Genomic DNA, 55,547 nt, shown 5'->3' with positions numbered 1-55,547 from the left:
CAACGGTCATGCGCGAAACCGCCAGTTGACCGAAACTGCGTGACAGGCCGCAGGCGATGGTGGCCGCGCTCCATATTGCGCAGGCGATCGACACCACGGCGACCCGGTTGGTCCGGTCCGCGAACCAACCCACCGGAATGGCGATGAAACAGTAGAAGAACGCAAAGTACAGCCCGCCCAGCAAGCCCAGTTGGCCGTCGGTGATCTGCAGCGCATCCTGGATCGGCTTGGCCAGGATCGACAGCAGCTGGCGGTCCAGGAAGTTCAGCACATAGATGAACCACAGGACGCCCAACGCGACCCAGGCGCGACTGCCGACTAGGGGCTTGGCGGCGAGCGGCGGCCGATCGGGCTCTAGGGGCGTCGCACTCATGGTCGTTCCTCGGTGAAGCGAGCCTTTTGGCCCGTCTATTTTTCAGGATGGGTCAGGGCGGCGTAGGTCAGGGTCCGCGCCCGAGCGCGAAACTCGTTGCTGACCGGATCGGCCATGCGCTGGATCATGCCCACGAAGATCAGGTCGTTGGTCGGGTCGATCCAGAACCAGGTTCCCCCGCCCCCACCCCAGCTCAGTGTGCCCTTGCCTTCGACCATGCCGAGCGCCCGCGGATCAATTGCTACCGCGAGGTCCAGTCCGAAACCGAATGCCGGGTTGAAGGGCAGCAGGCGAAGGGGATTGGTCGTCCCGAGCACCGCATCGGGGATGACGTTGGTCGCCATCAGCGCGACGGTCTCAGGCTTTAGAATGCGGATCCCGTCCAGTTCACCGCGGTTCAGGATCATCTGGCAGAAGCGGGCGTAGTCGACCGCCGTCGACACGAGGCCGCCGCCGCCGCTCTCGAAGCGAGGAGGGCGGGTGTAGTCGTTGATGGGCATGTCGAAGGCCTTGGTGGCCACTTCAAGCTCGCCCGCGCCGCCATCGCAGTACATTTCCGCCAGCCGGTGGAGTTGATCCGCCGGCGCCTGAAAGCCGGTGTCCACCATGCCCAGTGGTTCGAGGATGCGAGTCCTAAGGAACTCCCCGAAGCTCATCCCCGCCAGGCGTTTCACCACCAGCGCCTGAAGGTCCGTGGCGATGGAGTAGAACCACTCCGATCCCGGCTGGAACATCAACGGGATGCGGGCGACGCGGCCCAGCAGATCGTCATGGCTGTCGGCGGTCATCACGCCCGCCTTCCGATAGGCGCGCTCGATCGGATGCACGTCGAACAGGCCATAGCCCAAGCCGGCCGTATGGCTCATCAGCTCGCGCATGGTCGGTGGACGCACAACGTCTTCGGTCATCATGGACCCGTCATCGGCCATGCCGACAAAGACCTTCTGGCCCTCCAGCTCCGGAAGATGATCGGTGACGGGATCATCAAGCCGCCACCGCCCTTCTTCGAACAGGATCATCATGGCCACGCCGGTGACAGGCTTGGTCATGGAGTAGATGCGGAAGATGGTGTCGGGGCTCAGTGGCGCCGCGTCGCCCAGGCGAGCATGGCCGAAGGTTTGGAAGGCGGCGACCTGCCCATGGCGCATCAGCAGAGTGGAGGTTCCCGCCACCAGCCCCGCCTCGACCATGCCCGACATGTAGCCGTTGAGGTCGGCGAGGCGGGCTGAGCTGAAGCCGAGAACCTCGGGGTTCTCCGCGAAGGGCAAGCTGCCGGCTGTCATTCACGCGCCTGCTTTCGACGTTCCTCGGCGCGGTCCCGGCAGACACCCATGAAACCGTGCGCCATGAAGGCGGCCATCCGCGCCTTGATCGCCTCGAAGTCGTCGGACCGGCACTTACCGCCGGAGAGGTGGTCGATCCGGCCCGTGCGCGCCAGGCTGAGCGTCAGGGCGCCGGTCACGAAGTGGTAGCCCCAGAAGATGTCCTCTTCGAGCGCGTCAGGCATGGCCTGCTTCAGCAGGCCGATGAGCCTGAGGACCACGGGGTCGTAAAGGCGATCCATGACCTCGGCGCCCCAGGCAGGCGTGTTGTTGATCTGAGCGCTCAGCGCCCCGAAATGGCGCCAGCCGTCGCCGCCGGTGGAATAGGTGTCCAGATCGGTGTCGAGGAAGGCGCGCAGAGCGCCCTCGACGGTCGGAGTGCCTGCGGCCGCCTTTTCATAGGCGTCCAGCGCGTCCATTCGGCGTCCGCTTGTGATCGGCGCACGACGCGCCATCACCTTGTCGAACACCTCCTGCTTGTCGGTGAAGTAGTAGTGGATCAACGACTTGTGGACGCCGACCTTGTCGGCGATGTCCTTGATCGTCACGCCGTAGAAGCCGTGGCGGGAGAAGAGCTCCTCGGCGGCGTCCAGCAGCTGCTCCAGGCTTTCGGCGCGTTGCTCCGCCTTGCGGCGCGGCCTGCGGGGCGATGTGGTCATGGTCTTGGCCTCGGGGCGTTCTGGCGCCCCGTGCAATGGGCGCGCCGACTCGATGATGGAGACGGCGGTCATCCTAGGCGCCTCCATGAGCGGCGCGAAGCACGGCCTTGTTGATCTTGCCCGTGGCCGCAAGCGGCATGGCCTCTACCCGCACGACCCGCTCGGGGATCCACCAGTCGGCTACGCGGCCCTTGAGCGACGCCTTCAGTTGCGCATCGTCGATGTCCTGTCCGCGCGCGGGCTCGATCACCATCAGGGGACGCTCGCCCCACTTCGAGTCGGCTCGGCCGATTACCGCCACGAGGCTGACTGCGGGCAGAGCGCCGACGATTTCCTCGATTTCGACGGGGTTGATCCATTCGCCCCCGGACTTGATCAAGTCCTTGGAACGGCCCGCCAGGGTCAGGTTGCCGTCGTTGTCCAGCTGGGCCAGGTCGCCGGTGTCGAACCAGCCGTCGGCGTCGACGGCCGGCTGGCTGGCGCCGAAATAGCTTTGAACAACGCTTTGCCCCTTCACCTTCAGGTGGCCGACGGCGTTGCGCTGGTCGGGCAGGGGGCGGCCGTCCGCGTCGGTGAGCAGCAGGTCCAGGCCCATGGGGGGACGACCTGAGCCTCGTGCGGCGCCCTGGACATCGCTGCGGGGGGAGATGGCGCCCAACGGCGACAGCTCGGTCATGCCCCAGCTGGTCTGCACCGTGGCGCCGAACCGTCGCTCCATTCTTTGCAGCAGGCTGTCGGGACAGCTCGATCCGCCGATGATGATGCGCTCCAAGCTTGGCGTTTCGCCGCCTGTGGCGTCGAGATGATCCAACAGGCCTAGCCAGACGGTGGGAACGCCCACGGCGACCGTCACACCCTGCCTTTCGATCAGGCCCGCCAGAGTGGCTCCGTCGGTCGAGCGCCCGGGCAGCACCAGATCGGCGCCTACGGCTGGCGCCGCAAAGGGCAGGCCCCACGCGTTGGCGTGGAACATGGGCACGGCGACAAGAACGGCGTCCTTGGCGGTGAGGGCGATGGAATCCGCCTGCAGAGCGCGAAGAGTGTGCAGGTAATTGGAGCGATGGGTGTAGGCGACGCCCTTCGGCGCGCCGGTGGTGCCGGAGGTGAAGCACAGTCCGGCAAGCGCGGTCTCTTCGAAACCGCCCCAGGAGACGGCGTGACCTTGCTCGGCGAGCAGGCTCTCAAGACTGAAGATCTCGGGGCGTCCGTTCTTAGCCGCGTCGTCGTCCAGCAGGATCAGGCGCTCCAGCGAAGGACAGGCTTCCAGCAGGGCTTCGGCGATGTGGCGCAAGCCTGCGCCGACGGCCAGCACGCGATCGTCGGCCTGGTCGACCATCGCAGCCAACTGCGCGACCGTCAGCCGCGGGTTTAGGGTGTGGCAGACGAGGCCCACGCCCATCGCGGCGTACCAGGCCTCAACATGGTGTTGAGTGTTCCAGGCCAGGGTGGCGATCCGGTCGCCGGGCTCCACGCCGCAACTCAGTAGGGCGCCGGACAGGCGATTGGCGCGCTCGCGAAGGTCGAAGTAGTTGATGCGTCGGTCGGCTTGCGCGCCCGCCGTCACCACCCCCGAGGACCCGTGCCATTTGGCGCCGTGGTCGAGGAAGCGGTCCACGGTCAGGGCGTAGTCCTGCATGAAGCTTGGCGGGGAGCCGATCATCCTTGAGCAACAATCCAACAGGTTACAGATGCTGGGGGCAGGGATTTGACGGGACGGCGATCGAGTGACCGCGCCCCGTCAGGGTCTGGGTCAGAACGTCTTCGTCAGATTGACGCCGAACTGCCGCGGAGCGCCCGCATAGCGAAGGCCCGAGTTGACCGCCGCGATATAGGTCTGATCCGTCGCGTTCAGCGCATAGGCCGCGAGTGTCCAGTCGCCCGTCTTGTAGCTAAGGAGAAGGTTGACCAGGTCGCGGGACTCCAGGCGGTCGCCCAAAGCCTCGTTGTTGAAGATGCTCGTCCAGGCCTCGTCAATGTGCGCGTAATCGATCCGCGGCGACAGGGTCGCGCCGTTCGGCAGTGCGAAGTCGTACTGGACTCCGATGTTGAACGTCAGTTCGGGCGCATACCCTTGAGTGTTCCCGTCGAGGTTCAGGCAATTGGCGGTCGCCGGCCCGGTGTTAGCGTCGCACGTGCCGCTGCGTGCGACGCGGGGATCGGCGGCGTAGAACTCGCCCAGTTCAGAGTTCGACACCGCAGCGCCGACATCCAAGGTCCAGGCGTTCAGACGGACTTGAGCCGAGGCTTCCAACCCCATCAGCACGGTCTCGTCAGCGACATTGACGATGGAGCTGAACAGCGGAACAGCCGGATCGCCGACCACGACCTGGAAGCCCTCATAGGTCATGTAGTAGGCCCCAAGCTGGGTGCGGACCTGACCGCCGAGCAAGGTCGACTTCCAGCCTAGTTCGTAATCGACCACGTCTTCCGGACCGAACGAACTTGCCGGAGCATAGAAGTTCGGAGCGTTCAGTCCGCCCATCTTGAAGCCGTTCGCCACAAAGCCGTAGACGAAGTTGTTGTCGTCTATCTTGTAGTTGATGCTCACCTTGCCGGTGGCCTTATCGGCGGTGACCTCGTCGTTCTGCAGCAGCTGCAGGCCGAGCGCAGGATAGGTGGTGTAGACGTTTTCGTTGCGCGACGTGCTTTCGGACCAGCGTGCGCCGACCTGGATCTGCAGGCGATCCGAGATGTCATAGCTGACCTGGCCGAACACGGCCTTGGTCTCCTTGGGCGTGTCGCCGAAGATGTAGTAGTCGAGCACGCCTTCCGGGAAGCCGACGTGGTACGCGCCCTCCGGGAAGGTGGTGACCGGGAAGGTTACGTCGTCCTGCTGCCAGAAGGCGCCCAGCAGCCAGGTGAGACGCTGGTTGTCGGGCGAGATCAGATTGATCTCCTGCGACCAGACCTGCTCTTCGACGCGGTCATAGAAGGTGTTGTTGAGAGCGCTGGTCCCGTCCAGATCGGTCGAGAACTCGCTTGTTCCATCCTGGTAGCCGGTAATCGAACGCAGGGTGATCCCGTTGTCGAAGACGTAGCTGACGTTCAGCGAGATGCGGGCCGTCTCGTCCAGGCCGGAGTGGGGGCCGTTCGCAGTGATCTCGAAGGGATCGTTGGTCGACAAGGCCGGATCAGCCGGATAGCCGCCGAAGTCCAGCTTGTTGTAGTCGCCCTTCAGCAGCACCCGCAGCGCGGGCGTCGGGGTCCACAGGAAGCTGGCGCGCACGCTGTTGGAGTCCACCTCGCCCGGGGTTCCACGGTAGGGCCCGGTGATGTCGTGGAAGCTGGAGCGTTGCTCGCTGTTCACGGCGAAGCGGGCGGCCAGGGTGTCGCTCAGCGGCACGTTGACCGCGCCTTGGAGCTTCAGATTGTCGTAGTTGCCGACCTGTCCCAGCACATAGCCGTTCACCCCCGTGAAATCCGGATTGCGTGAGGTGATGAAGACCGCGCCCCCCGTGGCGTTGGTGCCTGCGAAGGTGCCCTGTGGACCCCGCAGCAGTTCGACGCTGCCGATGTCATAGTAGGGTTCGGTCTGGAAGTAGCCGGGAAACACAGGAACGCCGTCGCGATAGGTGGTCACGCCCACGCCGATGGCCGTTGTCGCTTCCGACTTTCCGATGCCGCGAACGTTGAAGAAGTTGCCTTGGCCGTAGTTCTGCACCGTCGTCGACGGCGCCACGAACTGAAGCTGCTCCAGGGAGAAGACGCCGCGGTCATCCAGGCTTTCGCCGGAGAGCACAGTGGCGGCGACAGCCGTTTCCTGAAGATTGGTCGTTCGGCGCTCGGCGGTGACAAGCACCTCGCCTAGTGACGTCGCCTCTTCTTGACCGTCGGTCTCTTGTGGCGCGGTTTGAGCCTGGGCGGCTCCGGTCCACAGCAGGACCGCGGCGGATGTGGTCAGCCAGAGCTTGCGCCCCATGGTCTCTCTCCCTCGATGTTTCCTCGAGCGCTCTGTCGGCGCCATTCGCGGACCGTCTCACCGATCCCGTCCGCCGTCAATGTTCACCCGTCGCCTAGTGAATATTGACCTTACGGACAGTTTCTTCAGAGTGGGACGAAGAGAGGACGCGGCGACAGACCGCGAAGGGAGAGCCATGGCCATTGATCTCAACGGACGGACCGCGATCGTCACGGGTGCGGGCGGCGGCTTGGGCCGCAGTCATGCGCTTGCGTTGGCGCGGCATGGGGCAAAGGTGGTCGTCAACGACCTGGCGTCCGCTGCCTGCGAGGCGGTCGCTAGAGAGATACAAGAAGATGGCGGTGAGGCCCTGCCATGGACCTGCAGCGTCACCGACCGCGCAGCCGTCTTCGCCATGGTGGAGGAGGTGGTCGCGCGCTGGGGCGGTGTCGATATCCTGGTCAACAACGCCGGCATCCTGCGCGACCGAACCTTCGCCAAGATGGACCTCGACGACTTCGCGCTGGTGCTGGACGTGCACCTTATGGGATCGGTCAACCTGACCAAGGCGGCGTGGCCGCACATGCGCGACAAGGGCTACGGCCGGGTGATCTTCACCACCTCCTCATCGGGGCTCTACGGCAACTTCGGGCAGTCGAACTACGGCGCAGCCAAGATGGCGCTCGTCGGACTGATGCAGACCCTGGCGCTCGAAGGCCAAAAATCGGGCATCCACGTCAACTGTTTGGCGCCCAGCGCGGCGACGCAGATGACGGAAGGTCTTTATTCAGAGGACGATCTCCGCGGCCTTTCAACGGATCTGGTGAGCCCGGGCGTCGTGGCGCTGGCGAGCGAGAACGCGCCGACGCGCACAATCCTGCTTGCCGGCGCGGGCGCCTTCGAGCAGGCGCATGTCACCATGACGCAAGGCGTCCACATCGGCGACGCGCCCGGCGCCGCAGAGCGCATCGAGGCGCAGTGGGAGCGCATCCGAGATAGAGAGGGCGAGTTCGTGCCGGCTTCGGGGGCGGCTCAGTACAGCCATGAGGTGAACACGTCTTCCCACCTCGCGGACCGGACATTCGCTGGCGCAACGAACGAGACCTAAGGTCCTCGCAATCACGGGGCCCATGCCGTTCAAACGTCTAATCACCTTCGTCGCTTGCCGTTCTTGAACGCCAGGCGGCACTGGCCTTCAGGACCATCCATCATGACCGAGGTGTTCATTCTTTCCGGCGTCCGGACCGCCGTCGGCGCCTTCGGCGGCGCGCTGAAAGATACGCCGCCGACCGAGCTGGCGGCTCAAGTCTCGGCCGAGGCGATCCACCGGTCTGGTGTCGAGCCCAAGCAGGTCGGCCATGTGGTCTTCGGTCAGGTGATTCAGACAGAGCCGCGCGACGCCTATCTTGCGCGCTGGGCGGCGCTGACGTCGGGCTGCGCCGCGGAGACGCCCGCCTTCGGCGTCAATCGTCTGTGCGGCTCGGGCCTCCAGGCGCTGGTGTCCGCCGCGCAGTTGGTGAAGCTGGGCGAGGCCGACGTCGCCTTGGCCGGCGGCGCGGAGTCGATGAGCCGAGCACCGTACCTCGTGCCTTCCGCACGATTCGGCGCCAAGATGGGCGACACCGCTTTGATCGACGGCCTCACAGGCGCTCTGACCGACCCCTTCAACCGCTACCACATGGGCATGACCGCCGAGAACGTGGCGGAACGGTACGGCATCGACCGCACGGCTCAGGACGACGCCGCCTTTGAAAGCCATCGCCGCGCCTCGGCTGCCGACCGAGGCGGCCGCTTCGTCGAGCAGATCCTGCCGATCGAAGTGAAGCTGAAGGGAAAGCCGCTCGTCTTCGATCGTGATGAGCACATCCGTCATGACGCCTCTCGCGCCGATTTCGATCGGCTGAAGCCGGTGTTCAAGGCAGACGGCTCGGTCACCGCCGGCAACGCCTCCGGCATCAACGATGGCGCGGCGGCCCTTCTGCTGGCCGGCGAAGAGATGGTGAAGCGCGCGGCGCTTGCGCCACTGGCCAGAGTCGTGGCCTGGGGTCACGCAGGCGTCGATCCAGCCTATATGGGCCTCGGCCCCATCCCGGCGGTCAGGCAAGCACTGAAGCGCGCTGGCCTGTTGATCGCCGACATGGATGTGATCGAGTCCAACGAGGCCTTCGCCGCGCAAGCCTGCGCCGTCTCGCGCGATCTCGGCTTCGATCCTGACAAGGTCAATCCGAACGGTAGCGGCATATCCATAGGCCACCCCGTCGGGGCTACAGGAGCGATCAACAGCGTCAAGGCGTTGTATGAGCTTCAACGCACGAGAGGCCGTTACGCCTTAGTGACCATGTGCATCGGCGGAGGCCAAGGCATCGCCGCCATCTTCGAGCGCTGCTGAGGGTTGTTGCAGGGCTGGAACGTGTCTCATGCTGCTCATCACCGCACAACCAGATCCTTGTTGGAGGTTCGCTTCGCAACGGATTGTGGAGTGAGGCGCGAGACCAGAGTGTGCGGGTTGTGTTCGACCTAACAGCGTCATCCCGGCATCGGATGTGCCGAAGTCCATCATAGCTCCGCTTCCTGGAAGGCGGTCGACGCGTTTGTCAGCTGCTAGCCGTTTCGCTCAGGAAGACCATCCGTATTCACCGCTTGCGGCCAGGCATATCTCGCCCGCCCTGGTGCAGCACCACCCCCTGCACAGCGCCTGCTGGGTCACGCGTGAAGACGATCTCAGCATCCACGGCTTCCAAGAAGAATGCGTCCGTAGCATCGGCCCTCAACCGGTTCGCCTGCTGACCGGTGGCTTGCGCCATCAGCGCGCCGTCCACGACCGAGAACGTCAGGTCGAAGCCGGGCGCGAGCTCATAGACGCCGACGTAGGATTGCAGGACATCCGGCGCTACGACGATGGATCGGCGCTCGCTGGCCAAGGTGACGGCGCCCCCGCGCATCAGCGTCGTCAGATCGTTCCCGATCTTGTCCGGCGCCTCGCCGTTGAGGTTGCCCAGCACGATCACCGCGAACCGGTCGTCTGGATCGTAGGCCATGTAGGTGTTGAAGCCCTCGATCCCTCCGTTGTGCCAGATCAGGGTGCGTCCTTCCGAGCGGGAGACGACCAAACCCATGGCGTAGCCGTCGCGCACAGGCGTCGTTAGAGCGTCCATCGATGTCTCGCTCAACAGCCGGCCGCTGAACAGGCCTTGCTCCCACTTGAGAAGGTCGCGGGTGGTCGAGAACAGCGCCCCGGCGCCCTGGGGTATGCTCATGTCCACGTAGTCGGCATTGATGACGCCGCCAGCCGTCGAAGCGTAGCCCGATGCCCGTCGAGGCGTGATCACATCGTGGCGGTCGTAGCCACTGTCACTCATGCCCAGCGGCTGGAACAGGTTGGAAGTCACAAAGTCGGCGTAAGGCTGGCCGCTCGCCGCCTCGATGACCGCGCTCAATAGGATGTATCCCGAGTTGGAATAAGAGAAGCGCTCGCCGGGCGGGAATGCCAGCGGCTGGCTGCTGAACCGCGCGATAAGGCTGGCCAGCTTCGTCGGGCGCGTCTTCAGCGCTTCGTAGTCAGCCTGGCGCGTGAAATCCGGCACGCCCGACGTATGCGACAAGAGATGGCGGACCGTCACCGTGTCCCAGGCGGCTGGAGAGCCCGGCAGCAGGGTCTTGATGGGCGCGTCCAGATCGACCTTGCCCTGATCAGCCAACATCAGGATGGCGACGGCCGTGAACTGTTTGGTCAATGAGCCCAGGCGGAACTTGGTCTGGCTGTCGTTGGGAATGCTCCACTCGCGGTTCGCCAAGCCGTAGCCCTGGTCGAGCAGAACGTCGCCGTTCTTCGCGACCAGAACAGCGCCCGAGAAGGCGTCACGCTCTGCCGAAGCGCGGACCACCTGATCCATGCGGGCGACGTCCTGCGCTGCGGCGGGGGCGGACACCAACGTCAGGGCGCCCAGCGCCGCCATCAGAAGTGCGCCTCGTCGGCGCTGACGCGCCGGGACAGGAGAGAAGGCCAACATCGAGATCCCCTTTCTGCGCAACAGTCACGCTCTGGAAGAGGAGGCGGGGAACTGGGGATCCGGATGCACCAGCCTTTGAAATTTCGCATCCCTCCAAACGGCGGCAGGGCATCGTGGAGAACGGATCGCTGTGAATGCCCGCTTTAGGTCGGAGGTGAACTGCGGCTAAGGGTGGATGCCGGTCAAAGGCACAAAACTGAATGCTGGCGGTCTGACGACTGCTCGACCGAAATTCAGTGGCGTCGACTACTGACATCCTGAACTAGGGTCCGCTTAGTGCGCTGCGCCCTCCATACGTCTCGGCTGATCTCCCACAGCTCCACTTGATGAACGCCGGACACCAATTGTCTCGGGAAGCAAGCGATCACGCGCATGCCTTGCTTCTCCGAAATTCGGCGCGACGACGGATTGTCGACCGCCTTGGGAACTCGGAGAATTTCTCGTCCAAGAACTTCGAACCAGTAGTCTGTCACAGCGTCGCTAGCTTCAGTCATAAGCCCTCGCTGCTGCCATTCCGGGGTAAGCCAAAATCCTCTGTTGTCGTCAGGCTGATCTATTAAGCTGATCACCCCGATCAAGATATCAGGCTGTTCTCGTGGTCTTAGGCTCCAGTGCCAGGCTTTCCCGGCTTCTATAGCAGGAAGCGCAACGCCCCGCAGGTAACCTTCGGCTCCATCCTCGGGGTAGGGCCATGGCACTGCATCATTCATCCAACGCACAATTTCCCACTTCGGAAATGAGCGCTGAATTGCGGGCGCGTCGCCTATGGACAGCGGGATCAGGTGCAGACGCGTTGTTGCAAGGGACTGCATGGCGGGAGCCTACTTGATGTTGCGAGGTGCGCAACGGGTCGGAAGCGGACCTTCACCTCTGACCCTGGCGGTGTAGGTGGGTGACGATCCGCCCGTCCTACTGCAGCATGGCGTACGTGATCCCCGGATCGGCTAGGACGCAGCTCCAGGCGCCGTCGAAGGCCCTGCATCGTCCTGAGCGCTGATCGGTACCCGCTCCCCAACTGTCCGATCATCAACTTCTACGCAGCCGCCGAAGAGGGGTCTCAGCAGAAGCCACGCTCAAGCGGATCTTGCACGATTGAGTCCTGACGACAAACGCACCTCCTCCGCATATGCAGTCTCCGCCCCACCTTCTTAGCAGATTCATGCGACCGCGGTGGTCTGCACGTGCTGAGGAGATAGCGGACATTCGAACCCTCCTGTTGAAGGTAGATTCACCATTGAGCTCTGCGACTCGTTCTGCTCGTCACCGGCGACTTCACGCCCGCGCGATGGGCGTCTCCGACAGCTTCGTGGTGTAGGCCGGGCTCAGCATGTCGGCCCGCTTTGTCCACGCCTTGATCAGGCCCGCCGACGCCGGGACGAGTGCGCCTCGGCCAAAACGGCGATTCACGCGATCGAGCGCGACCATCAGCTGATCGCGGCGCAGGTCCGGCGCGTCGAGCAAGCTTCGAGGCGCCGCGTCCGGACGCACCAGGTCATCGAGCATCACGCCAGCCTTGGCGTAGCGGAAACCCGGAGCCCAAAGCCGGCGCACCACAGCGTTGGCCGCCTTCACCATCTCGAGCGTGTCGGACGTCGCCGCCCACAGCCCGGCGCGGCCGCTGACCGATCGCGGGGTCCCAGGCGCATGCGCGCCGGTGTGGAAGAAAACCGTCATGTCGGCGGAAGCCAGCTGGTGCTGGCGCAGCTTCTCAGCCGCGCGCGCAACATAGGTCGTCACCGCCTGCAGCATCTCGTGCTGGTCGGTGATCGGCCGGCCGAACATCCGCGTCACGGCGATGCCCTTCCGCACCGGCGGCGTCAACTCGAGATCCTGGCAGAGGATCCCGCGCAGTTCGAGCACTAGGCGCTCGCCCGACACCGTCAGCAACGACCGCGCCGCGCGAGGTTCCATGTCGCGCAGCGCGGCCGCCGTGGTGACGCCGATCGCCCTGAGCTTCGCAGCCGAGGCGTGACCGACGCCCCATACGTCACCGATTTCCACCGTCGGCAGCAAGGCCTCGCGCGTGGCGGCGTCGATCAGGTCGCACACGCCGTTCAGCTCCGGCCGTTGCTTGGCCAGGTGGTTCGCCACCTTGGCCAGGGTGCGCGTGGGACCGAGGCCGACGCACGTCGGGATCCCGGTCCAGCGCCGCACCACCTCGCGCATCTCGCGCGCGCGGCCCGCGGCGTCCGGCTCGCCGGTGAAGTCCAGGAAGCTCTCGTCGATCGAGTAGACCTCCACGTCGCGGGCGTAGGCCCGGTAGACCTCGTTCACCCGCCGGCTCATGTCGCCGTAGAGGACGTAGTTGGATGACCGCGCCACGACACCAGCGGCGGTCGCCTCGTCGCGGATCTTGAACCAGGGATCGCCCATGCGGATGCCCAGCGCCTTGGCCTCGGAGGTCCTGGCGATGGCGCAGCCGTCGTTGTTAGACAGCACGATCACCGGCCGACCTTCCAGAGCCGGCTCGAACACCCGCTCACACGAGCAGTAGAAGCTGTTGCCGTCCGATAGGCCGAAAACCCGCCCGCTCATCGCGGCGCTGGACGGTGCGGCGTCATCGACCAGGTGATGACGCCCCAGATCAGCGCCTCCGACGCCTCGTCCAGGACGAGCGGCCGCATGGCCGGATTGTCGAAGTCCAGAGCCAAACGGCCGCTGACCAGGCGTACAACGCGTTTGGCGCTGGGCTGGCCGTCGATCACCGCGACCACGGCGTCGCCGGCGCGTGGGACGAGTGAGCGATCAACCACGACGTAGTCGCCGTCGTTGATCCCGGCGCCCACCATGCTGTGGCCCGCGACGCGCCACATGAAGGTCGCTGTCGGATTAGTCACGACCAAGCGCGCCGGATCCAGCGCCTCCTCGACGTAGTCGTCGGCAGGCGAAGGAAAGCCAGCGCAGAGCCGCGAGCCCATCAGGGTCACCAGCAGCGGCGCGCCCAGTCTGACCTGAACGCCTATCCTCGTCTTCATGGGTCTCGCAGTCAGCCGGCTGCTTGAAGACGGACTTCGCGCAGCGTCCTCTCAAGGATGCGGAGCCGATCGTCCTCCGAGACGCGGTGGCTACTACGTGCGAAGGCCTGCAGATTAATCGCCAGCTGGCGCATGACGGCGTCAGGTTCAGGCGTGTTCAAGCCGTAGTTCGGCTGCGGCTCAGTGGCCCGGTGGCGTTCTTCAAGCGCCTGATCCAGCGCCTCCAGCGACCGCGCCAAATCTCCGTCGTTCATTCCGTCCTCCATCGAACCGTCGGCTCGCCCTCACCTACTATGAACATGAACGAAACAGGAACATCCTACATCGCCATCGGGAGAGAATCCTGTTCGCCGCTTGGGGATAAGGCGGGCTGCCGATGCAAAGCAGATCCACCCTGATGCGCTAGCTAGCGGTGGGCCCTGCCAGCCTGCGCAGAGAACAAGGTCAGCATCTTCAGCAAGTTGCAGGTTCAGCGGAGCAAGTATGGGTGTTGAGCTGAGCGACTTTGCCCGCCTGAGCTGAAAGCGGGCGCAGGATGAGGCCAAAGGAGCTCCACCCCATGATCACCCCTGAACATCTTACCGCCGCCGCAGCCCTCGTCTCGGCGATAGCCACCCTGGTCTGGGCCTTGCGGCGTAAGACGTGAGCCAGCCGCTGCGCACAGGGTAGATCGAGACTTGCTCCCAAGCCCGGAGATGCGCTCTCTGCTCCGTCAGATGACCCGCAGACCTCACAAGGGAAAGAAGACACGAAGCTCCGCACGAGCAAAGGCGTCGTCGGGCATGCTCACGGTGCTGCTGGTGGCAGGCGGCGCGTTCGGTGCGACATGGCTGGTGACCTCGCCGCCTGAACCAGCCGCAGCGAGATCGACCGTCCAAGGCCATGCCGCCCAGCCGAGTGCGGCGGAGCCGGATGCGGTGGAGTCAGCAGTGATCCAGCCGGGGGCGCTGACCGGGCGCGCTTCGGTCATCGACGGCGATACGCTGGAGCTGGCGGGCCGGCGCATCCGGCTGTGGGGCGTGGACGCCCCGGAAAGCCGCCAGACCTGCACCCAGGCGGGGGAACCCTGGCGCTGCGGACAGCAGGCGGCGAACGCCCTGGATGCCTGGCTGGGCGCACGGCCGGTCGCCTGCGTGGAGATCGACAAGGACCAGGATGGCCGTAGCGTCTCCCGCTGCACCGTCGGAGGCGAGGACATCGGGCGTTGGCTGGTGATCAACGGCTGGGCGATCGAGTACGCTGACTACAGCGACGGTCGCTACGCCGCAGCACAGCGGCAGGCCGAGCGCACCCATGCCGGCATTCACAACAGCGTCTTCACCGAGCCAGCACAGTGGCGGCGCGAGCAGAGAAGCCGATCAGCCCCGTCGCCGCGGACCGCACCTCAGGAACCGCCGCAGAGCGGGTGCACGATCAAGGGCAACATCAGCCGCAAGGGCGAGCGCATCTACCATCTGCCCGGGTGGTCTTCCTATGCGGCGACTCGCATCGACACTGCACGCGGTGAACAGTGGTTCTGCAGCGAGACTGAAGCCGCCGCTGCTGGATGGCGAGCGGCTCGGGACTAAGCGTGAATGGCGGATGCCGACGTGGAGCGGCGCACCCTTCCCTCGCCGCTGGCAAACCGGGGTGCTAGGCGGGATCAGCCAGCAGCCGGGAAGGCGGCTGAGCATCGAAGAGGCGATAGCGCATGGATGATCAAAGCCCCGAGTACCGTGCAGGCGAACTCGCCGGCCGCGCCCGCGCCGTGGCCGAGATGACGGACTTGGTGAACCGTCTATCGCTGAACGTGCAGCCGGAGCTCGGGCCCGAGGTGAGCCTGGGCACGCTGGTCGCGAACTGGCTGGAGGTGGTCGCTTGGTTGGACCAGGCGAGCCAGGAAGCCGAGGATGAACTGCATGTCCTCGTCGGCGAGCAAGCCTAGCCGTGCAGCGCGTTCGCGTCATCGATCTCGAGACCGGCGGCAACGGCTCCGCCGAGGTTTGCGAGATCGGCTGGCAGGACGTGGTGCAGGATGCTGACGGATCCTGGAGACTGGACGAGGAACGCGGCGCCCTGTTTGTCAATCCAGGCCGGCCGATCTCGCCGGACACCATGGCGATCCACCACATCCTGGATGAGCAGGTGAAGGACGCGCCGTTCTGGAAGGCGGTCGCGCCAGACGTTCTGCGGCCGGACGGCGGCGTGCTGGCGCTGGCGGCACATCGGGCAACGTTCGAACAACGCTACTGCACGCCTGTGCTCTCGGGCGGCGCCAGCTGGATCTGCACCTGGAAGTGCGCGCTGCGACTGTGGCCGCGCCTTGAGCGCTTCTCCAACCAGATGCTGCGCTATCAGCGCCGTCCTGAGGGGCTGGTGCACGAGCTGGGCCTGCCCGCCCACCGCGCCCTGCCGGACGCCTATGTCACCGCCCACCATCTGCGCGACATGCTGAACGAGACATCCTTGGAACAGCTGCTGGCGTGGAGCCGCGAGCCGGGTCTCCTGCCGCGTGTGCCCTCAGGCCCTGATCGCGGCAAGGCCTGGAAGACGTTGGACAGAGACGCGCTGGAACGACTAGCCCGCGAGCGCGACCTCGATGTGCGGTTCTCGGCTGAGACCGAATTGCATCTGCGCGGCGACAGGCCAGACGCAAAGCCACTGGCCCAAGCTCCGCCAACCCTGTTTCAGCTTTGAACCACCCAGATGGCTGTCAGACGGACGACTGGTCTTTCAAAGCGGTTATGTCGGCGATCTACGCTTCGGTACGTCAGGAAGCATCAAGCTAACTAAGCCCCCGTGTTCCTTATCGCCGCGACCGTAGCGCTTGTTGCGACGGCGGAACAAGCTGAGGGCGACTGGATGAAACCGTTCGGAGCCAGACGGACAGCAACAAGGCAAATTTCTCTGGCTTGCCCCACTCCCGCCCCATCCAAGCTGCGCGTCTGAACCGCAAGCTGCGGACAGTTCCTGTTGTGTCCAACAAACCGCTGGATAACAAAGGAAAAAGTGGTGGATGCGACAGGGATTGAACCTGTGACCCCCTCGGTGTGAACGAGGTGCTCTCCCGCTGAGCTACGCATCCGGCCGCTTGGGAGGCGGCGACATAGCCTGATCGGGCGGGGCGCGCAAGCGCCGCGGCGTCAGGAAAGCGCTTGCTCCGGCGCGGCGCATCGTGTGGAGGAACGACTGTTCTTCCGCTTCCCCGATCCGAGTTCCCGTGACCGCCTCCGACAATCCGCACCTCGATCGTCCCTTGCGCTCATTCGGGCGGATCAAGGCGCGTCCGATCAAGCCGCGCCAGGCCGCGCTGATGGACACCCTGCTGCCGGCGATCGCCGTGCCCGATCCCAGGGCCGGTCCCATCGACCCCCGTGCTCTGATGCCCGAGGCGCAGGAGGTCTGGCTGGAAATCGGTTTTGGCGGGGGCGAGCACATGGCGGCGCAGGCCGCGCGACGTCCCGACGTGCTGGTGATCGGCTGCGAGCCGTTTCTGAACGGCGTGGCCTCGGCTCTGCGTCACGTGGACGAAGGCGGCTTGAACAACGTCCGCATCCACGCCGACGACGCCCGCGACCTGGTGGACGCTCTGCCGGACGCATCGGTCGACCGGGTGCTGATCCTGTTTCCCGACCCCTGGCACAAGGCGCGCCACAACAAGCGTCGTCTGGTGCAGGACGAAACCGCTCAGGCCTTTGCCCGCATCCTGAAACCCGGCGGCCGGCTGCGCTTCGTCACCGACTGGAAGGACTATGCCGACTGGGCGCTGGAGCGCCTGGGCCGCACGGCCGGCCTGCGCTGGCTGGCGGACGAGGCCGACGACTGGCGCATCGCCCCGCCCGACCACGTCGTCACCCGCTATGAGGAAAAGAAGCTCGGCGACACCGCGCCGATCTTTCTGGAGTTTGAAAAGGAGTGACAAACGGCTCCGTCAGGATCCATCCCGCTCCCTTTCTGGCCTGCGCCCTGCTCGCCCCGGGAATGTCGGTCCTGATCTGTGGACTTCTGGCGCACCTCCTGCCGCAGGACGCTCAAGGCTTGAGGTCCATAGAACCCGAACTGCTGCTGAGTCCTCCCGCCTTTCTGCTGGTGTCGGTGCTAGGGGCTCCATCCAGCGTCATCTTCGGTTTGGCGGGGTGCTTTCTTGCGGAGCGATATCTGCAGGGTCGCCCCTTCTGGGTCTGGAGCGGAGCCGGCGTGGCGACGGCGGGCGTCTACGTCGCTCTGGCGACGCTGCTGCACCGCATCCCCGCCTTCGACCTTCTGGCGCCCTGGGCCGGCATGTTGCGCGATCCCGAGCCTTGGCGCGTCGACGCCTGCATTATGGCGAGCCTGTTGCTCTCGGGCGGGCTGGCCGGCGGGGCTTACCGCCTCTGGACTGGCCCTCAGCTCGGCTTCACCCGCTCATAGATCCCGGTCAGCACGCCCTTGGCCAGCACCGTCTTGACGATGGCCGTCTTGACCTCGTCCTTGCCGGGCTTGTCGTCCCAGTCGATCGCGCGGTTCAGGGCGAAGACCTGGAACAGGTAGTGGTGCGGTCCATGTCCCGGCGGCGGGTCGTTCGGCAGCCAGCCGACGCCGCCCATGGAGTGCTTGCCGAGGCGTGCGAGGCTCGAGCCTTCCTTCAGCCCGCCTTCGTCCACGCTGGTCACCGCCGCATCGAACACCGCGATCAGGTGAATAAAGGGCTGGGGCGCCGGTATGTCGGGATCCTCGACCACCACCAGCACCTGCTTGGTCCCTTCCGGCAGGTTGGACCACGACAGCGGCGGCGACGTTCCTTCGCCATCGGCGGTGAAGCGCAGGGGAATGGCGCCGCCGTCCCTAAAGGCCGCGCTTTCGACCTGGATGGTTTCGGGGGCCTGGGCGCCCTCCTCGTTCAGCAGCAGCTTGTCCACGCCCGCGCGCACGCCGCCCAGCGCCTTGCCGAGGCTCGCCGGTATCTTCTGGAACATGAGGTCCTCGCGTCTGATGGTGCAGACCAGCAGAACCCGGCCACGGCCGTTCGGTTCGCCGTGACCGCGCGAACAACAGGGCTGACAACCTCGCGAAAGCCGCCTATAAGCGCCTCACATCGTTAGACCGGCGTCCGACGAGACGCCGTTTCCAAGCGGCGGCCCTGGACGGCTCGCCGCTTTTTGTTTGGACCTGACCTTGCGCGCAAAGACCGCCGAAGACCGCGCCCTGCTGGAGCTGATCGACCCGGTGGCCGAGAGCCTGGGGCTTGAGGTCGTGCGGGTGCGTCTGATGGGCGGCACCCTGCGTCGTCGCCTGCAGATCATGGCCGAGCGCCCCAGCGACCACGACATCGCGGTGGAGGAATGCGCGCGCCTCAGCCGCGCGGTGTCCGAGGTGCTGGACGCGGCCGACCCCATCGCCGGCGAGTACCTGCTGGAGGTGTCCTCGCCGGGCATAGACCGGCCGCTGACCCGCCCGATCGATTTCGAACTGTTCGACGGCTTCGAGGCGCGGCTCGAGACCGACCGCATGATCGAGGGGCGCAAGCGCTTCAAAGGCATGCTGGCGGGCCTGGACGGCGACAACATCGCCATCGACCTTGACGGCGAGGACGAAACCGCCCTGATCCCATTCGACTGGCTGGCGGACGCCAAGCTGGTCATGACCGACGCCCTGCTGAAGCGCGGCGCCGCGATCCGCGCCCAGCGCGGCGAACCTGAAGACGACGGCCTGCCGGAAGGCTCGGCCGACGAAGACACCACCACGATCCCCTCTGAGGACAACGCCTGATGGCCGTCACCGGTATTTCCGCCAACCGTCTCGAACTTCTGCAGATCGCCGACTCGGTCGCGCGCGAAAAGAACATCGAACGCGAGATCGTCATCGAAGCCATCGAGGAAGCGATCCAGAAGGGCGCCAAGTCGCGCTATGGCGCCCACCACGACATCCGCGCCAAGATCGACCACAAGACCGGCGAACTGCTGCTGACCCGCCACGTCACCGTGGTCGAGGACGACTGGCAGCCGGAAGACGAGCTGGAAGAGTTCAACGACAGCGCCATGGTGCGCCTGCGTGACGCCTCCAAGCGCGACGCCGAGGCCGAGGTCGGCAAGGAATACGTCGAGGTCCTGCCGCCGTTCGAGTTCGGCCGCGTCCAGACCCAGATGGCCCGTCAGGTGGTGACCGGAAAGGTCCGCGAGGCCGAGCGCGCCAACCAGTACGAAGAGTTCAAGGACCGCGTGGGCGAGATCGTCAACGGCACGGTCAAGCGCGTCGAATACGGCAACACCATTGTCGACCTGGGCCGGGGCGAGGGCGTGATGCGCCGCGACCAGTCGATCCCGCGCGAGGTGTTCAACATCGGCGACCGCATCCGCACCTACATCTATGACGTGCGCCCCGAGGCGAAGGGCCCGCAGGTGATGCTGAGCCGCGCGCACCCCGGCTTCATGGCCAAGCTGTTCGCCCAGGAAGTGCCGGAAGTGTACGACGGCGTGATCGAAATCCGCGCCGCCGCCCGCGACTCGGGCTCGCGCGCCAAGATGGCGGTGCTGTCCAACGACAGCTCGATCGACCCCGTCGGCGCCTGCGTCGGCATGCGCGGCTCGCGGGTGCAGGCGGTGGTCGCCGAGCTTCAGGGCGAGAAGATCGACATCATCCAGTGGAACCCGGACGAGCCGACCTTCATCGTCAACGCCCTGGCCCCGGCCGAAGTGGCCAAGGTGGTGCTGGACGAAGAAGCCGGCCGCGTCGAAGTGGTGGTGCCGGACGAGCAGCTGTCGCTGGCCATCGGCCGTCGCGGCCAGAACGTGCGCCTGGCCTCGCAGCTGACCGGCTGGCAGATCGACATCATCACCGAAGCGCAGGACAGCGAGCGTCGCCAGCGCGAGTTCAGCGAACGCACCACCCTGTTCCAGGAAGCGCTGGACGTCGACGAGGTCATCGCCCAGCTGCTGGTCACCGAAGGCTTCGCCACGGTGGAAGACCTGGCCTATGTCGAACCCTACGAAGTGTCCGAGATCGAAGGCTTCGACGAGGAGACCGCCGAGGAGCTGCAGGCTCGCGCCCGCGACTTCCTGGATCGCCAGGCCGCCGAGCTTGACGCCAAGCGCACCGAACTGGGCGTCGAGGACGGCGTGCTGCAGGTGCCGGGCGTGACCCTGGCCATGGCCGTGGCCCTCGGCCAAGGCGGCGTAAAGACGGTCGAGGATCTGGCCGATCTGGCCACCGACGAAATCCGCGGCGGCTATGAGGTCAAGGGCGGTGAGCGGGTCAAGGTCCCGGGCGTGCTGGAAAGCTTCAACCTGGCTCAGGAAGACGCCGAGCTGCTGATCCTGCAGGCGCGCGTGGCGGCCGGATGGATCGACGCCTCCGAACTGCCGCAGCCCGAGCCTGAGTACGAGGACGAAGGCGAGTACGCCGAGGGCGAATACGATCCGGACCAGGTGTTCGGCGACGCGCCCGCGGGCGACGAAACGCCGGTCGAAGACGCGGAGGCCGCCGACGCCTCCGAGCCGACGCGCGACGCGTGATGGAGACCCTGACCGTTCATGAGCCTGCGCGACGCAACGATCGATAGGGAACGCCGGGACCTGGCTTCGCACCAGGTGATGGACGAATCTCGCTTGATCCGCTTTGTCGCCGGGCCGGACGGTCAGGTGGTTCCCGACCTGGGGCGCAAGCTGCCGGGCCGCGGCCTGTGGGTCGCGGCCGACCGCGCCTCCATCCAGACCGCGGCGAAGAAGAATCTTTTCTCACGCGCGGCCAAGACCCGACTGGCCGCGCCGGACGACTTGCCGGACCTGGTCGAACGGCTGCTGCATCGCCGCTGTCTCGACCAACTGGGTCTTGCCAGACGCGAAGGCGTGCTTATCTCCGGCTTCGAGAAATCGGCGGCGGCGATCCGGTCCGGACGCGCGGCCTGGGTGATCGAGGCGTCCGACGGCTCGGCCGACGGACGGGGCAAGATCCTGGCCCTGGCGTCCCATGGAACCGCTCGCGTCTGCGGCGCCTTCACCGGCGACGATTTGAGTTTGGCCCTGGGGCTGGAAAATGCGATACATGCGGTCCTGCTTGCGGGCGGACGCGCCGATCGCTGGACCGTGGAGGTCGATCGACTGGCTGGCTTCCGGCCGCTTCGACCAACTTCATGGGATCATCCCGGAGGCGAGGACGAGACGGCTGGAGCGCGCCCGACCCGTTCGACGGGACCAGAGGCGAGCTGAGGATTTCGGCGGGCTTGGGCCTGTCTCCTGCGACGGAGACGGGCTCACGCCCGTTTATTTGCATTGAGCGACGGCGGGCTTTTCCGCCACGAGTAAAGCGACCGGATGAGCGACGAGAACGACAAGACCAACGAAGGCCAGGGCGCCAACACCGGCGGAACGCCGTCCCAATCGGGACCGCGCGCACCGCTGAGCCTGAAGCCGCGGCAGACGGGATCGGTTTCGACCGGCACCGTCAAGCAGAGCTTCAGCCATGGACGCTCCAAGACGGTGGTCGTGGAAACCAAGCGCCGCCCGGGCGCAGCCGGCGGCCCGCAACGGCCGCAGGGCTTCGACGTCGCGCGTCCGCGTCCTGACCAGGGCCAGTCGCGCCCGCAGGGCCAGCGACCGCAGGGATCGCCGGCCGGCGGCGCCCTGTCGCCGGAAGAGCAGGAGGCGCGCCGTCGCGCCATCGCGCTGGCCACCCACGCCCAGGCCGAACGCGAAAAAACCGCCGCCGCCGACAAGGCGCGCCGTGACGCCGCCGCTCGCGAACAGGCCGAGGCCGCCGAACGCGCCGCCGCCGCCGCCCGCGCCGAAGCCGCCGCCGCCAAGGCTGCGGCCGATGCGGCTCGCGCCGAGGCCGCCAAGCTGGCCGCCGCCGCGCCGGCGCCTGCGCCGACCCGGCCCGCGCCGAGACCGGCCGCTCCGGCGACGCCGACCCCGGCGACGCCAACTCCGGCTCCAACGCCCGCTCCGACCCAGGCGGCCGCTCCCACCCCGACCCCGCCGGCTCGCCCGGCCGCGCCGCCGCGTCCGCAGGTCAACTTCGGCCAGCGCACGCCCAAGCCGAACAATCCGCAGCGCGCGCCGGTCGAACGGCCCGCGTTCGGCGGCCGCTCGGCCCGTGAACAGGCCATGGGCGGCGGCGAGCGCGCCTATTCGGATCGTCCGCAGGGCGCCGCCCCCGGCCGCCCGCAGGGCGCAGGCGCCGCCCGGCCCCAGGGCGGTCCCGGCGGTCGTCCGCAGGGCGCCAAGCCCGCGGAGCCCGTTCGCTATTCCGCGCTGAACCCGCGCCCGGCGCCCGGCGCCGCCCGTCCGGGCGGCCCGCGCACGGGTCCTGGCGGCCGTCCCAGCCCGAACCAGCCGCCGGCCGAACCCAACGTCGCCCGTCCGGTGCGCTCGGGCGTCGGCTTCGGCCGTCCGGTCGGTCGCGAGGACGATCGCGACAAGCGTTTCTCCGACGCCGGTCCGGGCAAGGCGGTCAGCCGCACCCGCGGCGAGCCCAAGCGCCGCGAAGGCCGCATGACCATCCAGTCGGTGGTCGGCGACGGCGACGCCGCCGAGCGCATGCGCTCGCTGGCTTCGGTCCGCCGCGCCCGTGAACGTGAAAAGGAAAAGCGCAAGGGCGGCTCGACCGACGCGCCGAACCGTCCGCGCGAAGTGGTCATTCCCGACGTCATCACCGTTCAGGAGCTGTCCAACCGGATGGCCGTGCGCGGCGTCGACATCATCAAGTTCCTGATGCGTCAGGGCTTGATGATGAAGATCAACGACGTGATCGATTCCGACACCGCCGAACTGGTGGCCGACGAATACGGCATGACCGTCAAGCGCGTGTCCGAGTCGGACGTCGAAACCGGCTTCATCGCCGAGGCGGACGACGCCGAGGCGTCCGAAGTTCGTGCGCCGGTCGTGGCCATCATGGGCCACGTCGACCACGGCAAGACCTCGCTGCTCGACGCGCTGCGCACCACCGACGTGGCGGGCGGCGAAGCCGGCGGCATCACCCAGCACATCGGTGCCTATCAGGTGCGCCTGGAAGACGGCCAGCGCGTCACCTTCCTGGACACCCCCGGTCACGCCGCCTTCTCGGCGATGCGGGCGCGCGGCGCCAATGTCACCGACATCGTGGTGCTGGTGGTGGCGGCCGACGACGGCGTCATGCCCCAGACGATCGAGGCCATCCAGCACGCCCGTGCGGCCGAGGCTCCGATCATCGTGGCGGTCAACAAGATCGACAAGCCCGGCGCGACCTCGCAAAAGGTCGTCAACGAGCTGCTGCAGTACGAGGTCATCGCCGAAAGCCTGGGCGGCGACACCCAGATCATCGAGGTGTCGGCCAAGGAACGCATCAACCTGGAAGGCCTGATCGAGGCCATCCTGGTGCAGGCCGAGGTCATGGACCTGCGCGCCAACGCCGATCGTTCGGCCGAGGGCGTGGTGATCGAGGCCAAGCTGGACAAGGGTCGCGGCCCGGTCGGCACGGTGCTGGTCAAGCGCGGCACGCTGCGTCGCGGCGACATCGTCGTCGCCGGCGGATCGTGGGGCAAGGTTCGCGCCCTGCTGAGCGAGCGAAACGAGCAGCTGCCCGAGGCGGGCCCGTCGGTTCCGGTCGAAATCCTCGGCCTGGACGAGGCGCCCTCGCCCGGCGACGTCTTCGCCGTGGTGGAATCCGAGGCCCGCGCCCGCGAGCTGACCGAATACCGCCAGCGGGTGAAGCGCGAAAAGGCTCAGGTCTCCGGCGGCTCGGTGTCGCTGGTCGACATGATGTCCAAGCTGCAGTCCAAGAAGGTCTCGGAGCTGCCGGTCGTCATCAAGGCGGACGTGCAGGGATCGGCCGAAGCCATCGTGGGCTCGCTGGACAAGATGAGCACGGACGAGGTGCGCGCCCGCACGGTCTATTCCGGCGCCGGCGGCATCACCGAGAGCGACGTCAACCTGGCCAAGTCGGCCGGAGCGCCGATCCTGGGCTTCAACGTCCGCGCCTCCAAACAGGCCCGCGACCTGGCCGAGCGCGAGGGCGTGGAAATCCGCTACTATTCGATCATCTACGACCTTCTGGACGACATGAAGGGCGTGCTGTCGGGCATGCTGGCGCCGCTGCAGCGGGAAACCTTCCTGGGCAACGCCGCCGTTCTGCAGGTGTTCGACATCTCCAAGATCGGCAAGATCGCCGGTTGCCGGGTGTCGGAGGGCGTGGTCCGCAAGGGCGCGCGCGTCCGCATCATCCGCGATGACGTGGTGGTGCTGGAACTGGGCACGCTCAACACGCTCAAGCGCTTCAAGGACGAGGTCAACGAAGTGCCCTCGGGCCAGGAATGCGGCATGCAGTTCCAGGGCTTCCAGGACATCAAGGAAGGCGACTACATCGAGTGCTTCACGGTCGAAGAGATCAAGCGCACTCTGGACTAGGCGCAGAAAAGGCCCGGAACGCAGGTTCCGGGCCTTTTTTCTTGTCGGTCGTCAGTGGGGAAAGCGGCCTTCGATGATGCTGGCGAACAGGCCGGGATCGACATTGCCGCCGGACAGGACAATGGCGGTCGTCAGGCCGCGCGTCTCCGCCTTCCCCGCCAACAGCGCCGCCAGCGACACCGCCCCGCCCGGCTCCACCACCAGCTTCAGCTGACTGAAGGCGAACCGCATCGCCTCGGCGACTTCCGCGTCCGACACAGTCATCGCGCCCGCCAGCCGTCGGTTGATGGGAAAGGTCAGCTCGCCGGGCATAGGCGACATAAGCGCGTCGCAGATCGATGGCGCACCCACGGGATGGCCGATGCGTTCGCCGGCCTGCAGCGACCTTGCGGTGTCGTCGAACGCCTCCGGCTCGACCACCATCACGCGCGTGTCCGGGCTTCGCTCGGCCATGACCAGATTGATGCCGGCGATCAGCCCGCCGCCCGAGGCGCCGCACAGCAGCTGGTCCACGGGCGCGTCCGCCTGTTCCAGCAGCTCAAGCCCCACCGTGCCCTGCCCCTCGATGACGAACGGATCGTCGAACGGCGGCACCAGCACGCAGCCGCGCTCCAAAGCCAAGGCCGCCCCGATCTCCTCGCGGCTCTCGGTCCAGCGGTCGTACATCCTCACCTCGCCGCCGAAGCCGAGCACCCCCTCCACCTTCACGCGCGGCGAGTCCGACGGCATGACGATCACGGAGGGTGTCCCGATCAGCGCCGCAGCCGCCGCCACGCCTTGCGCATGATTGCCGGACGAGAAGGCGACCACGCCTCTCTGGCGCTCGTCCTCGCTCAGCCGGCTGATGCGGTTATAGGCGCCGCGAAATTTGAAAGCGCCGACTCGTTGAAAGGTTTCCGCCTTCATCAGCACGCGTCCGCCAAGACGCTCGTTCAGGGCCGGGCTCTCGATCAGGGGAGTACGCACGGCGACGCCGGCGATCTGAAGGGCGGCGTCGAGGACGCCATCGAAGCTGGGAGGGGTGGTGCGCATCCCTCCCCTTACCGCACCGCCGATCCCGCGCGTAAGGTGAGCGGCAGGGAGAAAACACGACCATGAGCCTGATCCTCGCCATCGACCAGGGCACCACCTCGACCCGCGCCATCGCCTTTGAGGTGCGGAACGGTGACCTACAGCCGGTCGCCGTCAGCCAGATCGAGCTGACGCAGCACTTCCCCCGCTCCGGCTGGGTCGAGCACGACGCCGGCGAGATCTGGAGGGCCACGCTGCAGACCTGCCGGGAGGCGGCGACCAAGGCGGGCGGCGCCGCGCGCTTCTCGTCCATCGGCATCACCAATCAGCGCGAGACGGCGGTGATCTGGGACGCCGCGACCGGCGAGCCCCTGCACCGCGCCATCGTCTGGCAGGACCGCCGCACCGCCGACGTCACCGCCCGCCTGACGGCAGAGGGTCACGAGCCGGGGGTTCAGGCCGCGACCGGACTGATTCTCGATCCCTATTTCTCGGCCGCCAAGTTCGCCTGGCTGCTGGACGCGATCCCGGACGGACGCGCTCGCGCCCGGCAGGGCGAGATCCGGCTCGGCACGATCGACAGCTGGCTGATCTGGAAGCTGACCGGCGGGCGCGTCCACGCCACCGACGCCTCGAACGCCGCCCGCACCTCGCTGATGGACCTTGAGACGCTGCAATGGCGGCCGGACCTGTGCGCGCTGTTCGACGTGCCGATCGAGGCGCTGCCGGACATCCACGCTTGCGCCGGTCTGATCGGCGAGACCGAGCCGTCGCTGTTTGGCCGCGCCCTGCCGATCTGCGGCTCGGCCGGCGACCAGCAGGCCGCGCTGGTCGGCCACGGCGCGCTGAAGGCCGGCGACGCCAAGATCACCTACGGCACCGGCGCCTTCCTGGTCGCGAATGTGGGCCAGACGCCCGTCGCCTCCACCCGCCGACTGCTGGGCACGCTCGGCTATCAGGCGAACGGCGTCACCGCCTATGCTCTGGAGGGCTCCATCTTCTCGGCCGGTTCGGCCATCCAGTGGCTGCGCGACGGCGTGGGCCTGCTGGGCGAGTCCCGCCAGTCCGAGGCCATGGCGCAGAGCCTGCCCGACAACGGCGGCGTCTATCTGGTTCCCGGCTTTACCGGTCTGGGCGCGCCCTGGTGGAGGCCGGATGCGCGGGGCACGATCGTGGGGCTGACGCGCGACGCCGGCCCCGCCCACTTCGTCCGCGCCGCGCTTGAGGCGCTGGCCTATCAGACGCGCGACCTTCTGGACGCCCTCTCCGCCGACGGAGCCCCGCCGCTGACCACGCTGAAGGTAGACGGCGGGGTCACCGCGAACAGCTTCGCCATGCAATTCATCGCCGACATCTGCGAAGTGGAGGTGGTGCGGCCGGCCTTTCAGGAGATGACGGCGCTGGGCGCGGCCCGGCTGGCTGCGCTCGGCTGCGGCCTGATCGACGACCTGGAGGCGCGGCCCAGCGAGGCGCCGGCGGTGTGGCGTACCCGCATGGGGCATGAGGACCGCCAGCGTCTGCTGCAGGGCTGGCGTCGTGCGGTGCGGGCCGCCATGGTCGCGGCTGGAGACGATGGGGAGAGCGCCCGGTGACCGAGCCTCACGACGATGCACAGGCCGCCTTCTCCGGCGTCCGCCCGGTCGATCCGCGCCATGCGCTGGACGAGGCGGCGCTGGACCGCTGGCTGTCGGCCCATGTCGAGGGCTACGCCGGCCCGCTGACGATCCAGCAGTTCAAGGGCGGCCAGTCGAACCCGACCTATCGGCTGACCACGCCCAGCCGGACCTATGTTCTGCGGCGCAAACCGAGCGGCGCCTTGCTGGCCTCGGCCCATGCGGTGGATCGCGAGTTCCGCGTCATCTCGGCCCTGTCCGCGCACGGCTTCCCCGTCGCCCGCCCCTACGCCCTGTGCGAGGACGAGGGCGTGATCGGCTCGGTCTTCTATGTCATGGCGGAGGTTCAGGGCCGGATCTTCTGGGACCTGAAGCTGCCCGGCCTGCAGCCGCCCGAGCGTCGCGCCATCTACCAGGCCCAGGTCGAGACGCTGGCGCGCCTGCACGCCTTTGATCCGGCCACCCTCGATCTTTCCGACTTCGGCCGCGCCGGCAACTATTTCGAACGCCAGGTCTCGCGCTGGACCAAACAGTACCGCGCCTCCGAAACCGAGCCCGTGTCGGCCATGGACCGGCTGATCGCCTTTCTGCCCGACAGCCTGCCGCCGGACGGCGAGACCCGCATCGTCCATGGCGACTTCCGCCTCGACAACCTGATCCTGGCGCCCGACGCGGCCGAGGTGCGGGCGGTGCTGGACTGGGAGCTGTCGACCCTGGGCGACCCGATGGCCGACGTCTCCTATCTGCTGATCGCCTGGGCCATCCCGGCGTCCCTGCGCAATGGTCTCGCCGGAGCCGACCTGGAGGCGCTGGGCATTCCGTCCGTCGAGGAGATGGTCGATCTGTATGCGGCGCAGACGGGCGCCCGACCGGCGAACCTGCCGTGGCTGTTCGCCTACAACCTGTTCCGGCTGGCGGCCATCTGCCAAGGCATCGCCGGGCGGGTGCGCGACGGCACCGCCGCCTCCGACCACGCCCGCGCCATGGCGGCCCAGGTCCAGCCGCTGGCCGACGCCGCCTGGGGCTGGGCCAGAAAGGCCGGCGCCTGAGCGGCGATCACCGGCTGGAGGCGGCGCCCAGGATGCGGCGGTCGGACTTGCCCTGCACCATCACCACCGTCTCCTCGCCCGTCGCCGTGGCGGGCAGGTCGAACAGCACGGGCCGTCCCCGCCAGTCGCCCAGGCGCGTGATCTCGCGCACCACGTTCATGTGCCGCACGGTCTGGCCTCGGTTGTCGCCGCGCGCGACCTCGACCACCTGTGGACCCGGCCGGTAGGTGACGGCCACCACCTCGGCCCCGCCGGTCGGCGCCCGACCGGAGCCGACCCCGACCTGGCGGCCGGTCTCGCGGAACTCGATCTCAGGCGGCCAGGTTTCGCGCGCCGCCTCGCGCTGGATGGCGGTTTCCAGCTCGGGCTCGCGCGCGCCGGAGACCTGGCTGCGTCCGCCGATCACCACCTGCGGCGTCGATACGCCGCGCAGCCGCATGGCCGACCGATAGGCCCGTTGCCGCGCGCTGAAGGCGGGCTTGGCGAAGGTGTCGCGCCAGCCGAGATAGTCCCAATAATCGACGCCATAGGTCAGGGCGATCACGCCGGCCGTTTCGGCCGCCTCTTCCACCGCGGCGTTGGCCTCGGGGCAACCGCCGCATCCTTGGGCGGTGAACAGCTCCACCACCACCGGCCGCTCGGCCGTGCGGCGCGGCGCGGCCTCGCCCGAGGTCGCAAGCACGCCGATCGCGCAAGCGGCCGCAACCGCCATCCAGCCCTTTGCAGTCATGATCGCCATTCTAGCGGTCGCCCGCCTCGACGGGAGTCACGGTCGCGTGACACCGCGTCAGGATGATGGAGGCTTCGGCTGATGCTTGCGCTTGGTCACCTTGTTGGCGATCTCCTCGGCGTGCTTCATCGTAAAGGCCAGCGCCGCCGGGTTGCCGCGTCGGGCGCCCACGGTGTCGGCCACGGTGGCGCCCCGCCCGCCCAGCGGCTCGGGCCGACCGGTTGTGGTGTCCACCGCCGTCTGGTGCTCCACCTCGGCGTTCAGCTCGGCGCCCATCAGGATCACCTGCGACGAGATCCAGATCCACAGCAGCACGCCCATGACCGCCGCCAGCGGCCCATAGCTGTCGGTCTTGACGAATGTCGACAGGTACCAGCTGAACAGCAGCGAGATCGTCACGCTGACCACCGCCGCGAAAATGGCCCCGGGCGTCAGCCAGGACCAGCGCGCCCTCTGCCGGCACGGGCCGAAGCGGTAGATCAGCGCCAGCGCCCCCATGTAGCACAGCAGCAGCACCGGCCAGCGCAGCCAGGCGACATAGGCCCACTCCTCCTGCAGGCCGAACAGGGCCAGCACCACCGGCACGCCCACCACCAGGCCCGCCAGCGTCAGCACCGCCAGAATGCCGCCCAGCGTGAACGCCAGGCAGATCAGGTTGTATTTGATGATGTTGCGCTTCTCGACCTCGTGATAGGCGACGTTCAACCCGTAGAACAGCGTCTTGACCGCCCCGTTGGCGCTCCACAGCGACAGCGCCAGGGTCCAGATCAGGGTGATGGTCAGGTCGCTGCTGGAGTTCTCGGCCAGGCGCTGCATCTGGTCGCCGACAAAGGTAGCCACGTTCGCGGGCAACAGGCCGTTCAGGAACTGCAGCCGCTCCCACGCGCCCGCCGGATCGGCGAACAGGCCATAGATAGTGACAAACGAACCCAGGATCGGGAACAGCGACAGCAGGGTGAAAAAGGTCACGCCGCCCGCGACAAAGCCCACGCGGTCGCCGTTGTAGGCCGCGCCCGTCCGCCACAGGATGTCGACCCAGCCCTTTAGCGGAATGTGGTGGGGTCGCTGCGCCATCCGCCCGCGGCCGGGCTCATGCGCGTCGTAGTCGTGCGGCTCCATGGCCTTGGGCGGCTCGGGCGGCGGGACCTTTTCACGCAGGTCCAGGCCGATCTTGTGGCCCTGGGTATAGAGCAGGTGCGCCGCGCCCGCGCCGGCCGCCAGCCCGCCCGCCGCCGCACCCACGAACCGGGCGACGCTGGGTGCGCGCCTCGGCGGCGACCGAAAGGCGCGGGCGCGCAGGCGCAGGCTGTCGATGACGGAAGGGGGGCGCTGGCTCATGGAGGGGCGAACGGTCAAGCCTGCGGGCCGTTCCAGCCGGCGTGCGGTCGCGCTTGAAATCGCCGGCCGGGCGGGCGAATGACCGATCCATGACCGACGCCGCATCCTCCGCCGCCCCGACCCTGCTGACCGCCTGGAAGGCGGCGCAAGCGCGCCTGAAGCAGGGCGCGGTCGACAGCCCCGCCATCGACGCCCGCCTGCTGCTGGAGGCGGCGGCCGGCGCCACCCGCACCGACATCCTGACCGATCCCTACCGCGCGATGAGCGCCGATCAGCTGCTTGCCTATGACGCCATGATCGAGCGGCGGCTGCGGCGCGAGCCGGTGTCGCGCATCCTGGGGCGCAAGGGCTTCTGGAAGATCATGCTGAACGTCACCCCCGACGTGCTCAGCCCCCGCCCCGACACCGAAACCATCATGGACGTGGCCCTGGCCGCCTTTCCGCAGGGCGAGGCGTTCCAGATGATCGACCTGGGCACCGGCTCGGGCGCGATCCTGCTGGCCGTGCTCAGCGAGCGCCCGGCGGCCAAGGGCGTCGGTACAGACATCTCGTCGGAAGCTCTGGCCGTGGCGCGAGAGAATGCGGCGAACCTCGACCTCGACGGCCGCGCGACCTTTCTGCGCACGGAGTGGGCGACGGGCTTTGGCGATCACAGCTTCGACTTCGTGGCGTCCAATCCGCCCTACATTCCGACAGGCGACATCGCCGGCCTGGACCCGGAGGTGCGCGACCACGACCCGGTGCTGGCGCTGGATGGCGGGCCGGACGGCCTGCAGGCCTATCGCGACCTGGCGCCGGAGATCCTGCGCATCCTGAAGCCGGGCGGCGTGTTCGCGGTCGAGATCGGCTGGGACCAGGGACCGGCGGTCAAGGCTCTGTTCGAAGAGGCGGGCCTGCTGGGCGTCAAGGTGGTCAAGGACCTGTCGGACCGCGACCGCGTGGTCACCAACGGCCCCGACCCACGCACCACGCCGATCCCCAAGGCCTAGATTCTGCGCCGGAGCCCCAGCAGCCCCGGCCAGCCGCCGCTGCTCAGCAAGGCCACGTCCAGCAGGGCCAGCGGCAGCGGCGTCGAAATCGGCGCGGCGATGAAGCGCGGCTTCCAGTCGGGAAAGAACTTCGCCTTGTAGCTGCGCAGGCCCTGGAAGCCGTAGAGGGCGCCCCCTTCCTCGAACACCAGGGCGCCGACCCGGGCGAACACCGGGGCGAGGCGGCGATCTTCCAGCCCCGCCAGCGGCGCCATGCCGAGGTCCATCGCCGCCAACCCCTCCGCCCTGGCCCATTGGATGCAGCGCACGAACAGATAATCCATCACGCCATGCGGACCGTCGGGGCTGTGGCGCATCAGGTCGATGGCGGCCTCGCGCGCCGGCCCCTCGCCCATCAGGATGTTGGCGAAGGCGACGATCCGGCCCTCCTCCCGCACCACCGCCAGCGGCGTCAGATCCAGATAGTCGGGATCGAAGCGGCCGAGCGAAAAGGCCTTCTCCTCGCCCTGGTGCAGCCCAAGCCAGGCATTGGAGACCTGGCGCAACTCCTCGGCCAACGGCGTGGCCGACCCCGGCGGCAGGACCTCGAAGCTCGCCCCCTCCCGCTCGGCGCGGTTCAGTGCGGTGCGCAGGTTCTGCTTGCCCTTGCCCTCGGTGGTGAAGCGGGCGGCGTCCACCAGGGCGGTCTCGCCGACTTTGCGCACCGCGAACCCCATGGTGGCGACGTCCCCCAGCAGGCTCTCGCCGATCGAATAGAACACCGCCGAGCCGCCGTAGGAGTCCGCCAGTTCCGCAAAGGTCCACAGCAGGTCGCGCGCCTCTGATCTGGCGCCCGCCGGTCCGCCCATGGCGATCCAGCGCCGACCCCGGACGCGATAGGCAATGAAGCTGCGGCCCGACGGGCTGAACAACAACGCCTTGTCGCCCAGCATGGCCAGCCAGGCCTCCGGCGTCGACTGGTCGGCCAGTTCCAGCGCCGCTCGCGCCCGCGCCAGATCGAGCGCGGAGGCCGGGCCGTGGCTGCTGGCGCCGGGCGCCGCCATCAGCGACAGGGCCGCCGCCACCAGCGTCAGCAGCGCCAGCGCCGTGCCGTCGCGGACAAAGCCGGACACCTGGCGATCCACCAGAAAGGTCCACCACAGCTCGGTCGAGAGATCGACGCCGCGATAGGCGAACAGGCCGAGCCACAGCATGGCCAATACCGCAACACAGACCAGCATCAGCCATGAAGGCCGAAGCGGCTCGGCCAGGCGCGAGCGTCGGCGAAACGCCTCCCGACATGGAAACAGCATCAGGGCGACGGCCAGCAGCGCCGCCGCCTCTTCCCAGTCCAGGCCCTTCAGCAAGGAGAAGACCGCGCCGCCCAGCAGCACGACCAGGGCCGCCCAGTAGGCCCCGCGTCGCCTGCGCCACAGGCCCGCCGACAGGATCAGCAACAGAAAGCCGGCCACGCTGGCGGCGAAGTGCGACAGGTCGATCAGCAGCGGCGGCGCAGCGCCGGACAGCAGACGCAGCCGGTCGGTGAACGCCGGCGTCATGGCGGATGCAAGCATCAGCGATCCGGCCAGAAAGGCCAGCACCGCGAACACCAGCGGCGTCAGCTCGAAACCGAGCCCGGCGATTCGCCGCAGCAGACTGGCGGCGGGTAAAGGCTTGGCTGCGGACTTGGAGGTCAGCGTCGAATCTCCTGAAGCGAGGTCGCCGCCGCAGCTTAGCCCGATTTCCGACCGATCGCGGCGCTGCCGAGGTCATTTCACGACAGGCGAAACAAACGGAAACATGACGGATTGTTAATGGGCGGGCGATGAGCCCGAGCAATAACGGGGATGATCCCATGACGATCAAGACCGCTTTCCTCGCTGGCGCAGCCGCCGTGCTGATGACCTCCGCACCCGCCCTGGCGCAGGACGTCCCCGCCGCGGCGACGCCAGCGCCGGCCGCTCAGCCGCAGAGCCTGACCCTGACGCCCGGCGCGACGGTGCGCGGCTCGGACGGCGCCGAGATCGGCAAGCTGGTCGGCGCCCAGAACAACGCTTCCGGCGAGCAGGAACTGACGGTGCGCGGTGCGGATGGTCAGGTGCGCGCCGTGCCGCTGCCCGGCATCCGTCAGGAAGGTTCGGACGTGGTTGTCGGCTGGTCCACCGCCGAATATCAGGCCGCGCCTGCAGTCAGCGGCGAAACCGCTCCCGCCGCTCCGGCTGCGAGCTCGGCCGCCCCGGCCCAGCCTTCGGCTTCCGACTCGACCATGCCGGCCACGCCGGCCGTGCCGGACACTGCAGGCCCGGACGCCGCCGAGCCCGCGGCTTCGCCCGACGCCTCGACCGTGCCGGAGCCGACCACGCCTCAGTAAGCGCCGCGTGCGTCACGATTTCAGGAGGGCCGGTTCGCCGGCCCTTCTTTTTGCTGTTGTCCGATGGTCTGCACACGAAAAAAGGCGGCTCCATCCGGAGCCGCCCTCGTTCTTAGGTCGGATTGCGCGTCGGCTTAGCGACGCTTGATCAGGCCCAGCAGGAACAGCAGGATCACCGCGCCGATGGTGGCGACGATGGTGGAGCCGATCCAGCCGCCCCAGGCGAAGCCCAGCGCGTTGGCGATGAAACCGCCGATCAGGGCGCCGACGACGCCGACGATCAGGTTGGTGAGAAGGCCGTGGTTGCGGCCCATGATCTGTTCCGCGAGCCAGCCCGCGACGATGCCGATGATGATCCAGGCGATAATGCCCATGGTGGTGTCCCTTCCAGTTAAAAGCTTAGCCGGGACATAAATGCGCTTGGGGCCTCCGGGTTGCCCCGCTCCGAACACGGCTCGCCTCAAGGGCGAACTCGGCACGAGCTTTGCCCCTTCCGAGGCGAACCGTCCCGCTCCGGGACGACCTCGGACAGGGATCAGGCGCATGGCCACCGACATCGATCTTCACCTCGGCCGCCGGCTGCGGCGTCGGCGCCGCCTGCTCGGCCTGACCCAGCAGCAGTTGGCGCTCAAGGTCGGCATCCGCTTTCAGCAGATCCAGAAGTACGAGTGCGGCGCCAACCGCATCTCGGCCGCCCGCCTGTGGGAACTGGCCGAGGCGCTGGAGACGCCCGTCAGCTATTTCTATGACGGCCTGGCCGAGGCCATGGAGCGCAGGGAGGCCGCCGCGAACGGCGACTCCTTTTCCCGCAAGGAGACGCTGGACCTGATCCAGGCCTATTATCAGCTGGGCGAGCGACCACGCCGCCGCCTGCTCGATCTCGCCAAGTCGCTGCACACCGAAAGCGACGCCGCCTGACCCAATGGCGTTCGTGACTTGTCGAACGTCCGCCGCTATGGCCGGCGGATGACCGAACACGAAGCCTTCGCCCTCGAACTCGCGCATGTCGCGGCCGCCGAGACCCTGCCGCTGTTCCGGGGCGACTGCGAGGCCGACAACAAGCTCAGCAACGGCGGGTTCGATCCGGTCACGGCCGCGGACTGCAACGCCGAGGCCGCCATCCGCCGCCTGATCGGCGAACGATACCCGCACCACGGCGTCATCGGCGAGGAGTATGGCGAGGACCGCCCTGACGCCGAGCACGTCTGGGTGCTGGACCCGGTCGACGGCACCCGCGCCTTTATCGCGGGTCTGCCGCTGTGGACCACGCTCATCGCCCTGCGCACCGGCGGACAACCGAGCGTGGGGGTGATCGCCCAGCCCTATCTGGACGAGGTCTTCATCGGCGGGCCGTCGGGCGCCTGGCTGATCCGGGGCGAGGCGAAAACCCCGTTGAAGACGCGCGCCTGCGAACGGCTGACCGAGGCGGTGATCTCGACCACCGACCCCGACATCTTCAACGGCGCCGAACTGGGCGCCTGGACCCAGGTGCGGGCGGCGTCGAAGCTCGCCCGCCTCGGCTGCGACGCCTATGCCTACGCCATGGTCGCGGCCGGGCGCATGGACCTGGTGGCCGAAACCAGCCTGAAGCCCTGGGACTGGTCGGCCCTTGTTCCCGTGGTCGAGGCGGCGGGCGGCCAGGTGGTCAACTGGCGCGGCGCGGCCCCCGACGACGGCGGCCAGGTCCTTGCGGTCGGCGACGCACGCCTGATCGACCAGGCCCTGGTCACGCTCAGGCGCGCGGCGATCTGACCCTTCCTCTCCTTCCTGTCGCGCAGGACTGGAAGCCGAACCCTGGCGAGAGCCACCGAGACGAAGGGGTCAGACCTCGCCCAGGCACCTCAGCGCGACCTCGAGATTGCGCAGGCCGTCCTCGCCGGTGACGGCGGGCGTCTCGCCGGTGCGAATCGCGTGGGCAAAGGCCTCCAGCTCCTTGCGCAGCGGTTCGGCCGGCCAGCTGTTCAGCATGCGGGTGGAGTAGGAGCCGTCCGGCTGCTGGCCGAAATATTCGGTCACCTGACGGGTGATCAGGTCGGCGACCACGAACTTGGTCTTGGTGGCGACCTGAAGCGTGCGGGTCTTGTAGGGCGTGACCCAGTTGGTGGTGATGTGGGCGATGGCGCCGTTGTCCATGCGGAACTGGAGCAGGGCCGTGTCTTCGCGCTCGGCGCGGCTGCGGGCGAGCTGCGGCTGGACCTCGACGATCTCGGAGCCCGTCAGGTGGCGGATGATGTCGATGTCGTGGACGGCTAGGTCGATGACCACGCCGACCTCGCCCATGCGCGGCGGGAAGGGGCCGACGCGGGTGATCTGAATGGAGATGATGTCATCGTCGGCGACGGCGCGCTTGACGGTCTCGACCGCCGGATTGAACCGCTCGACCTGGCCGACCATCAGCACGCGGTTGTTGGCCTTGGCCGCATCGATCATCCGCTGAGCGTCGGCGACGGTGGCGGCGATCGGCTTTTCCACCAGGACGTGGACCCCCCGCTCCAGCAGGGCCACGCCGACCTGGGCGTGAAAGCGGTTGGGCGTGGACACGATGGCCGCGTCCAGTCCGGCGTCCACGAAGGCCTCGGCGGTAGTGACCGGCGATGCGCCATAGGCGGCGGCCACGCCCTCCGCCGTGATGGCGTCCGGATCGAAGATGGCGGCGAGGTCGAACTCGCGCATCTCGGCGGCGACCCGCGCATGGTTGCGGCCCATGACGCCGGCGCCGGCGACGCCGATCTTGAGCGGAGTGGGGTTCGGCATGAGGCTTTATCCCTTGTAGGCGGCGACGGCGGTGACGATGCGGTGCTGGGTCGCTTCGTCCAGGTCCGCGTGCATGGGCAGGCTGATCACCACGTCCTTCAGCCGCTCGGTGACCGGCAGGCCGCCCGCGCCGCGCGGGTAGTGTTCATAGGCCGGCTGCAGGTGTAGGGGGATGGGGTAGTAGACGGCGGTGGGGATGTCCTGCGCCCTCAGGTGCGCGGCCAGGCCGTCGCGGTCCGGGTGCTCGATCGTGTACTGCGCCCAGTTGGAGACGTTGCCGGCCGGCACGTCCGGCACGGCCGAGACGTGGGGGCGAAGGCCTTCGTTGTAGCGGGCGGCGGCGGCGTTTCGCCACTCGATCTCCTGGCCGAAGACCTTGAGCTTTTCGATCAGGACGGCCGCCTGGATAGTGTCCAGCCGGCTGTTCAGGCCGATGCGCATGTTCAGGTATTTGGGATCGTGGTCGAAGGTTCGGTCCTTCAGGTCCACGGCCACCGCCTTGCCGTGGACGCGGATCGAATCCATCAGCTGAGCCAATTCATCGTCGTCGGTCAGCACCGCCCCGCCGTCGCCGTAGCAGCCGAGCGGCTTGGCCGGAAAGAAGCTGGTGGTGGTCACGTCCGCCCACTTCAGCGGATGGGCGCCGTCGACGGTGCAGCCGAACCCTTGCGCCGAGTCCGAGATCAGCTTCAGCCCATGCTTGTCGCAGATCGCCTTGATCGCCGGATAGTCGGCGGGCTGGCCGAAGAGGTCCACGGCGATGACCACGCGGGGGACCAGACGCCCCTCGGCCTTGACGCCGTCGATGGCGGCCTCAAGCGCGGCCGGGCTCATGTTGTAGGTCTTTTCGTCCACGTCGACGAAGACCGGCTCGGCGTCGAACCAGGGCACGACTTCGGCCGTGGCGGCGAAGGTGAAGGAGGGCACGAAGACTGCGTCGCCCCGCCCGATCCCCCAGGCCATCAGCGGCAGGGCCAGGGCGTCGGTGCCGTTGGCGCAGCCCAGGGCGTGCTTGGCCTGACCAAAGGCGGCGAGGTCGGTTTCGAACTGGCGCACCTGCGGGCCCATGACCCAGGCGCCGCCCACCACAGCCTCGGCGACGGCAGCCTCGATCTTGCCGCCCAGGCGCAGGCGCTGGGCCTGAAGGTCGATAAAGGGGATCATGGCGCTCTCCGTTTCGAGAAAGGCGGCGGCCGATGAGGCCGCATGTCGGCGGCTCCTGTATCAAAAGGAGCCATGCGGACCAAATGGGCGAGACTCACTTCGCGTTGCGCCATGCAACGAGCGGATGTCAGTCCCGCGTCGGATCGGCCCTGGAGAGGTCGCCGTAAGTCAGGGCCAGGAAGACGTCCTCCAGGTCCGGGTCCTCGGTTGTTATGTCGGCGATGTGGACGCCGGCCTCGCGCACGGCGTTGATCACCTGTTCGACCGAAGACTGACCCTTCTTGTAGGTGACCGCAAAGGCGCCGTTCGGGCGCGCCGTCACGTCAAAGCCCGAAAGGGTCGGCAGTTCGCCCACGGGCGTATCCGGCGTGACCACCACATTGCGGGTGTCCAGGCGGCGCAGCAGCTGCGGCGTCGGCTCGCAGGCCACCACCTCGCCGTGATTGACGATGGCGATGGTGTCGCAGAGCTCCTGCGCCTCTTCCAGATAGTGGGTGGTCAACAGGATGGTGACGCCCTCGGCGTTGATGCGGCGCACATAGGCCCACAGCTGGCGGCGCAGCTCCACGTCCACGCCGGCGGTGGGTTCGTCCAGGATCAGGATCGGCGGATTGTGCACCAGGGCCTTGGCCACCATCAGGCGACGCTTCATGCCGCCGGACAGGGCGCGGACGTAGGCGTTGGCCTTGTCCGACAGGCCCAGCGCAGCCAGCAGCTCGTCCGAGCGCCGCTCGTCCTTGGGTACGCCATAGAAGCCGGCCTGAACCTCCAGCGCCTCGCGCGGAGTGAAGAAGACGTCGGCCACGATCTCCTGCGGCACCACGCCCAGTGCGGCGGCGGCGTCACGCGGCTCATGATCGATGTCGCGGCCCCAGATCTTGACCGAGCCTTCGGATTTCTTGACCACCCCGGCCAGAATGTTGATCAGCGTCGACTTGCCCGCGCCGTTGGGACCCAGCAGTCCGAACATCGAGCCGCGCGGGATCACCAGATCGACGCCGCGCAGCGCCGTCTTCGGCGCCGCCTTCTTGGAGCCCGCATAGGTCTTCTTCAGGCCCTGCACCTCGATGGCGTTGTCGGGCAGGCGGGCGGCGTCGGTCATCGGGTCTCGGGGCTCTCGCGGAAGTGCTGCGGCCACGTTTGACGCCGCCGGGCGGGCCGCATAGGTATGCGCCGCACCTCCTCCCGCCAAGGTCCCAGCCTCAAATGCCGCCTCGCCACCCGGATGCGATCATCCCGCCGCCCGAAGAGATCGTGGTCTCGACCAAGCGCGTGGCCTGCGACGGCGGCGGCGGGGCGCTGGGCCATCCGCTCGTGTACCTCGACATGGGCAAGCACGATTGGGCCGAATGCGGCTACTGCGACCGCCGCTTCAAGCTGTCGGATCATCCGCGCGACGAGAACGAGTATCTGAGCCCGGCCGTGCGCGGGTCCGAGGCGCACTGATCCTTTTTTCGGAGTTCTCGTGATGCGTTATCTTCACACCATGGTGCGCGTGAAGGACCTGGACGCGTCCTTGCGCTTCTATTGCGACCTCTTGGGTCTGCAGGAGGTGCGGCGCACCGAGAACGAGGCTGGACGCTACACCCTGGTGTTCCTGACGGCGCCCAGGAACCTGGAGCAGTCGGCGGCCGAGCGCGCGCCGGAGGTCGAGCTGACCTACAACTGGGACGCCGAGGATTATCAGGGCGGCCGCAACTTCGGCCACCTGGCCTACAAGGTCGACGACATCTACGCCGCCTGCCAGCGGTTCATGGACGCCGGCGTGGTGGTGAACCGGCCGCCGCGCGACGGCAACATGGCGTTCGTGCGCTCGCCGGACGGCATCTCCATCGAACTGCTGCAAGAGGGCCGGCCGCTCGCCCCGGCCGAGCCGTGGGCCTCCATGCCGAACACGGGCAGCTGGTGATGACACGCCTCGGCGTCGTCCTGACGCTGATGCTGGCGGGCGTGCTGTCCGCCTGCGCCTCGACCACCGAGACCAATCCGGGCCGCACGGCGACCGAGCAGCTGCTGGTGTCGCGCGCCGCCGACATGGCGGTGGAGGGGCTGGTGCTGCCGATCCCGGTGGGATCGCGCATCTTCGTGGACGACACCTATTTCCAGGCCGAAAGCGCGCGCTACGCCGTGGGTTCGATCCGGGCGGCGCTGTCGGAGGCCGGCTATGCGCTGGCGCGCGATCGCAACACCGCCAGCGTGATCTTCGAGGTCCGGGCCGGCGCCCTGTCGCTGGAGCAGATGCGGCGGGTCGTCGGCATTCCGGCCATGCGCATCCCGATCGAGGAATGGAACTTCGTTTCGGTGCCCGAGCTGTCGGTCTACAGCCAGCGCGACCGGGTCGGCGTGGCCGAGTTCTCGGGCTTCCTTTACGACGCCCAGACCGGTTCGCCGCTGGGCGCGGTGACGCCGATGATCGGCCGCTATCGCATCCGCAGCCACCAGGTGCTGATGGTGATCAACTGGGGCCAGCAGCAGGCCCAGCCCGGCGAGCGCGATCCGGGGCAGAGCTGGACCGCCTTCTGATCGGAAACGGCTGACGGACGCGCCGTCCGCCCCTATGTTGCGGCGCATGACCGACGCCCCCGCCGAAGCCGCAGATGCACTGCCTGAGACCGACCGCCCGCTGACCCAGGACGGGCCGGCGCTGAGGCTGTGGATGATCGACGCCTCGGCCTACATCTTCCGCGCCTATCACGCCCTGCCGCCGCTGACGCGCAAATCGGACGGCCTGCCGGTCGGGGCGGTGCAGGGCTACTGCAACATGCTGTGGAAGCTGTTGCGCGACATGAAGGGCGAGGACGGGCCGACCCACCTGGTGGCCATCTTCGACCATTCGGAAAAGACGTTCAGGAACGAGCTGTACGACCAGTACAAGGCGCACCGTCCGCCCGCGCCGGAGGATTTGGCGCCGCAGTTTCCGCTGGTGCGCGAGGCGACGGCGGCGTTCGGCGTCCACTGCGTCGAACTGCCCGGCTACGAGGCCGACGACCTGATCGCCACCTATGCCTGCAAGGCGCGCGACATGGGAGGCGAGGCGGTGATCGTCTCGTCCGACAAGGACCTGATGCAGCTGATCGGGCGCGGCGTGGTCATGTGGGACCCGATGAAGGACCGCCGCCTGGCCGAGCCCGAGGTCATCGAGAAGTTCGGCGTGGGGCCGGAGAAGATGGTCGATCTGCAGGCCCTGATCGGCGACAGCGTCGACAATGTGCCGGGCGCGCCGGGCATCGGGCCAAAGACGGCGGCGCAGCTGCTGGACCAGTTTGGCGACCTCGACACGCTGCTGGAGCGGGCCAGTGAGATCAAGCAGCCGAAACGTCGCGACACTCTTGTTCAGTACGCGGATCAAATCCGCCTCAGCCGCGAACTGGTCCGGCTGACGTGCGATGCGCCGGCGCCGGAAGCCATCGAGGACTTCGCCGTGCGCGATCCCGATCCGGCGACGCTCAGCGACTTCCTGGAGCGGATGGAGTTCCGCGGGCTGCAGCGTCGCGTCGGTGACGGAAAGGCGCCGCCCAAGGAGGGCTCGGCCTTCACGCGCCAGCCGAGCGCGCCGGTGCTGACGCCGCGCTACGCCCCGGCCGAGCCCGCAGAGGTGGAGGCGCAGACGGTCGATACCGACGCCTACCACTGCATCCGCGACTTGGCCGATCTGGATCGCTGGATCGAGCGCGCCCTTGAGGCCGGCGTGGTGGGGTTCGACACCGAGACGGACAAGCTTTCGGCGACGCACGCCGGACTGTGCGGCGTGTCCCTGGCGCTGGGGCCGAACGACGCCTGCTACATTCCGCTGACGCACGAGCATCCGCCGGTCGAAGGCGGCGGGCTGGACTTCGGCGGCGGGGAGGATGCATCGCGCGAGCCGCTGAACCAGCTGCACAAGCCCACGGTTCTGGCGCGGCTGAAGACGCTGCTGGAGGACCCCAGCGTCCTCAAGGTCGGGCAGAACATCAAATACGACATGGCGGTGATGGCGCGGCGAGGCATCCGCGTCTCGCCGGTCGAGGACACCATGCTGATCTCCTATGTGCTGGAGGGCGGGCTGCACGGGCACGGCATGGACGAGCTGGCGCGCCTCCACCTCGGTCACACGCCGATCACCTTCAAGTCGGTGGCGGGGACCGGAAAGTCGCAAAAGAGCTTCAAGCACGTCGAGCTGAAGCCGGCGACCTGCTACGCCGCCGAAGACGCGGACGTGACGCTGCGGCTCTACAACATCCTCAAACCCCGGCTGGCCGAGCAGGGGCTGTCCACCGTCTATGAGACGCTGGAGCGCGGATTGCCGGCGGTGCTCGCCGACATGGAACTGGCCGGCGTCCGCATCGATCCGGAACGGCTGAAGTCCCTGTCGAGCGAGTTCGGCCTGCGGATGGCCGAGCTGGAAGGCAAGGCGCACGAGCTGGCCGGCCGACCCTTCAACATCGGCTCGCCGCGCCAGATCGGCGAAATCCTGTTTGGGGAACTGAACCTGCCGGGCGGCAAGAAGACGGCCTCGGGCCAGTGGGGCACCGACGCCAGCGTGCTGGACGAACTGGCGCTGAGCCACGACCTGCCGCGCGCCATCCTGGAGTGGCGCCAACTCTCCAAGCTGAAGAACACCTATACCGACGCCCTGTCGGCGGCGGCTGATCCGAACACGGACCGGGTGCACACCTCCTATCAGCTGGCGGCGACCACGACCGGGCGGCTGTCCTCGTCCGAACCGAACCTGCAGAACATCCCGATCAGGAACGAGATCGGTCGCCAGATTCGCCAGGCCTTTATCGCCGCGCCCGGCCATGTGCTGATCTCGGCCGACTATTCGCAGATCGAACTGCGGCTCTTGGCCCACATCGGCGACATCCCCGAGCTGAAGCGGGCCTTCAAGGCCGGCATCGACATCCACACGGCCACCGCGTCCGAGATGTTCGGCGTGCCGGTCGAGCAGATGGACCCGGAGACCCGCCGGCGGGCCAAGGCCATCAACTTCGGCATCGTCTACGGCATCTCGGCCTTTGGGCTGTCCAACCAGCTGGGCATCGATCAGGGCGAGGCCGGAGCCTACATCAAGACCTATTTCGAGCGGTTCCCCGGCATCCGCGCCTACATGGACAAGACCAAGGCGGAGGTGAAGCAGACCGGCTTCGTCTCCACCCTGTTCGGGCGCAAGATCCACATTCCGGCGATCGGCGCCAAGTCGGCGGCCGAGCGCAGCTTTGGCGAGCGCGCGGCGATCAACGCTCCCATTCAGGGGGCGGCGGCCGACATCATCCGCCGCGCCATGATCCGCATGCCAGGGGCGCTGGAGGCGGGGGGCCTGAAGACCCGAATGCTGCTGCAGGTCCACGACGAACTGGTGTTCGAGGCTCCGGAAGCGGAGGCGGACACGGCCATCGCCCTGGTGCGCCGGGTCATGGAAGGCGCCGCCGAACCCGCCGCCGCGCTCAGCGTGCCCCTGGTGGTCGAGGCCCGCGCCGCCGCCAACTGGGACGAGGCGCATTGAGCGCCAGATCGGCGAACGCCCTTGATGTCCTGATCGTCGGGGCCGGTGCGGCCGGGATGATGTGTGCGGGCGAGGCGGGTCGGCGCGGGCGGCGGGTGCTGGTGGTCGATCACGCGCGGGCGCCGGGCGAGAAGATCCGCATCTCGGGCGGCGGGCGCTGCAACTTCACCAATACGGGGACGAGTCCGGCCAACTTCCTGGGCGAGAACCCGCGCTTCTCGACCTCGGCGTTGAGGCGCTACACCCAAGGCGACTTCGTGCGTCGCGTGGATCGGGCGGGAATCGCGTGGCACGAGAAGACGCTGGGTCAGCTGTTCTGCGACGAAAGCGCCAAGCAGATCGTCCGTATGCTGATGGACGACATGCGGGCGGGCGGCGTCGAGATGAAGCTCGGCGTCTTGATCGACAGGCTGGAGCGGACCGGCGAGGGGTTCGAGGCGCGGTTGTCGGACGGATCGGTGGTGCGCGCGCCATCGGTGGTGATCGCCACGGGCGGCAAGTCGATCCCCAAGATGGGGGCGACCGGCTGGGCCTATGAGGTGGCGCGCCAGTTCGGGCTGCGGGTCACCGATACGCGGCCGGCGCTGGTGCCGCTGACGTTCGAGGCGGGGCTGCTGGAGCAGTTGAAGCCGCTGGCGGGCGTGGCGGTCGATGCGGTGGCCCAAGCGGGCGAAGGCCGGTTCGCCGAGGCCATGCTGTTCACCCACCGGGGTCTGTCGGGGCCGGCGATCCTGCAGATCAGCTCCTATTGGAAGGAAGGCGATCCGATCACCTTGGCCATGGCGCCGGGGCAGGATGTCTTCGCCCGCCTGAAAACGGCCAAGGACGAGAACGGCAAGCAGGCGGTGCATACGGCCCTGGCCCAGATCGTCCCGCGCCGCCTGGCCGAGAGCGTCGCCGCGCGCGAAGGGGCGGCGGGCAAGCTGGCGGAGTTGTCGGACAAGCGGCTGCGCGCGCTGGATGCGGCTGTTAACGGCTGGACCGTGAAGCCGGTCGGGTCGGAGGGCTATCGCACCGCCGAGGTGACGCTGGGCGGGATCGACACGGCCGTGCTGGACCAGACCACCATGGCGGTGAAGAGCGTGCCGGGCCTGTTCTTCATCGGCGAGGCGGTGGACATCACCGGCTGGTTGGGGGGCTATAACTTCCAGTGGGCCTGGTCGTCCGGGTGGGCGGCCGGCCAGGCCTGCTGAGCCCGATCGCTTGCGGCGGTCGGCCGCATTGCGCGGGCGCGGGCTGCGCCTAGCTTTGTGTCATGCCCCTATTGATGTGCCCCAACGACGACGCCCCGATGCAGACGCTGGAACGCTCCGGCGTTCAGTTCGACATGTGCCCCAAATGCCGTGGCGTCTGGCTGGATCGGGGAGAGCTCGAAAAGCTGATGGAGGCGGCGATGGACGAGGGTCGCGCCAGCGCCCCGGCCGCGCACGCCCCGCCCCCGCAGCCCGGCTATGCGCCGCCGCCGCAGGCCCAGCCCTGGGGAGGCGGCGCCTATCGCGACGACGATCGCCGCTACAAGGACGAGCGGTATCGCGATGATCGCGACCACCGTCACGGGGACGATCATCGCTACGGCTACAAGAAAAAGAAGCGCGACAGCATCTTCGACATCTTCGACTGACCCCGCGCGCTTCCGCATCGACGCCGGTCAGTTCGAGGGCTGGACCGAGGTCGTGGGCGCGTTGACGTTGGGGGCTTCACCGGTCGCGGGCGTGGTCGGCTCTCCTGTCGAGGTGGTGGGCGCATCGGCTGTCGGCGCGGTCTGGCTGTCGCCCTGGAACGCCTGGGCGTCCACGACCTGACCACCGTCGTTGGCGTTGGTCTGCGACATGCCGTTCTGGCTGACGAACCACATGCCCAGCAGCAGGATGGCCGCGGCGCCCGCTGAGACGATCAGCAGCCACAGGATGCGCCTGCCGGGGCGGCCCTGGCGAGTATCCTGCGCGCCGGCCGTCTGGGCGGCGTCGACAGGGGCGGAGGCTCGAACCTGGGGGTCTTCGTGAGTCATGGCCGCGATCCGTCCTGAAGGTTGTTTGCAGACCTGTATCAACGCGGCTTCGAGCTTCACCGTTCCGGAGACCGACGATCGGTCGGCTTGATTAATCTTCGTCGGACACGGAACCGCGTTCGGCGCTTGCCGTTCATGGTGGGCGGAGGCGGCGACGCCCCCCGACTCGAGGCTGGCTCTGCCGGCCTGTCGCCTCCGCGCCTCATTCTCGATGATGCCACTGAAAGGCGGTCCCCGGCGGGCCGCCTTTTCTTTTTGCGCGGGCTCGACCCATCGGCGTGGCTTGGCCACTATGAGATCGAAGCCAGCGGATCGGAGAACACGATGACGAAGATCAATCGGCAGTGGGTGCTGCGCCAGCGACCGCGCGGCATGGTCCAGCCCGGTGATCTGGAGCTGGTCGAGAGCCCGATCCCGGATCTGAAGGAGTCCGAGGTGCTGGTGCGCACCGTCTATCTGTCGCTGGATCCCACCAACCGCACCTGGATGAACGACGCCGAAGGCTATCTGCCGCCGGTGGGGCTGGGCGAGGTCATGCGCGGCCTGACGCTGGGGGTGGTGGAGCAGTCGCGCTCCGACCGGTTCAAGGCGGGCGATGTGGTGACGCCGCTGTCCGGCGGCTGGGCCGACTACGCCGTTGTGCCGGAACAGGCGCTGCGGCCGGTGCACCGCGCGGCCGGCCTGCCGCTGACGGCCAATCTGTCGGTTCTGGGCATGACCGGGCTGACGGCCTATTTCGGGATCACCGACGTGCTGAAGGTCCAGGCGGGCGAGACGCTGGTGATCTCGGCGGCCGCGGGCGCGGTGGGCTCCATCGCCGGGCAGGTGGCCAAGCAGCGCGGCGCGCGCGTGATCGGCATCGCCGGCGGGCCAGACAAGTGTCGCTGGCTGACCGAGGAGCTCGGCTTCGACGCCGCCGTCGACTACAAGAACGAGGACGTGGGCGAGGCGCTGGACCGGCTGGCGCCGGACGGGATCGACCTGAACTTCGAAAACGTCGGCGGCGACATCATGATCGCCGTGTTCAACCGGTTGAAGGTTCACGGGCGCATGGCCGTGTGCGGGCTGGTGTCGTCCTACAATGCGACCAAGGCCCCGCCGTCGCCGAACTTCGCCCGGATCATCACCCATCGCCTCGACGTGCAGGGCTTTCTGGTGCTGGACTACGCCCACCGCGCCCGGGAGATGGTCACGGAGATGGGCCCGTGGCTTGCGGACGGCCGGGTGAAGTGGAAGGTCCACGTCGACGAGGGCCTGGAAGGCGCGGTGGACTCGCTCAACCGCTTGTTCACCGGCGACCATGACGGCAAGCTGCTGGTCCGCGTCTCGGACGAACCGGCCTAAGGACCCGACCTGCATGAGCGATCCCCTGCTGGCCCATTTCGAAGACCTGGACGTCGGTCAGGTCGCGCCTCTGGGAGCCTGCGCGGTCGATCAGGGGGCGCTGGACGTCTTTGTGGAGCGGTTCGCGCCGGGTTGGGACACGGCCTATGGCGCGCCGGACGCCATGGTCTATGCGCTTTGGAGCCGGCTGTTCGCGGACAAGGCGGCGGGCTGGGCCCAGTCCAAGGTTCTGGCAGTCGATGGCCTGCGCTTCATGCGCAATCCGCCGGCGGGCGAGCTGCTGCGCGGGCGCATGACGGTGATGGGCAAGGATCCGGTCGGCGACGAAAAGGGCATCGTCATCGCCTCGCACGACCTGCTGGACGAAAGCGGTCGGCTGGTGTTCGCCTGCCTGACGCGGGCGGTGTTCTCGCGGCGCTAGAACAGGGCGCCGAAGCTGCGGTCGCCGTCGCGGTCGCCCGATCGATAGGCAAAGGCGTGGTCGGCGCGGGCGGACGGGGTGTCGGGCCGGCCTTGTGTCTGGACGTCGATTTCCAGCCGATCGGCTTGCGCCGGCATCAGATCGACGGGTTCGACAGGCGGGTGCAGAAAGGGCGTGTCGGTCATGAACGCCGTTATGCGGCGAACAGCCTTTCCCCCGCGTCAACGCTTGTGGTGAATCTCGCCGTCAAGTTGCAAAAGGCCCCGCCGGATCGTCAGCGGAGCCTTCTGTAAAGCGGAGCGAGGGCGCCTTAGTTGTTGGCGGCCGACGGCGTCTGGGCCGAGCGTTGGAACGCCAGGGCGATCAGGCGATCCCAGCCCAGCAGCGACACCAGGTGCGCGTAGATCTGGCCCAGGGCGCCGTTGTCGCGCAGCTCGGCCAGCTTCTCGGCCGGCAGGGCCTTCAGCTTGTCTTCCGACACGGCGAAGTACTCGGCCAAACGCTGCGGCTCGCCGGCGCTGCCGTCGGGGTTGCGCGGGGTGAAGTTGGCGGTGCGCGTCTCGAACAGGTCAAGCTCGCCCAGCAGCTGAACAAAGGCTTCGGTGCGCAGGCGCTCCTGCTCGAAGTTGTTGCAGAACTCCATCGCCATCTTGGTGTAGTCGCTGGGCTGGCCGTCGACGAACAGCGGCGTTTCGCCGCCTTCGGTCACGATCGGCGCGCCGCGGTCGATGCACAGGATCAGACGCGAGTTCTGCTTGTCGTCGGCGAAGACGAACGGGAAGCGGCGCACATAGGCGGGGATGTAGGCGTCTGGGCGATAGTCGCCCTCATTGGAGACATACAGGTTCTCGCCCTGGCGCAGGCCCATCACCGCGACCGGCTGCTTCTGGTCGCCCATGAAGACCACCGGGAAGGACAGGGCGCCGGCGGCGAACTCGGTCACCGTCAGCGGCACGAAGTTGGTCGCGCCCACGAAGGCGTAGGGCTTGTCGGCGGCGTTGACGCCCAGCCCGCCGTGACGGGCGGGGTCCAGCGGCTCGGGCTGGTTGTAGAACAGGACGTTGCCCGAAAGCGGCGAGGACGAAGCGTCGGTCATGGGGGCGTCGGTCATGGGTAAGCAGGATCGCTGAGAAGCCGTAAGGAACCGGCCTTCTAGCCGAAGGGCAGGCACGCGGCAAACATCGCCGTTCGCCATGCTGTGCGCGCCGTGTTGCGGCGGGGGACCGCAAGCATTAGCTGTGGGCCATGGGCGCGGGCTGCGATCACGATCATGTTCACGGCGGTTTGCACGGCGGGGCGCTGGAGCGCGCGCTGGGCGCCTCCGAGCGCCGCATCGCCGACGCCGGCGAGCGGATGACCGCGCCACGCCGGCGCGTGCTGACGCTGCTGCTGGAGGCGGGAGAGCCGGTCAAGGCCTACGACCTGATCGCCCGCTTCGGCGGCGCAGAGGGCCAGGCGGCCAAGCCGCCCACCGTTTATCGCGCTCTGGATTTCCTGGAGCGACTGGGGCTGGCGCACCGCATCGCCTCCATCAGCGCCTATGTGGCGTGCAGCGGCGACGACCAGAGCGCGCACGCGGCCGCCTTTCTGATCTGCGACTGCTGCGGCGCGACGCGCGAGGTGGCGATCGGCGAGGACGACCGCCTGCATCAGGCCGCGCAGGAGGCGGGCTATGCGGTGCAGCGCACCACCATCGAGGCGCACGGACGCTGCGCCGCCTGTCGAGAGGCCGCCTGATCCATGGACCCGTCCGGGCTCGACGCGCCGCGCCGTCTGAGCATCGCCATCGACAACCGGTGGGGCGGCGGCGAAATGGCGGTGCTGGACTTCGGCCCGCCCGAGCGTCCGGTCGATGTGATCTTCGCTCACGCCAACGGATTCAACGCCGCGACCTATCGCAGCGTGCTGGCGCCGCTGTCGGCCTCCTTGCGCATCTGGGCGCCGGACCTGCGCGGGCACGGGCGCACGACGCTGCCGATCCGTACGCACCGGCGCTGGGACTGGCGCGACCATCGCGACGACCTGATCGCCCTGCTGGACGCCGTGGGTGGTCCGCCGGTGGTGTTGAGCGGTCATTCGATGGGCGGGACCTCGGCCTTGCTGGCGGCGGCCGAGCGGCCGGAGCGGACCGCCAGCCTGGTGCTATTCGATCCGGTGATCTGGAGCCGGGCGACCAGCCTGTTGTTCCGCCTGCCGGTGATGCGGGCGGGCCTGTACAACAATCCGCTGGCGAAGACGGCGCGACGCCGACGCAGCGCCTTTGACAGCCGCGAGCAGGCGCTGGCCGCCTACCGGGGTCGCGGCGCCTTCCGCGGATGGCCGGATGCGGCCCTGACCGACTATCTGTCCGACGGCCTGCTCGAGAGCGAAGGCGGTTATGCGCTCAGCGCCACGCCGGAGTGGGAGGCCTCGAACTACGCCGCGCAGAGCCACGATCCCTGGCGGGCGCTGCGGCGCTACGACGGGCGGACACGCATCCTGAAGGCGGAGATCGCCTCCACGTGCCATCTGGCGACCAGAGCATCGGCGGACGGACGGCGGCGGGTGGAGGTCGTGCCCGGCGCCCGGCACCTGTTTCCCATGACGGAGCCGCAGGTGGTGCGAAGCGCGCTGCTGGACGCCGCCGTCTGACGGATTTTGGCGGGACACGCCTTGCGGCGCCTGATAGGGCGTCGATGAGCATAACCGTTCTCGAGCCGCCGCCCTCTTGTCCTTCTTCCACGCCGGTCCCGCGCCCCGAGGCTTTGGCCCCCGCATCGGGGCGCTGCGCGACGGCCTGCCGATCACGGCGGGGATGAAGGTCGGACTGTTCGGGGGCTCGTTCAATCCGGCCCACGACGGCCATGCCCATGTTGCCGAGACGGCGTTGAGGCGGCTGGGCCTGGACCGGGTGATCTGGCTGGTGTCGCCGCAGAACCCGCTAAAGGACGCGCGGCACAGCGCGCCGCTGTCCGACCGCATGGCCTCGGCGCGGATGCAGGCGCAAGGGCCGGCCATGATCGTTTCCGACTTTGAAACGCGCGCGGGGACGCAGTGGACGGTGGACACCCTGCGGGCGCTGAAGAGTCGGCATCCGGGCGTGCATTTCGTCTGGCTGATGGGATCGGACAATCTGGCCAGCTTTCATCGCTGGCGCGGCTGGACCGACATCATGCGGATGGCGCCTGTGGCGGTGGTGGCGCGACCCGGATCGCAGCTGGACAGCCGCAGCGCCCCGGCGGCCCGGCGCTTTTCCGCCTTTCGCGTGCCGGACGCGCAGGCCGGCCTGTTGCCGACGCTTCAGGCGCCGGCGTGGACCTATCTGGCGGCGCCGCTGAACGCGCGCTCTTCGACGGCGATCCGGGCCGGGCGCACGGCGGATCGCGTGGTCGGGTGACGTTTCGCGCCGGACGTGCTATATGTCCGGATTAGTCAAACGCTCCTGGAGCCCTACGCTGACCCCCTCTCCCGCGCACGATGCGCAAGACGCCGCCGTTTCGAACCTGGCGAACGAGATGGATCCCATCGAACCCCTCCATACCGAGGACGGAGCCGAGACCGACTCTGACTTCGCAGGTGTGGATTTCGGCGACGACGAGGACTTCGACGACGAAGCCTCGGCCGGACCGACCGGCGAAGAGACGCCGCGCCCGATCGGCTCGACCCCGCTGGAAGAAGCGCTGCTGGCCAAGCTGGACTTCGACAAGGCGCAGGACATCGTCCTGATCGACCTGAAGGGCAAGAGCCCGATGGCCGACGCCATGATCGTGGCCTCGGGCCGGTCGCACCGCCACGTCGGCGCCATCGCCGACCACCTGCTGCGCGAGCTCAAGGACCAGGGCCTGGGCAAGGCCAAGGTCGAGGGCCTGCCGCACTGCGACTGGGTGCTGATCGACGCCGGCGACGTGATCGTGCACCTGTTCCGGCCGGAAGTGCGCACCTTCTACAACATCGAAAAGATCTGGGCCGTCGACAGCGCCCACCGCCGGCCCGCGAGCGTCTGATCCTTCGGTGAGGCTGGCCGTCGTCGCCATCGGCAAGCCCGGACGCGGGCCGGAGGCGACGCTGGCCGACGACTATGCCCGGCGCGCGACCCTGGCGGGACGGGCGCTGGGTCTGGGCCCGCTCGAACTGATCGACCTTGAGCCGCGAAGGAGCGGCAAGGCGCCGGAAGCGGAGTTGATCCTGCAGGCGGCGGAGGGCGCGCATCTGATCGCCTGCGACGAGCGGGGCCGGACCTACGCCTCGCGCGCCTTCGCCGACCACATCGCCGCGCTGAGAGATCGGGGCGAGAGGCGCGTGGTGTTCGCCATCGGCGGTGCGGACGGGCTGGACGACAGCGTACGCGCGGCGGCCGCTTCAACCCTGGCCTTTGGACCGCAGACCTGGCCGCACGCCCTGGCCCGCGCCATGCTGGCTGAACAGCTGTACCGCGCCGTGACCATCCTGTCCGGCTCGCCCTATCACCGCGACTGACGGCGATGCGGACGGGCGGTCTTCTTCGTGTCGCGGGCGTCGCCGTTCTGGCGCTGGCGGCCGCGACGCCCGCCGCCAGCCGTCGCGCGCCGCCGTCGGAGCTGTCGCGCCTGCAGGCCGAATATCGCGACGAGGCGGTGCGGGCGCAAAGACTGCGGGCCGACGCCGACGCGGCTCGCAATGAGTTGCGGGATCTTGAGGAGCGCCTGGCCGAGCTCAGGCGCGAAGCCTCGGCCGAAGACGTGCAGCTGGAGGCGCAGCGGGCGCGCCTGAAGGAGCTGAGCGACCGCGAAGGGCGGCTGGTGGGCGAGCTGTCGCGCGAGCGCGGACGCCAGGGCCGGCTGCTCAGCGCGCTGCAGATGATGAGTCGCAGGCCGCCGCCGCCGCTGCTGGTCCCGGCTGACAAGGCGGTGGATACGGTGCGCGCCGCCATTCTGATCAAGGCGGTTGCGCCTGAGTTGCAGAGCCGCGCCAAGGCGCTGTCGGACCAGCAGGCGGAGATCGGCCGCATTCGTCGGCTGGCGGTGCTGTCCAGTGAACGGCTGCTGACCACCGAAAGCGCGCAAGGCGATCGTCGCGCCGAAGTTGAAAGCCTGACGGCCAGAAAGACCGCCTTGGTCGCGGTGCTGCGAGCGGAAGCGCTGACGGCCGAACGCTCGGCCCGGGTGATTGAGGACCGGATCCGGGCGCTGGGTGGACAGGTCAGCACGCCGCCGGCGACCGAGACGCAGACCGCCAGCCGACCGGCGGGACGCGCACGCCTCAGCCCGCCGCTGTCGGCCGAGCCGGCGGAGCGCTACGGCGGCGGCTCCAGCGGCTGGCGCTGGCGGGCGGATCGCGCCGTCGTCGGGGCGCCGGCGGCCTCGCGGGTCGCCTATGCCGGACCGCTGGGCGGCTGGGGGCAGGTGGTGATCCTGGATCTCGGCCCCGGCTGGCGAGCGGTGGTGGCGGGGCTGGAGACGCTGGATGTCCAGGCCGACCAGCGCGTCGCCGATGGCCAGTCGCTGGGCCGCAGCGGCCGCGACGGCGAGGTCTATTTCGAGCTGCGGCGCGACGAACGACCGATCGACCCCCGACCGTGGCTGCAATAGCCGCTTTGCAAGTGCGGTCGCGGCGGCTTACATCGGAAACAATGCCGATTGGCCTCGATTTCGTCGCGGTCTCAAGGCCTTCCTTCACCGCAGGGCGTCGATGACCGAGCCCACCGAAAGAGACCGAATGCGTAAACTGCTTGTTGTCGGCTGCGCCGTCCTGGCGCTCGGCGGATCGGCCGCGGCTGTGGCCAGCCAGACCCCGCGCAACGAGACCTTCCGCCTGCTTGAGCTGTTCGGCGACGTGCTGGGCATCGTCGAGCAGGCCTATGTGGTGCCGGTCGACAACAAGAAGCTGATCGAGGCGGCGCTTCAGGGCATGATGACGGCGCTGGACCCGCACTCCAACTATCTGCCGCCGGAAAACTTCGACGAGCTGCGCGAGCGCACCGAGGGGCAATATTCGGGCGTTGGCCTGACCATCACCTCCGAAGGCGGCCTGGTGAAGGTGATCTCGCCGATGGACAACAGCCCGGCGTCCCGCGCCGGTGTCCAGGCCGGCGATGTGATCAGCGCCATCGAGGGCCAGAGCGCCTCGGGCCTGACCGTCAGCCAGGTGTCGGAGAAACTGCGCGGCGCGGTGGGCACCTCCATCCGCGTGACCTTTTTGCGTGACGGCGAGGAGCCGCGCGAGGTGACCCTGACACGCGAGGTGATCAAGGTGCAGTCGGTCACCGGCGAGGTGAAGGGCGACTTCGGCTATCTGCGCGTCTCGACCTTCAACGAGAACACCGGGCGCGAGCTGACGGAAGCGATCAACAAGATCAAGGCCGAGAAGCCCGGCGTGAAGGGCTATGTGCTGGACCTGCGCAACAACGGCGGGGGCCTGCTGAACGCCGCCATCGACGTGTCGGACGCCTTCCTCGAGCGCGGCGAGATCGTCAGCCAGCGCGGACGCAAGGCCGAGGACATCGAACGCTATGCGGCCAAGCCGGGCGACCTGATCGGCGGCCTGCCGCTGGTGGTGCTGATCAACTACGGCTCGGCCTCGGCGTCCGAGATCGTGGCGGGCGCGCTGAAGGACCACGAGCGGGCGTCGGTGGTCGGCCTGACCAGCTTCGGCAAGGGCTCGGTGCAGACGGTGATCCCGCTGCGCGGGGGGCGCGACGGCGCGGTGTCGATCACGACGGCGCGCTACTACACCCCGTCCGGCGCCTCGATCCAGAAGATCGGCATCGAGCCGGACCTGGAGGTCGCCCGTTCCGAAGCCGAGGCGCGCATCGTCTCGCGCTCCAGCTTCATCTATTCGGAAGCCGCCTACGCCACGGCGCTGGACTCCTCGATCGGGGCCGAGCGCAAGGGACCGCACACCCCGCGCGAGGCGCCGGGCGAAGACTATGACAAGGACACGGACTATCAGCTGGAGCGGGCGCTGGACGTGCTGCGCGCCGGCGGCGACGTGTCCAGGGTGTCGGCGCCGCCCGAGACTGTGGTGGTGACCGAAAAGAGCAAGGATGCGACGGACGAGGCTGCTCCCGCGACCGAGCCAGCCGATCCGGTCGAGCCGCCGGCGCGCACGCCCGAGATCACGCCCGGCAACGAGCCTCGGCCCGAGCCCCAGCGATAGCGATAACGTGGTGAACGGGCGTTAGGGTTTCTTAACCCGCCCCGCGCGAGAGTGGCGGTCGAAGGATTCCGTTCGGTCCCAAAGCTCGCATCATGTTCGCCAAACGCCAGTCCGCCCTCGCCGCCGCCGCCGGCAGCCCGCCGCCCGATCGCGCCCTGAAGCCGGTCGAGGTGCTAAAGGCGGCCGTGCGCAAGCCGCCGGTGATCGCGGGGCTGGCGGGCCTGCTGCTGCTGTCCACCGGCGCGCTGTTTCTGACGGTGCTGGGCGATCCGCGCGCGGGAACGCCGTCGGCGCGCATCGCCCTGAAGCGCGAGGCCGCGGCCGAGACCCCGGCTCCCTCGGGCTTCGACGCCTTTTCCATGGGCGCCATGGGACTGTACCAGGACCTGACCGGGACCGGCGATCCGCTGAGCGGCGCGGCCGGCGGCGAGGCGCTGATCACCCTGCCGGACGGAGCCACGGTGGCGGGCGGCGGCTCCAGCTATTCGGCGCCGATGCAGGTCGCGTCTCCGCTCGCCAAGGCGCCGCTTGCCGGTCTTTCGGGACCGGGACCGAACGGGCCGCTGCCGGTGATCGCGCCGGACGGGCGGGTGCCCGCGCAGGCCTATGCCCGGCCGTTCCGTTCCAACGGCAAGCCGCGCGTGGCCCTGATCGTCGGCGGCCTCGGGCTGAACGCCGTGACCACCAAGGCGGCCATCGAGCGACTGCCGGCCGATGTGACGCTCAGCTTCGTGCCCTATGCCGAGAACCTTCAGGGCTGGATCGACCAGGCGCGAGCCCAGGGCCACGAGGTCATGCTCGAGATGCCGATGGAGCCGACCGGCTATCCCAACAACGACCCCGGTCCCTACACCCTGCTGGCCGACGGCGGGGCCGACGACATCGGCGCCAAGATGAACTGGCTCCTGGGCCGCGCCACCGGCTATTTCGGCGTCACCAACTATCTGGGCGACCGGTTCTCGGCGTCGGATGCGGGCATGAACGCCTTTCTGACCACGCTGCGCCAGCGCGGCGTCGCCTTCCTCGACGACGGCTCGTTCCAGCGGCGGCCCGGCGCCTGGGCGCGCGCCAGCGCCGACAAGGTGATCGACCAGACCCAGTCGCCCGCCGCCATCATCGCCGCCCTGAACAGCCTAGAGGCCCAGGCCAAGATTCGGGGCTCGGCGCTCGGGACCGGCTTCTCCTATCCGGTGACGGTGGAGGCAGCCGCGCGCTGGACCGCCGGTCTGGAGCAGCGCGGGCTGCAGCTGGCGCCCGCATCCGCCATGACGCAGCGGCCGGGGCGGTGACCGATCTCGATCTCTATCGGGCGAACGTTGGGGTCGTCCTGTTCAACCGGGAGGGCCAAGTCTGGTACGGACAGCGCCACGCCACGCCGCCGCCCTGGAACTGGCAGTTTCCGCAAGGCGGCGTGGACGAGGGCGAAGACCTGGAGGCGGCGGCGCGGCGCGAACTGCGCGAGGAGACCGGCGTCGTGTCCGCTGAACTCTTGGCGGCGACCGACGATTGGATCCTGTACGACTTTCCGCCCGAGGCCATGAACAACGCCAAGGCCTGGCGCGGCTTCACCGGCCAGAAGCAACGCTGGTTCGCCTTTCGCCTGATCGG

General features: G+C 68.1%; 56 protein-coding genes and 1 tRNA gene (2 of these 57 cut by a window edge). 34 read left to right on the top strand and 23 right to left on the bottom strand.

The features are described 5' to 3' along the window. From KY493_RS14325 to KY493_RS14305, 5 genes are all read right to left on the bottom strand, one after another. Positions 1-373: the 5' portion of an MFS transporter gene (locus KY493_RS14325; protein WP_219896975.1), read on the bottom strand. The gene continues 947 nt to the left of window position 1, outside the view; the window shows 373 of its 1,320 coding nt (coding positions 1-373); the start codon lies at positions 371-373; its stop codon lies off the left edge, out of view. A gap of 35 nt (positions 374-408) precedes the next feature. After that, positions 409-1,656: a serine hydrolase gene (locus KY493_RS14320; RefSeq protein ID WP_219896974.1), complete on the bottom strand. Its 1,248-nt coding sequence runs from the start codon at positions 1,654-1,656 to the stop codon at positions 409-411. After that, a complete protein-coding gene (locus KY493_RS14315; RefSeq protein ID WP_219898616.1) occupies positions 1,653-2,354 on the bottom strand; it encodes a TetR/AcrR family transcriptional regulator in 702 nt (233 codons plus the stop codon). Before KY493_RS14315 ends, KY493_RS14320 begins: the two co-directional genes overlap by 4 nt. A gap of 73 nt (positions 2,355-2,427) precedes the next feature. Further along, positions 2,428-4,014 carry an AMP-binding protein gene (locus tag KY493_RS14310; protein WP_255567922.1) on the bottom strand — a complete coding sequence of 529 codons (1,587 nt, stop codon included), beginning with the start codon at positions 4,012-4,014 and terminating at the stop codon, positions 2,428-2,430. A gap of 90 nt (positions 4,015-4,104) precedes the next feature. After that, on the bottom strand, positions 4,105-6,273 hold the full coding sequence (locus tag KY493_RS14305; protein ID WP_219896973.1) for a TonB-dependent receptor: 2,169 nt from the start codon (positions 6,271-6,273) through the stop codon (positions 4,105-4,107). Positions 6,274-6,448: 175 nt separating this feature from the next. On the opposite strand from KY493_RS14305, the gene KY493_RS14300 reads away from it, so the two are divergent. Both KY493_RS14300 and KY493_RS14295 read left to right on the top strand, forming a co-directional pair. Beyond that, positions 6,449-7,360: an SDR family NAD(P)-dependent oxidoreductase gene (locus KY493_RS14300; RefSeq protein WP_219896972.1), complete on the top strand. Its 912-nt coding sequence runs from the start codon at positions 6,449-6,451 to the stop codon at positions 7,358-7,360. 102 nt (positions 7,361-7,462) lie between these two features. Beyond that, entirely contained in the window at positions 7,463-8,641 is a 1,179-nt protein-coding gene (locus tag KY493_RS14295) for an acetyl-CoA C-acyltransferase family protein (RefSeq protein ID WP_219896971.1), read from the top strand. Positions 8,642-8,885: 244 nt separating this feature from the next. Here the strand turns inward: KY493_RS14295 and KY493_RS14290 are convergent, their stop codons facing one another. The 5 genes from KY493_RS14290 to KY493_RS14270 all read right to left on the bottom strand — a co-directional run bounded on the left by KY493_RS14290 (position 8,886) and on the right by KY493_RS14270 (position 13,491). After that, the gene (locus KY493_RS14290; RefSeq protein WP_255567921.1) at positions 8,886-10,208 is read right to left on the bottom strand and encodes a serine hydrolase; all 1,323 of its coding nucleotides are present in this window, start codon (positions 10,206-10,208) and stop codon (positions 8,886-8,888) included. A 287-nt stretch (positions 10,209-10,495) separates the two neighbouring features. Then, positions 10,496-11,074, bottom strand: coding sequence for a GNAT family N-acetyltransferase (locus tag KY493_RS14285; protein ID WP_219896969.1), 579 nt, complete (start codon positions 11,072-11,074; stop codon positions 10,496-10,498). 460 nt (positions 11,075-11,534) lie between these two features. Beyond that, positions 11,535-12,797: a Y-family DNA polymerase gene (locus KY493_RS14280; RefSeq protein ID WP_219896968.1), complete on the bottom strand. Its 1,263-nt coding sequence runs from the start codon at positions 12,795-12,797 to the stop codon at positions 11,535-11,537. Next, positions 12,794-13,237: a LexA family transcriptional regulator gene (locus tag KY493_RS14275; RefSeq protein WP_219896967.1), complete on the bottom strand. Its 444-nt coding sequence runs from the start codon at positions 13,235-13,237 to the stop codon at positions 12,794-12,796. The genes KY493_RS14280 and KY493_RS14275 overlap by 4 nt, the downstream gene beginning before the upstream one ends. 11 nt (positions 13,238-13,248) lie before the next feature. After that, positions 13,249-13,491 carry a hypothetical protein gene (locus KY493_RS14270; RefSeq protein WP_219896966.1) on the bottom strand — a complete coding sequence of 81 codons (243 nt, stop codon included), beginning with the start codon at positions 13,489-13,491 and terminating at the stop codon, positions 13,249-13,251. A gap of 528 nt (positions 13,492-14,019) precedes the next feature. Here KY493_RS14270 and KY493_RS14265 point away from each other — a divergent pair. From KY493_RS14265 to KY493_RS14255, 3 genes are all read left to right on the top strand, one after another. Beyond that, positions 14,020-14,805, top strand: a complete 786-nt coding sequence (locus KY493_RS14265; protein WP_219896965.1) for a thermonuclease family protein — start codon at positions 14,020-14,022, stop codon at positions 14,803-14,805. 122 nt (positions 14,806-14,927) lie between these two features. Continuing rightward, positions 14,928-15,161, top strand: coding sequence for a hypothetical protein (locus KY493_RS14260; RefSeq protein ID WP_219896964.1), 234 nt, complete (start codon positions 14,928-14,930; stop codon positions 15,159-15,161). A 2-nt stretch (positions 15,162-15,163) separates the two neighbouring features. Beyond that, entirely contained in the window at positions 15,164-15,913 is a 750-nt protein-coding gene (locus KY493_RS14255) for an exonuclease domain-containing protein (RefSeq protein ID WP_219896963.1), read from the top strand. 313 nt (positions 15,914-16,226) lie between these two features. On the opposite strand, the gene KY493_RS14250 is transcribed toward KY493_RS14255, so the two are convergent. Next, positions 16,227-16,301: transfer RNA gene (locus KY493_RS14250), tRNA-Val, on the bottom strand. Between the two features lie 135 nt (positions 16,302-16,436). On the opposite strand from KY493_RS14250, the gene trmB reads away from it, so the two are divergent. Together trmB and KY493_RS14240 are read left to right on the top strand one after the other, a co-directional pair. Continuing rightward, a complete protein-coding gene (gene trmB / locus KY493_RS14245; RefSeq protein ID WP_255567920.1) occupies positions 16,437-17,135 on the top strand; it encodes a tRNA (guanosine(46)-N7)-methyltransferase TrmB in 699 nt (232 codons plus the stop codon). Next, positions 17,132-17,626, top strand: coding sequence for a hypothetical protein (locus KY493_RS14240; RefSeq protein ID WP_219896962.1), 495 nt, complete (start codon positions 17,132-17,134; stop codon positions 17,624-17,626). Before trmB ends, KY493_RS14240 begins: the two co-directional genes overlap by 4 nt. Here KY493_RS14240 and KY493_RS14235 read toward each other — a convergent pair. Further along, a complete protein-coding gene (locus tag KY493_RS14235; protein ID WP_219896961.1) occupies positions 17,602-18,171 on the bottom strand; it encodes a YbhB/YbcL family Raf kinase inhibitor-like protein in 570 nt (189 codons plus the stop codon). The two genes, KY493_RS14240 and KY493_RS14235, sit on opposite strands and share 25 nt — an antisense overlap. 199 nt (positions 18,172-18,370) lie before the next feature. On the opposite strand from KY493_RS14235, the gene rimP reads away from it, so the two are divergent. The 4 genes from rimP to infB all read left to right on the top strand — a co-directional run bounded on the left by rimP (position 18,371) and on the right by infB (position 24,573). Then, on the top strand, positions 18,371-18,964 hold the full coding sequence (rimP, locus tag KY493_RS14230; RefSeq protein ID WP_219896960.1) for a ribosome maturation factor RimP: 594 nt from the start codon (positions 18,371-18,373) through the stop codon (positions 18,962-18,964). Next, positions 18,964-20,706, top strand: a complete 1,743-nt coding sequence (gene nusA, locus KY493_RS14225) for a transcription termination factor NusA (RefSeq protein ID WP_219896959.1) — start codon at positions 18,964-18,966, stop codon at positions 20,704-20,706. Before rimP ends, nusA begins: the two co-directional genes overlap by 1 nt. 18 nt (positions 20,707-20,724) lie before the next feature. After that, the gene (locus KY493_RS14220) at positions 20,725-21,399 is read left to right on the top strand and encodes an RNA-binding protein (RefSeq protein WP_219896958.1); all 675 of its coding nucleotides are present in this window, start codon (positions 20,725-20,727) and stop codon (positions 21,397-21,399) included. 105 nt (positions 21,400-21,504) lie between these two features. Next, the gene (gene infB / locus KY493_RS14215) at positions 21,505-24,573 is read left to right on the top strand and encodes a translation initiation factor IF-2 (RefSeq protein WP_219896957.1); all 3,069 of its coding nucleotides are present in this window, start codon (positions 21,505-21,507) and stop codon (positions 24,571-24,573) included. A 51-nt stretch (positions 24,574-24,624) separates the two neighbouring features. Here infB and KY493_RS14210 read toward each other — a convergent pair whose 3' ends face one another. Then, the gene (locus KY493_RS14210) at positions 24,625-25,605 is read right to left on the bottom strand and encodes a threonine/serine dehydratase (RefSeq protein WP_219896956.1); all 981 of its coding nucleotides are present in this window, start codon (positions 25,603-25,605) and stop codon (positions 24,625-24,627) included. A 62-nt stretch (positions 25,606-25,667) separates the two neighbouring features. Here KY493_RS14210 and glpK point away from each other — a divergent pair, with 62 nt between their 5' ends. Next, complete coding sequence (gene glpK / locus KY493_RS14205) at positions 25,668-27,176, top strand: glycerol kinase GlpK (RefSeq protein ID WP_219896955.1); 1,509 nt, start codon at positions 25,668-25,670, stop codon at positions 27,174-27,176. Next, positions 27,173-28,246, top strand: a complete 1,074-nt coding sequence (locus KY493_RS14200; protein WP_219896954.1) for a phosphotransferase family protein — start codon at positions 27,173-27,175, stop codon at positions 28,244-28,246. The genes glpK and KY493_RS14200 overlap by 4 nt, the downstream gene beginning before the upstream one ends. A 7-nt stretch (positions 28,247-28,253) precedes the next feature. Here KY493_RS14200 and KY493_RS14195 read toward each other — a convergent pair whose 3' ends face one another. Both KY493_RS14195 and KY493_RS14190 read right to left on the bottom strand, forming a co-directional pair. Then, a complete protein-coding gene (locus KY493_RS14195; protein WP_219896953.1) occupies positions 28,254-28,976 on the bottom strand; it encodes a thioredoxin family protein in 723 nt (240 codons plus the stop codon). Between the two features lie 57 nt (positions 28,977-29,033). Beyond that, entirely contained in the window at positions 29,034-30,314 is a 1,281-nt protein-coding gene (locus KY493_RS14190) for a YihY/virulence factor BrkB family protein (RefSeq protein WP_219896952.1), read from the bottom strand. A gap of 89 nt (positions 30,315-30,403) precedes the next feature. On the opposite strand from KY493_RS14190, the gene prmC reads away from it, so the two are divergent. Then, positions 30,404-31,303, top strand: a complete 900-nt coding sequence (gene prmC, locus KY493_RS14185) for a peptide chain release factor N(5)-glutamine methyltransferase (RefSeq protein WP_219896951.1) — start codon at positions 30,404-30,406, stop codon at positions 31,301-31,303. On the opposite strand, the gene KY493_RS14180 is transcribed toward prmC, so the two are convergent. Then, a complete protein-coding gene (locus KY493_RS14180) occupies positions 31,300-32,892 on the bottom strand; it encodes a phosphatidylglycerol lysyltransferase domain-containing protein (protein ID WP_219896950.1) in 1,593 nt (530 codons plus the stop codon). The genes prmC and KY493_RS14180 overlap by 4 nt on opposite strands. Positions 32,893-33,137: 245 nt before the next feature. Between KY493_RS14180 and KY493_RS14175 the strand changes: the two genes are divergently transcribed. Next, positions 33,138-33,653, top strand: coding sequence for a superoxide dismutase (locus tag KY493_RS14175; RefSeq protein WP_219896949.1), 516 nt, complete (start codon positions 33,138-33,140; stop codon positions 33,651-33,653). A 134-nt stretch (positions 33,654-33,787) separates the two neighbouring features. On the opposite strand, the gene KY493_RS14170 is transcribed toward KY493_RS14175, so the two are convergent. Next, on the bottom strand, positions 33,788-34,027 hold the full coding sequence (locus tag KY493_RS14170; RefSeq protein WP_219896948.1) for a GlsB/YeaQ/YmgE family stress response membrane protein: 240 nt from the start codon (positions 34,025-34,027) through the stop codon (positions 33,788-33,790). Between the two features lie 169 nt (positions 34,028-34,196). Between KY493_RS14170 and KY493_RS14165 the strand changes: the two genes are divergently transcribed. Together KY493_RS14165 and hisN are read left to right on the top strand one after the other, a co-directional pair. Next, complete coding sequence (locus tag KY493_RS14165) at positions 34,197-34,571, top strand: helix-turn-helix domain-containing protein (protein ID WP_219896947.1); 375 nt, start codon at positions 34,197-34,199, stop codon at positions 34,569-34,571. A 48-nt stretch (positions 34,572-34,619) separates the two neighbouring features. After that, entirely contained in the window at positions 34,620-35,405 is a 786-nt protein-coding gene (gene hisN, locus KY493_RS14160) for a histidinol-phosphatase (protein WP_219896946.1), read from the top strand. Between the two features lie 69 nt (positions 35,406-35,474). Here hisN and KY493_RS14155 read toward each other — a convergent pair whose 3' ends face one another. The 3 genes from KY493_RS14155 to KY493_RS14145 form a co-directional block, all read right to left on the bottom strand. After that, on the bottom strand, positions 35,475-36,407 hold the full coding sequence (locus KY493_RS14155) for a Gfo/Idh/MocA family protein (protein WP_219896945.1): 933 nt from the start codon (positions 36,405-36,407) through the stop codon (positions 35,475-35,477). Between the two features lie 6 nt (positions 36,408-36,413). Further along, the gene (locus KY493_RS14150; RefSeq protein WP_219896944.1) at positions 36,414-37,571 is read right to left on the bottom strand and encodes a DegT/DnrJ/EryC1/StrS aminotransferase family protein; all 1,158 of its coding nucleotides are present in this window, start codon (positions 37,569-37,571) and stop codon (positions 36,414-36,416) included. Positions 37,572-37,698: 127 nt separating this feature from the next. Next, positions 37,699-38,673 carry an ABC transporter ATP-binding protein gene (locus KY493_RS14145; protein WP_219896943.1) on the bottom strand — a complete coding sequence of 325 codons (975 nt, stop codon included), beginning with the start codon at positions 38,671-38,673 and terminating at the stop codon, positions 37,699-37,701. Positions 38,674-38,777: 104 nt separating this feature from the next. On the opposite strand from KY493_RS14145, the gene KY493_RS14140 reads away from it, so the two are divergent. The 6 genes from KY493_RS14140 to KY493_RS14115 all read left to right on the top strand — a co-directional run bounded on the left by KY493_RS14140 (position 38,778) and on the right by KY493_RS14115 (position 44,674). Then, positions 38,778-39,017 (top strand): zinc-finger domain-containing protein, encoded by a 240-nt coding sequence (locus KY493_RS14140; RefSeq protein WP_219896942.1) that lies wholly within the window; start codon positions 38,778-38,780, stop codon positions 39,015-39,017. Between the two features lie 22 nt (positions 39,018-39,039). After that, positions 39,040-39,480: a lactoylglutathione lyase gene (gloA, locus tag KY493_RS14135; protein WP_219896941.1), complete on the top strand. Its 441-nt coding sequence runs from the start codon at positions 39,040-39,042 to the stop codon at positions 39,478-39,480. Continuing rightward, the gene (locus tag KY493_RS14130; protein ID WP_219896940.1) at positions 39,480-40,094 is read left to right on the top strand and encodes a DUF6655 family protein; all 615 of its coding nucleotides are present in this window, start codon (positions 39,480-39,482) and stop codon (positions 40,092-40,094) included. The genes gloA and KY493_RS14130 overlap by 1 nt, the downstream gene beginning before the upstream one ends. 46 nt (positions 40,095-40,140) lie before the next feature. Beyond that, positions 40,141-43,053 carry a DNA polymerase I gene (gene polA / locus KY493_RS14125; RefSeq protein ID WP_219896939.1) on the top strand — a complete coding sequence of 971 codons (2,913 nt, stop codon included), beginning with the start codon at positions 40,141-40,143 and terminating at the stop codon, positions 43,051-43,053. Further along, positions 43,050-44,246 (top strand): NAD(P)/FAD-dependent oxidoreductase, encoded by a 1,197-nt coding sequence (locus tag KY493_RS14120; protein ID WP_370627336.1) that lies wholly within the window; start codon positions 43,050-43,052, stop codon positions 44,244-44,246. Before polA ends, KY493_RS14120 begins: the two co-directional genes overlap by 4 nt. Before the next feature lie 62 nt (positions 44,247-44,308). After that, on the top strand, positions 44,309-44,674 hold the full coding sequence (locus KY493_RS14115; protein ID WP_219896938.1) for a zf-TFIIB domain-containing protein: 366 nt from the start codon (positions 44,309-44,311) through the stop codon (positions 44,672-44,674). 27 nt (positions 44,675-44,701) lie between these two features. Here KY493_RS14115 and KY493_RS14110 read toward each other — a convergent pair whose 3' ends face one another. Then, entirely contained in the window at positions 44,702-45,061 is a 360-nt protein-coding gene (locus KY493_RS14110) for a hypothetical protein (RefSeq protein ID WP_219896937.1), read from the bottom strand. A 324-nt stretch (positions 45,062-45,385) separates the two neighbouring features. Between KY493_RS14110 and KY493_RS14105 the strand changes: the two genes are divergently transcribed. Together KY493_RS14105 and KY493_RS14100 are read left to right on the top strand one after the other, a co-directional pair. Beyond that, complete coding sequence (locus KY493_RS14105) at positions 45,386-46,405, top strand: NADP-dependent oxidoreductase (RefSeq protein WP_219896936.1); 1,020 nt, start codon at positions 45,386-45,388, stop codon at positions 46,403-46,405. Positions 46,406-46,418: 13 nt separating this feature from the next. Beyond that, the gene (locus KY493_RS14100) at positions 46,419-46,826 is read left to right on the top strand and encodes an acyl dehydratase (protein WP_219896935.1); all 408 of its coding nucleotides are present in this window, start codon (positions 46,419-46,421) and stop codon (positions 46,824-46,826) included. Here KY493_RS14100 and KY493_RS14095 read toward each other — a convergent pair. Further along, a complete protein-coding gene (locus KY493_RS14095) occupies positions 46,823-47,011 on the bottom strand; it encodes a hypothetical protein (RefSeq protein ID WP_219896934.1) in 189 nt (62 codons plus the stop codon). The genes KY493_RS14100 and KY493_RS14095 overlap by 4 nt on opposite strands. A 125-nt stretch (positions 47,012-47,136) precedes the next feature. Continuing rightward, the gene (locus tag KY493_RS14090) at positions 47,137-47,937 is read right to left on the bottom strand and encodes a SapC family protein (protein ID WP_255567917.1); all 801 of its coding nucleotides are present in this window, start codon (positions 47,935-47,937) and stop codon (positions 47,137-47,139) included. A gap of 134 nt (positions 47,938-48,071) precedes the next feature. On the opposite strand from KY493_RS14090, the gene KY493_RS14085 reads away from it, so the two are divergent. From KY493_RS14085 to KY493_RS14045, 9 genes are all read left to right on the top strand, one after another. Then, positions 48,072-48,563, top strand: coding sequence for a transcriptional repressor (locus KY493_RS14085; RefSeq protein WP_219896933.1), 492 nt, complete (start codon positions 48,072-48,074; stop codon positions 48,561-48,563). 3 nt (positions 48,564-48,566) lie between these two features. Continuing rightward, positions 48,567-49,457, top strand: coding sequence for an alpha/beta hydrolase (locus KY493_RS14080; RefSeq protein ID WP_219896932.1), 891 nt, complete (start codon positions 48,567-48,569; stop codon positions 49,455-49,457). Positions 49,458-49,620: 163 nt separating this feature from the next. Further along, positions 49,621-50,202: a nicotinate-nucleotide adenylyltransferase gene (locus tag KY493_RS14075; RefSeq protein ID WP_219898607.1), complete on the top strand. Its 582-nt coding sequence runs from the start codon at positions 49,621-49,623 to the stop codon at positions 50,200-50,202. 118 nt (positions 50,203-50,320) lie between these two features. Further along, positions 50,321-50,809 carry a ribosome silencing factor gene (gene rsfS, locus KY493_RS14070; RefSeq protein ID WP_219898606.1) on the top strand — a complete coding sequence of 163 codons (489 nt, stop codon included), beginning with the start codon at positions 50,321-50,323 and terminating at the stop codon, positions 50,807-50,809. 7 nt (positions 50,810-50,816) lie between these two features. Then, entirely contained in the window at positions 50,817-51,281 is a 465-nt protein-coding gene (rlmH, locus tag KY493_RS14065; RefSeq protein ID WP_219896931.1) for a 23S rRNA (pseudouridine(1915)-N(3))-methyltransferase RlmH, read from the top strand. Between the two features lie 5 nt (positions 51,282-51,286). Continuing rightward, positions 51,287-52,372, top strand: coding sequence for a murein hydrolase activator EnvC (locus KY493_RS14060; RefSeq protein ID WP_219896930.1), 1,086 nt, complete (start codon positions 51,287-51,289; stop codon positions 52,370-52,372). Between the two features lie 127 nt (positions 52,373-52,499). Further along, positions 52,500-53,939 carry a S41 family peptidase gene (locus tag KY493_RS14055; protein WP_219896929.1) on the top strand — a complete coding sequence of 480 codons (1,440 nt, stop codon included), beginning with the start codon at positions 52,500-52,502 and terminating at the stop codon, positions 53,937-53,939. Positions 53,940-54,031: 92 nt separating this feature from the next. Next, positions 54,032-55,228 carry a divergent polysaccharide deacetylase family protein gene (locus KY493_RS14050; RefSeq protein ID WP_219896928.1) on the top strand — a complete coding sequence of 399 codons (1,197 nt, stop codon included), beginning with the start codon at positions 54,032-54,034 and terminating at the stop codon, positions 55,226-55,228. Further along, positions 55,225-55,547, top strand: partial view of an RNA pyrophosphohydrolase gene (locus tag KY493_RS14045; protein WP_219896927.1) — the 5' portion only. 166 nt of this gene lie beyond the right edge of the window; the window shows 323 of its 489 coding nt (coding positions 1-323); it begins with the start codon at positions 55,225-55,227; its stop codon lies off the right edge, out of view. The genes KY493_RS14050 and KY493_RS14045 overlap by 4 nt, the downstream gene beginning before the upstream one ends.

The organism is Brevundimonas sp. PAMC22021 (genome assembly GCF_019443405.1).
In the GTDB taxonomy this organism is placed as follows: domain Bacteria; phylum Pseudomonadota; class Alphaproteobacteria; order Caulobacterales; family Caulobacteraceae; genus Brevundimonas.
This window is presented reverse-complemented; position numbering and strand designations above follow the sequence as displayed.

Bases quoted from the DNA above. Each gene is read 5' to 3' on its own strand.
- KY493_RS14320 (WP_219896974.1), bottom strand. From the start codon at position 1,656: ATGACAGCCGGCAGCTTGCCCTTCGCGGAGAACCCCGAGGTTCTCGGC.
- KY493_RS14315 (WP_219898616.1), bottom strand. From the start codon at position 2,354: ATGACCACATCGCCCCGCAGGCCGCGCCGCAAGGCGGAGCAACGCGCC.
- KY493_RS14310 (WP_255567922.1), bottom strand. From the start codon at position 4,014: ATGATCGGCTCCCCGCCAAGCTTCATGCAGGACTACGCCCTGACCGTG.
- KY493_RS14305 (WP_219896973.1), bottom strand. From the start codon at position 6,273: ATGGGGCGCAAGCTCTGGCTGACCACATCCGCCGCGGTCCTGCTGTGG.
- KY493_RS14300 (WP_219896972.1), top strand. From the start codon at position 6,449: ATGGCCATTGATCTCAACGGACGGACCGCGATCGTCACGGGTGCGGGC.
- KY493_RS14295 (WP_219896971.1), top strand. From the start codon at position 7,463: ATGACCGAGGTGTTCATTCTTTCCGGCGTCCGGACCGCCGTCGGCGCC.
- KY493_RS14290 (WP_255567921.1), bottom strand. From the start codon at position 10,208: ATGGCGGCGCTGGGCGCCCTGACGTTGGTGTCCGCCCCCGCCGCAGCG.
- KY493_RS14285 (WP_219896969.1), bottom strand. From the start codon at position 11,074: ATGCAGTCCCTTGCAACAACGCGTCTGCACCTGATCCCGCTGTCCATA.
- KY493_RS14280 (WP_219896968.1), bottom strand. From the start codon at position 12,797: ATGAGCGGGCGGGTTTTCGGCCTATCGGACGGCAACAGCTTCTACTGC.
- KY493_RS14275 (WP_219896967.1), bottom strand. From the start codon at position 13,237: ATGAAGACGAGGATAGGCGTTCAGGTCAGACTGGGCGCGCCGCTGCTG.
- KY493_RS14270 (WP_219896966.1), bottom strand. From the start codon at position 13,491: ATGAACGACGGAGATTTGGCGCGGTCGCTGGAGGCGCTGGATCAGGCG.
- KY493_RS14265 (WP_219896965.1), top strand. From the start codon at position 14,020: ATGCTCACGGTGCTGCTGGTGGCAGGCGGCGCGTTCGGTGCGACATGG.
- KY493_RS14260 (WP_219896964.1), top strand. From the start codon at position 14,928: ATGGATGATCAAAGCCCCGAGTACCGTGCAGGCGAACTCGCCGGCCGC.
- KY493_RS14235 (WP_219896961.1), bottom strand. From the start codon at position 18,171: ATGTTCCAGAAGATACCGGCGAGCCTCGGCAAGGCGCTGGGCGGCGTG.
- nusA (WP_219896959.1), top strand. From the start codon at position 18,964: ATGGCCGTCACCGGTATTTCCGCCAACCGTCTCGAACTTCTGCAGATC.
- KY493_RS14220 (WP_219896958.1), top strand. From the start codon at position 20,725: ATGAGCCTGCGCGACGCAACGATCGATAGGGAACGCCGGGACCTGGCT.
- infB (WP_219896957.1), top strand. From the start codon at position 21,505: ATGAGCGACGAGAACGACAAGACCAACGAAGGCCAGGGCGCCAACACC.
- KY493_RS14210 (WP_219896956.1), bottom strand. From the start codon at position 25,605: ATGCGCACCACCCCTCCCAGCTTCGATGGCGTCCTCGACGCCGCCCTT.
- glpK (WP_219896955.1), top strand. From the start codon at position 25,668: ATGAGCCTGATCCTCGCCATCGACCAGGGCACCACCTCGACCCGCGCC.
- KY493_RS14195 (WP_219896953.1), bottom strand. From the start codon at position 28,976: ATGACTGCAAAGGGCTGGATGGCGGTTGCGGCCGCTTGCGCGATCGGC.
- KY493_RS14190 (WP_219896952.1), bottom strand. From the start codon at position 30,314: ATGAGCCAGCGCCCCCCTTCCGTCATCGACAGCCTGCGCCTGCGCGCC.
- prmC (WP_219896951.1), top strand. From the start codon at position 30,404: ATGACCGACGCCGCATCCTCCGCCGCCCCGACCCTGCTGACCGCCTGG.
- KY493_RS14175 (WP_219896949.1), top strand. From the start codon at position 33,138: ATGACGATCAAGACCGCTTTCCTCGCTGGCGCAGCCGCCGTGCTGATG.
- KY493_RS14170 (WP_219896948.1), bottom strand. From the start codon at position 34,027: ATGGGCATTATCGCCTGGATCATCATCGGCATCGTCGCGGGCTGGCTC.
- KY493_RS14165 (WP_219896947.1), top strand. From the start codon at position 34,197: ATGGCCACCGACATCGATCTTCACCTCGGCCGCCGGCTGCGGCGTCGG.
- hisN (WP_219896946.1), top strand. From the start codon at position 34,620: ATGACCGAACACGAAGCCTTCGCCCTCGAACTCGCGCATGTCGCGGCC.
- KY493_RS14155 (WP_219896945.1), bottom strand. From the start codon at position 36,407: ATGCCGAACCCCACTCCGCTCAAGATCGGCGTCGCCGGCGCCGGCGTC.
- KY493_RS14150 (WP_219896944.1), bottom strand. From the start codon at position 37,571: ATGATCCCCTTTATCGACCTTCAGGCCCAGCGCCTGCGCCTGGGCGGC.
- KY493_RS14145 (WP_219896943.1), bottom strand. From the start codon at position 38,673: ATGACCGACGCCGCCCGCCTGCCCGACAACGCCATCGAGGTGCAGGGC.
- KY493_RS14140 (WP_219896942.1), top strand. From the start codon at position 38,778: ATGCCGCCTCGCCACCCGGATGCGATCATCCCGCCGCCCGAAGAGATC.
- gloA (WP_219896941.1), top strand. From the start codon at position 39,040: ATGCGTTATCTTCACACCATGGTGCGCGTGAAGGACCTGGACGCGTCC.
- KY493_RS14130 (WP_219896940.1), top strand. From the start codon at position 39,480: ATGACACGCCTCGGCGTCGTCCTGACGCTGATGCTGGCGGGCGTGCTG.
- polA (WP_219896939.1), top strand. From the start codon at position 40,141: ATGACCGACGCCCCCGCCGAAGCCGCAGATGCACTGCCTGAGACCGAC.
- KY493_RS14115 (WP_219896938.1), top strand. From the start codon at position 44,309: ATGCCCCTATTGATGTGCCCCAACGACGACGCCCCGATGCAGACGCTG.
- KY493_RS14110 (WP_219896937.1), bottom strand. From the start codon at position 45,061: ATGACTCACGAAGACCCCCAGGTTCGAGCCTCCGCCCCTGTCGACGCC.
- KY493_RS14105 (WP_219896936.1), top strand. From the start codon at position 45,386: ATGACGAAGATCAATCGGCAGTGGGTGCTGCGCCAGCGACCGCGCGGC.
- KY493_RS14100 (WP_219896935.1), top strand. From the start codon at position 46,419: ATGAGCGATCCCCTGCTGGCCCATTTCGAAGACCTGGACGTCGGTCAG.
- KY493_RS14095 (WP_219896934.1), bottom strand. From the start codon at position 47,011: ATGACCGACACGCCCTTTCTGCACCCGCCTGTCGAACCCGTCGATCTG.
- KY493_RS14090 (WP_255567917.1), bottom strand. From the start codon at position 47,937: ATGACCGACGCCCCCATGACCGACGCTTCGTCCTCGCCGCTTTCGGGC.
- KY493_RS14085 (WP_219896933.1), top strand. From the start codon at position 48,072: ATGGGCGCGGGCTGCGATCACGATCATGTTCACGGCGGTTTGCACGGC.
- KY493_RS14080 (WP_219896932.1), top strand. From the start codon at position 48,567: ATGGACCCGTCCGGGCTCGACGCGCCGCGCCGTCTGAGCATCGCCATC.
- KY493_RS14075 (WP_219898607.1), top strand. From the start codon at position 49,621: ATGAAGGTCGGACTGTTCGGGGGCTCGTTCAATCCGGCCCACGACGGC.
- rsfS (WP_219898606.1), top strand. From the start codon at position 50,321: ATGGATCCCATCGAACCCCTCCATACCGAGGACGGAGCCGAGACCGAC.
- KY493_RS14060 (WP_219896930.1), top strand. From the start codon at position 51,287: ATGCGGACGGGCGGTCTTCTTCGTGTCGCGGGCGTCGCCGTTCTGGCG.
- KY493_RS14055 (WP_219896929.1), top strand. From the start codon at position 52,500: ATGCGTAAACTGCTTGTTGTCGGCTGCGCCGTCCTGGCGCTCGGCGGA.
- KY493_RS14050 (WP_219896928.1), top strand. From the start codon at position 54,032: ATGTTCGCCAAACGCCAGTCCGCCCTCGCCGCCGCCGCCGGCAGCCCG.